This is a genomic window from Aeromonas veronii bv. veronii (genome assembly GCF_000820225.1).
Lineage (GTDB): Bacteria > Pseudomonadota > Gammaproteobacteria > Enterobacterales > Aeromonadaceae > Aeromonas > Aeromonas veronii.
The window spans coordinates 584-50,689 of record NZ_CDDK01000011.1 but is presented as its reverse complement, the minus strand read 5'-3'; the positions used below and the strand labels follow the sequence as shown (position 1 = coordinate 50,689).

Genomic DNA, 50,106 nt, shown 5'->3' with positions numbered 1-50,106 from the left:
GGCGACCATCTATGAATACCCTTGGCCTACCTGTCAGAAAGCCCCGAGTGTAGCGGTCACCAGGGGCTGGCGAAGTCATGACTTGCTGGCTGATTTGGGAAACAATGCCTACATGGAGTAAAAAACGTATATAATGCGGCGATAAATGCTTATTGCCATAAGCAGGTGAAATCGCATATGGTTTTTGTGAATTAAAAACTTAGGTGTTAAATTGGAAAGAGAACTTTCTAGAAGTAATTCCTCGATGTTGGATTTAATTAGAGGCATATCTTCTCAGCTGGTAGTGGTTGGTCATGGGATTTCATTTTGTGGCATTGCAGTAAGATTTCATCAGCCCAACTTTCCGTGGATGCAAAATATTGCCGTTGTTGTGTTTTTCATTCTTTCTGGATTTGTTATTTCATATAGTTTAGGTAGAAAGTCGCATCGAAATGATTATGGCTTTCTCCACTATTTTGTTGATAGATTTGTTAGGATATATACATCATTTATTCCAGTTCTTATTTTTATTGTTGTGATTGACTTATTTAACCAGTCAGTTAACGGTGGTTTGTATAAATACAATGAGGCATTTAATATAAGGACGTTTATATATAATTTATTTATGCTTCAAGATTATCCATTTATAAATGTTGCGACTAGTTTTGGTTCGGCAAGGCCGCTATGGACAGTAGCAATAGAGTGGTGGATTTATCTTTTTGTTGGAGTGTTGTTTTTTGCATTTAAAAATAGAAGCAAAAATGCTTTTTTTTATTTTTTTATTGTCTTGCTGTCAATAGCGCCAATATATAACTTAATTGGTGGAAGAGGTAATGGGCTGACCTTGTATTGGGTCTATGGTGTGATGATTTACTACATTTATAAATATTCGATATTAAAAGGCATCAGCCTCGGAAAAATGTTTGCAATGATGGTGGTCATTACAGTAATGGCATGTTATCGAGTGATGGATAACCTGCAAGAATACGATCATTTATTTGCTCTGTATCTTGCTGGAATAATTATATTACTGGTGGAGATATCCACAAGATTTGATTTCAAAAATATTGTAGTGCGAGCATCTACATTTTTAGCAAGCTATTCGTATTCTTTGTATTTGATTCATTATTCAATATTTGATTTGCTAGTAACTCACTATGGTGGTGGCTACACGGTATTTATTGTTGCATTTACTATGTCCAATGTTATTTCATATTTCTTTGGTGTTCTGTTTGAAATACATATGGCAAAGAAATTAAAGAAATCTATCTATGATATTTTTCATTGGGAGTATAAAAGGCAATAATGTTTCTTGTTTTAAGTGATGCTTGATTTGGTGAATATATGTCATCGTTTAAGTAAGCCATAAAACTGTTATTCTTTTAGCCCCGAGTGACCACTACGCTCGGGGTTTTCTTGCCGGTTCCAGATTAAGGGGCCAGTTTGTTTATCATTACAATATTACTCCATCATTTATACAGGGCACTCACTTATCCAAGCGGCGATACATGTACAGGACCTTAAGAAAAACGGCAATTAAAACACCTTGCAACGTCCTGCTTTGCATCGATTTTATTTATTTTGTCCGGCGAGAGTTTTTGACAAAAACTCAACAGCCCATTCCAATCGCTCCCTTATTTCACTGATGGTTCGGTGCGCTATCGCTTCCAATATCGGTAGCCACTATGTCACGTCACTCTTCGCAGCCTTGAGCGTTGATAAACCCTCTTTCATCAGCGTCTGTGCCACTCGTCGTGTCAGCACCAGTGATAGCAGACTGACCCACACCAGACCTTCGGCGAGCGATTGCTGGCCATGTCTCTCGTGGCAAGTTGGTCATCCAGATGCAGCATCACTTCTCCTCGGCGAACCCGTGCCGGAGCAGCCGATACTCGTATTGCCCTGATTTCACATCCATATTCAGCATTTCTGCCCAGCAGTGCCGCCGTCCTGCATCCTTGAGTGACATGTCTATCAGCTTGGGGTTGTTCGCCCACCATCTGGCAAAGCATGCGCACCTGCGGATAGGCCGTCTCGCCATGCCGGGTACCGGGCTTGGCAAAGGCAGCGGCATTGTCCGGGGTATCGGGTGTGTGCCACATCACGCCATCGACGGCGAGCAGTTGCAGCCCGGCCCAACCGAGATGATTGGCCTGCTGGTGCCAGAGAGAGGCGGTCTCGTGAAACAGGCGTTCGATGCTCTTGTCCCCCAGTTTTTGGCGAGCATGCAGGAAGGCGCTGGGGGCAACAAAGGGGCGGTCGCCGGGCAACAGGATATCAAGCTGATTGACCAGCTGGGTCATAGGGACGTGGCGGAAGATAGCCATGCCGATGATGGCCCAGACCAGACGCTCCATGGGCATGCGGCGACGCCGTAGGGTAGCGACGCCTTTTTCATCGAGCAGTGTCGTGATGAGGTCGGGAGGAATGAGGTCTGAGAGTGACTCAAACTGAGCGGCATTACTGGCGTGCAGGAAATCGAGAGCATGGGCGATACGCATAAAAAATCCGAAACCAATCAACAGGTTTCGGATTTTCACACAACAGAAGGGTCGGTCAATGGATCCTTAACTGATCGGCATTAGCTTCGGCTGCCATTTTTATTGATGTCTTATGTCGTTCTGGTTCAGGAGGTCTTGCGATCCTGATCCGGCTCGAACTGATGGCCCGATTTCTCCAGCTCCAGGTTCTCTTCGGAGCGTTTGCCCACCCAGTAATCGGCGTTCTTGATGCCGAGCTTCTCCGGGTGGAATACGGGGTCAATCCCTTGTGCCTGCTGCGCTTCATAATCTTTCAGACAGGTGAAGGCGGTCTTTTGCAGCAGCAGGATGGCGATGATGTTGAGCCATGCCATCAGGCCAACCCCGATATCACCCATGCCCCACGCCAGATCTGCCGTCTTGACGGTGCCGTAGACAGTGGCAGCCATCAGCGCAATCTTCAGCAAGAAGGTGAGCCAGGGGCGATTTATCTTGCGGTTGATGTAGGCGATGTTGGTTTCGGCGATGTAGTAGTAGGCAACGATAGTGGTGAACGCGAAGAAGAATAGCGCGATGGCCACGAAAATGCTGCCAAAGCCCGGCATCATGCTCTCCATAGCGGTCTGCACATAGCCCGGGCCTGCTGCGATACCGGCAATACCTGTGTAGATAGCAGCGCCGTCCGGCCCTTGTACGTTATAGAGCCCGGTGATCAGCAGCATAAAGCCGGTGGCGGAGCAGACGAACAGGGTGTCGATATAGACGGAGAACGCCTGAACCAAACCCTGCTTGGCCGGGTGACTCACTGCCGCCGCAGAGGAGGCGTGCGGCCCGGTACCCTGACCGGCTTCGTTGGAGTAGACCCCGCGTTTTACCCCCCACATGATGGCCAGACCCAGAATGGCACCGAAACCGGCATCCAGACCGAAGGCGCTCTTCCAGATCAGCAGGATCACGCCCGGCAGCTGGCCGATATTCAGGGCGATGATGACGCAAGCCACGATGATGTAGCCCAGCGCCATAAAGGGCACCACGGTACTGGCGAAGCTGGCGATACGCTTGACGCCGCCGAAGATAATAAAGCCGAGCAGCAGCGCCAGGCCGGCGGCGGTGACGTTCGGATCGATATTAAAGGCGGTCTGCAGGCTGGAACCGATGGAGTTGGCCTGCACGCCCGGCAGCAGCACGCCGCAGGCGAAGACGGTAGCGATGGCAAAGGTCCAGGCGTACCACTTCATGCCAAGCCCTTTCTCGATGTAGAAGGCCGGGCCGCCGCGGTATTCACCGTTGATCTTCTCTTTGTAAACCTGACCCAGGGTGGACTCCACGAAAGCAGAGCTGGCGCCGAGGAAGGCGACCATCCACATCCAGAACAGGGCGCCCGGACCACCGAAGGTGATGGCGGTGGCCACACCGGCGATGTTACCGGTACCCACGCGACCGGCCAGGGTCATGGCCAGCGCCTGGAAGGAGGAGACACCGGCATCGGTGCTCTTGCCATCAAACATCAGGCGCACCATCTCTTTGATATGACGCAGTTGCAAAAAACGGGTGCGCAGGGAGAAGTAAAGACCGACCCCCAGACACAGGTAGATGAGCGCAGGGCTCCAGATTACACCATTGATGGCATTGACGATTTCATTCATGTACAACAACTCCTTTGTTGTGTTTGTGGCGCTGTCTTGGCGAGATCTTGGCCTCGCTCTCTGTCACTGTTTTTGGCCCCATTTGTTAACAATCCAGTTAACAAATGAGCGCGAGGTTGAGGGGTTAAGCAGAGCGCAAACACGCGCCATGCATGGCTTGTAACATATCGAGTTGTATCGGTGCTTCCCAGCGAAAAATGTTGCCTTGTTGCAAATTTGTGAATTGACAAGGGTGGGGGGATAATGGCAGGCAGCGTTTTCTATGAGTAAAGATGAGGTCCTCCTTGTTGATCTGCGCCAGACAATGTGACGGGCGTAACACAATGGAAAGCAAACATGAGGCCAACAATGAAAAATGATCCTGAGACGTTGACGATCCGTCCCCCTGAGGTCGACGACGGGAGCGCCATCGCCCACCTGTTCGCCCAATTGGGGTATCCTGCCGAAGGCGCTGACGTGACGGCGCGCCTGTTGACGCCGGATCCCGCGAGCGTTGTGCTGCTCGCCTCCCTAGGCGACAAGGTGGTCGGCGTGCTGGTGTGGCACAAGCTGGCACCGCTGCATGTTGCACCAGCTTGGGGCCTGATCTCGGCGCTGGTTGTCGATGAAGGGGCAAGAGGGGCGGGAGTGGGCGCAGCCCTGCTCAAGGGAGCCGAAGCGATGGCGCGGGCCGCAGGTTGCGCCCAGCTGGAGCTATCCAGTAGTCTCAAGCGCGAGGCAGCCCACCGTTTTTATCTGGCGCAGGATTATCAGGAGCGGCCGAAACGGTTCGTCAAACTGTTGTGACCTGTTGTTTGCATCAAAAGAAGGAGTAGGCGTGCTGGGATGGTTCAAATGGCTGGGTGGTCGCCCGCAAACGCCCATGAGTGACGATGAGATGGCGCTGTGGCGTCAGGGGCTGGCGGCAGTGCCCATCTTGCAAGGGCTCAGCGACGCCGAGCAGACGACGCTTATCGGCTTGGGGCAACAGCTACTCAAGCGCAAGACCCTGACCCTGATCGGGGTAGAGCTCAGCCACCGTCAACAGGCGGTGCTGGCGCTGCAGGCGGCGTTGCCCATTCTTCATCTCGGTCTTGACTGGTATCGCGGCTTTCACGAAATCATCATTATTCCCGAGCCCGTGACCCGGCGCCAGGAGGTGCAGGATGAGTTCGGTCTGGTGAGTGAGTTTGAAGAGGAAAATGCTGGCGAATCCTGGCCGCAAGGGCCGTTGGTGCTGGCCTGGAGCGAACTGCAGCAGGATGGCGACTGGGACGGCTTTAATCTGGTGATCCACGAGCTGGCTCACAAGCTCGATATGCTGGGCGGTGAGGCGGACGGTGCGCCGCCGTTGCCGGGGCCGATGAGCAGCCAGCTGTGGCAGCAGGCCTTTCAGGCCGCCTTCGATGAGCTGTGCCAGCAGCTCGATCGGGATGAGGTAACCGCCATCGATCCCTATGCGGCCGAACATCCTGCCGAATTTTTTGCCGTCAGCTGCGAGTGTTTCTTTACCGATCCGCTGCGGCTGCAGCAGGTTTATCCCGCGGTATACCGGCAACTGAGCCAGTTCTTTAGCCAGGATCCCGCGCAGCGTTTTCCCGCGACCCGCTTGCTGGCGGGGGAGGTGGACGTCAAGTCACTGAGCTGATAACCGATCTGTTGAACGGTTATTCGAGATAGCAAAAAGGCACCCGAGGGTGCCTTTTTCACAATCTGAGTGGCTTGCCTATCAGGCAGCGGCTTTCAGCTGTACGGCGGCTGCTTTCTTGTGATCGCCGATCGGCATTACGGTGCGGCCGAACTGCTCGTTGATCACGGTGGCCATGGCCAGGTAGATGGCGCTGGCGCCACAGATGATGCCTTCGAAACCGGCGATGGTACCGATCAGGGTGCTGCCGGTGAAGTCACGGGCGGCCAGCAGGAAGAACAGCACGGTCAGGGAGGCGAACACGAACTGCTTGGCGCGCGGGTAGTTGATGGTGCCAACCAGCATGAACAGGGTGAACATGCCCCACATCAGCAGATACCAACCCATGTAGGCGTGCGGAGTGGCTTCGGCCAGACCCATGGTCGGCATGATCAGCAGGAACACCAGGCTCAGCCAGAACAGGCCGTAGGAGGTGAACGCGGTCACACCGAAGGTGTTGCCACGCTTGTACTCCATGATGCCAGCGATGATCTGGGCGATGCCGCCGTAGCACAGGCCCATGGCCAGGATCATGGCGCTGATGGGGAAGAAACCTGCGTTATGGATGTTCAGCAGGATGGTGGTCATACCGAAACCCATCAGACCCAGAGGGGCAGGGTTGGCCAATTTTTCGCTCACGTGGCGTTCTCCAAAAATAGAGGTGGGGGTTAACAAAAGACGCGCGATTTTAGGCAGGCTGTGGCGCGCCCGCAAGGGGGCAAGGGGGATAAATCGTAAAAAAACTACGTGATTATTTGCATCAGTGGCCAAATGCTCACCAAGACAGGCTGTTTGGTGAGCAAAAGGTGTCAAAATAGTTGAGGGGTTGTATTTTTCTTACGCTTTTGCGCAGTGCGGCGGCCTTACTGATCCAGTGTCAGGATCACTTTGGCTTCCTTGTCCTCTTCCTTGACCTGGCTGTCGAGCACGAACAGCCGCTCCGGGGCGATCCCTTGGCTGTCGACCAGAAACTCCTTGGTATTTTGCGCCCGGCGCATGGCGAGATTGCGCAGGGATTTGGCGGTGATGAGCTGCTGATCCCGCAGCAGGATCACCGCCTGGGCCCGCAGTGCTGCGCTCTCTTCATCCAGATGGAGCCGATCGGCCAGATCATCCAGATCTTCACCAAAGCGCTCTTCATAGGCCTGGGCCAGCGCCTCTTGCAGGGCGGGGTCCTGTTCCAGCAGGTCGAGATCTGCCTGATTGCCGGTGAGCTTGGCCAGTACCCGCTCCAGCTTTTGCCGTTGCAGGATGGGGCGCTCCTCGTTGAAATTGACTTTGCCGCGAATGTTCATGCTGAGCTTGGGTCTATCCTTGAGGGCCTGCGCCAGCTTGACCAGTTTCTCCTGCTGGGTGGGGGTGAGATCGGGCTCCCCCGGCAGGAAGGGAAGTTCGTCGAGATCTTCGGTGCCATCGGCCAGCGAGGCGAGCAGGGAGAAGGGGGAGGTGATCGCCTTGCTCAGTGTGTTGCCCAGCACATCCCAGAAGATATTGCCGATGCTGAAGTCCGGTTGATCGAGATCCCCCTTCACCTTGAGGTTCATCTGTATCACCCCGTTGGCATCGCTTAGCAGGGCGATGGCCAGCCCCAGCGGCAGATCCTTGGCCTGATCGCTCTTGATCTTCTCGCCCAGTTGCAGCTTCTTGATGGTGATGTCGTTATCCCCTTCCAGCCGGTTGCCCTCCAGCTTGTAGTGCAGCTTCATGGAGAGCTGCCCCTTGTCGATGGCATAACCGGCATAGGTACCCGAATAGGGGGTAAAGGTGGTGAGCTCCAGATTGTGGAAAGCGACCGCGATGTCGAGGATCGGGTTGGCGACCAGCAGGTTGGTACCGCCGCGAATGGTCACCGGCGCATAGCGATCCACCTTGCCGTTGAAGGCGAGATCGGAGCGTTGCCCCGGAATATTGCTGATATGGCGACTCTGGCCGCCCAGCGAGGCGATATCGGCCACAAAATCCTGACTCAGGCTGCGGTCGGCAAAGCGCAGGTTGCCCTGCTCTGTGCGCAGCTGGTCAATGGTGAAACGAAAGTCGGGAGTCTTGCTGCCAGCCGTCGCGTGAGTGCTGTTGGTTGCCGCCGGTTGCGGCAACAGCAGCTGTTGCAGGTTGGTGGTGCCATCCTCGTTGATCTCGATGCGGGCGAAGGGCTTATTCAGAGCAATGTCCTTGATCCGCATCTGCTGGCTGATGCCGTCGTACGTCAGACCGGTGAGAGCCAGGGTGTTGAACTCCAGCAGCCGCTGATTGTCTGCCCGATCGACCACCTTGAGCCCGTTGATATCGAGCCCCCCCTGCAGGGTCAGCTTGCTCAGATCTCCCTGGGCGGTGGTGGCGAGATCAAGTCTGGTCTTGCTGCTCAGCAGCCCGTTTTGCACCTTGATGCGTACCAGATCGGCCAGATAGGGCTGTGCCAGCGTCAGGGGTAGCCCCTGCTGGTTGATGTCGCCGCTTAAGGTGAAAGGAGTCAGGGTCAGTTGGCCATCAAAGGCGAGGGGGCTGCTCTGGTTGAACTGGGTGGCCAGAGTCAGTTTGCTCGGTTGCTCCCCCTTGCTGCCCAGTGGCCCCAGCGCCAGCTTGAGGCCGGAGAGCTGGCGTGCCTGCGGTTTGCCGCTGCTCGATTCGATGAGAGTGAGATCGCCCTTGTCGATAAGGATCTGCTTGATCTGCCACTGCCAGGGTTTGTCTGGCGCATGTTTCTTGCCGTTACCGGCTGTCTTTGCTTGTTGTGCCGACTTGGGCGCCGCATTGTTGGCCACCTCGTTTGCGGCGTGGGCCCCTTTGACGGGCTTGGCGGGGGCCTGTTCAATCAGCAAGTCAGCCAGATCCAGCTCCTGCTGTGGGTTGAGGGTGGCCTTGAGCAGGGGCTGTTGCAGGGTCACCTTGCCGATCTGGAGCGACTGTTTCTGGCCATCGACCGCCAGATCGCTTAGGGCCAGCTGGCCGAAGCGGGCAAATTCGTCGCCCTTGTGTTTTTTAAGCTGCCAGTTGTCCAGGGTCAGCTTGCCTTTGGACAATTGCCACAGCACTCCTTGCTTGCCCTCTTTAAGCTGGTACTGCACCTCTGCATTGGCGTGGCCCTTGGCCAGATCCAGCTTGAGATAGGGTGCCCAGAGCGGGGCGAAGGGTTTCAGCTCGACCTGTTTGAGGCTCGCTTTGCCCTGACCCATGCCGCTCATCACATCGAGTTTGCCATGAGCGGCGAGGCTGCTTTTGCCATTGATGGCGGCGCTCAGCTGATAGGCGGTCGGGTGATTTGCCTCGGTGCGCAGGTTATCGAGCTTAAGGGTCACTTTTTCCAGATTGAGGGGCGGCAACCAGCCGGGTTCGCTCTCCTTGCGTTGATCCTGATAGCGCACATGGCCGTCAGTGACATTGACACTGGCAATATCGATCAGCAGCGGGGCGCTGGCTGTTTCGGGCTCGGGGGAGGGGGCAGGGGCGAGCAGGGTCGCCAGCGCATCGGTCAGATTGAGTCGAACATCCCCTTTTTTGTCTGTCAGACGTTGCAGCAGCACCACGGGTTTGGTCAGGGTGACGGCGGAAAGCACGACCCCTTTCTGCTGCCAGCTGGCTTGCAGGTTTGGGGTGATAAAGAGCTGCTCAAAACGGATGATAGGCTGCTGTTTGGCATCGAGCAGGGCAGTCGCGCCGAGGGTGAGAGAAGGGTTGCGCAGCCCTACGTCAATCTCCCCCAGCGTCAGTTGCAGGCCGTAGTGCTCGGACAGCCAGCCGGGCAGATAGCGCTGGACCAGACGGGGGGTTTGCCACAGCAGCAGGGTGATCAGGATAAGAAGCAGCAGAAAAGCGTAGGCAAGGTAGCGCAGCAAGCGGAGCTTGGGGGACGCGGGCTCGGTGGTGTTCATTTGGTGCACTCCCATTTGGTTCCCGCCATGGTACAGAAAAGCTGGATAGTAATCATGGGGTTGCGTGCTGTTGTACGCCGTACTTTGTCCAAAGGCGATCCAGTTCACCCTTTTGTTGCAGCGCTGCCAGCCACTGTTCCAGCTGTGCAGGGGTAATGGGGGCCTCAGGGTGAAGGATGGCGCGGTGTTGATACTGTTGATCCCATTTTTGCGAGATCAGCAGCTGGTCGGCTGTGTCGGGATTGGCCTGCAGATATTGGTTAAGGTACGAAACGTTGAGAATGGCTACCTCGCCGCGCCCTTTGAGTAGCGCTTGCAGGGCGCTGACGTTGTCTTTGACCAGGGTGATATTGAGCTTGCGCTGCAGGTAGAGGGGATCGGCTTTGAACTGGCCGACGCCGTAGTGATAGCCGGTCACCCCGATGAGGTGATGGCTGGCAGGATCGTCAAAAAAGTGCTGATCCCGGCCCGTTTTGCGCAGTGCCACATAGACCTCGCCACCACCGAGGAATGGGGCTGTCATCTTGAATTTATCGGTGTCCCAGCCCCACTTGGTGTCTTCAAACAGCATCAGCGAGAAACGGCCCAGATCGAGCGCCTTGTAACGGTTGACGGCCGAGGTGGGAACAAAGACGAAGGTCACCTCTTTCTGCACGGCATTGAGCTGGTCGATAAGCTCCAGAGTCAGCCCTTCATAGCGGGAATCGGGGAGTTTGATCACAAAGGGGGCATAGGGGTATCCACCAACCTTGATGAGGGGATGGCTCCAGCCAGAGAGGCTGAACAAGAGCAAAAACCAGCACCAATATCTCATGGGATCCCCAAGGCAAAAGCTTGCTCCCAGATTCGGTTAATCTGCGCCAGTTTTCAAGCTGTTAAGGGAATTAACACAGCGCTGTTCGGCGGCTTCCAGCTCGGCCATCACCATCTGGATATCCTCCAGTTGCTGGCGCAGGGCGCCGCGTTTTGCCTCGATCAGCTGGATCATGGAGTGGAGCTGGGTTTTGCTCGATTTGTCGGTGTCGTACATATCGAACAGCTCGCGGATCTCGGCCAGGCTAAACCCCAGCCGTTTGCCGCGCAGGGTCAACTTGAGCCGGATCTTGTCCCGATGGCTGTAGATGCGGGTTTGCCCCTCCCGCTGGGGAGTGAGCAGCCCCTCATCCTCGTAGTAGCGGATGGTGCGCGGCGTGACATCGAATTCGTGGGCCAGCTCCGAGATGCTGTAGGTGATCTCCTTGCCGGGCAGGGAACGGGACATGATCATGACTCCTGTTGCTGGGCGTGTGGCTCGCAGAGGCGGGCACGCAGCCGTTCGGCATTGGCGTGCAAGGCCTGACCGACCCGCGAGCCGTTGGCGCGGCCGAGCTGCTCGCTCACCCACTGGCCGGTGGCCGCCAGTTTGTCGAGATCCACCCCCGTCGTCATGCCAAGGCCGTGTAGCAGGTAGACCACCTCTTCTGACGCCACATTGCCGGAGGCGCCCGGCGCATAGGGGCAGCCGCCAAGGCCTGCCACCGAGCAGTCGATGGTGCGAATACCCCGCTCCAGCGCGGGTAGCAGGTTGGCCAACCCCTGGCCGTAGGTGTCGTGAAAATGGACCGCGAGTCGCCCCGCCGGGATCTCGTGCAGCACCGCATCCAGCATGGGCGCCACCGTGCCCGGGGTGCCGACGCCGATGGTGTCCCCCAGCGAAATTTCGTGGCAGCCGAGATCCAGCAACTGCTCGGCCATGGCAGCGACTCGTTTCGGGCGGGTCGGGCCATCGAACGGGCAGGCGATGACGGTGGAGAGGTAGCCGCGCACCTTGATGCCGAGGCGGCGCGCCTCCTGCACCAGCGGGGCGAAGCGCACCAGCGACTCCTCCACGCTGATGCCGATATTGGCGCGGGTAAAACCGTCGGAGCAGGCGGTGAAGAGGCCAATCTCATCGGCGCGGGCGGCAATGGCGGCCTGCAAGCCTTGCAGATTGGGCACCAGAGCGCCGTAACGGGTTGAGCCCTTGCGCGGCAGTGCCTCGAACAGCGCTGCGGAGTCCGCCATCTGCGGCACTTTTTTGGCAGAGACAAAGGCACCCACCTCGATGCGTTGCAGGCCGCTGTCGGTAAGGCGCTGGATCAGCTCCAGCCGCTGCACCAGGGAGAGGGGCGCAGCTTCATTTTGCAGGCCATCGCGCGGCCCCATCTCCACCAGACTGACCCTGTCGTCACGGACGTCCTGTGATCGGTTCATGGGTGTTCCTCCTGTGAAGCAGTCTCTTCGGCAAAGCGCACCAGCACGGTTCCCTGGCTTACCTGCTCGCCCTGTTTGCACTGCAGGGCTTCAATTACCCCGTCCCGCTCTGCACGCAACTGGTGTTCCATCTTCATCGCCTCCAGCACCAGCAGGGGTTGCCCCTTGCTGACCGTTTGGCCAGGTTCGATCATCACGGCTACCACTATGCCGTGCATGGGGGCGATGGCGCCCTGCGCCTTCTCATTTGTCTGATCATGATGATGGCTGTGCTGCCGATCATCGGCCGCGAAGCGGATGCGCAGGCCCGCCAGGGTCATGATGAAGGCAGCCTCCGAGCCTGAGACCGTCTGAATGGGGAGCTGTTGCCAGCAGCCACCCTGCTGCAGCCGGATATTATCGTCACCTTTCTGGTAGCAATGAGTCTCCCCTTGCCACTCAAACTGGCCGCCATGATCGTTAAGGGTCAATACCCGGTGCTCATCACCGATGCGCACCGCCGCTGTCCAGCAGCGATCCGGCCCCAGCCGAAATCCGCAGGCTTGCTGCCAGGGGGAGGTGCCCGCAGGGCGGCTCGCCAGCCAGAGGGCTGCCAGCGGCCAGGCGAGCTCAGGAATGGGCCGTGCTGTGGTGGGTATGGGCCACTGGGTATGGTGGCCCATGGCCAGGACGTCGGGCTCTTCACACAGGCGCAGCAGCAGCGGGCCGTTGTGCACCAGCGGCCCGAGATCCAGTGCCGCCAGCGCATCTGCCAGTTTGGCGAACGCCTCGGCGCGGTTCTGGCCGTGGGCGATCAGCTTGGCGATCATGGGATCGTAATAGGGGCTCACCTCATCGCCAGCGGTGACGCCGGTGTCGATGCGCACGCCAACGGGCCAGTGGAGCCAGTGGATGGGCCCGCTGGCAGGCAGAAAACCGGCTGCCACATCCTCGGCGTAGAGGCGCGCCTCCACCGCATGGCCGCGCAGCACAACTTCCTCCTGAGTGAGTGGCAGCGGCTTGCCTTCGGCCACGGCCAGCTGCCAGGCCACCAGATCCTGCCCGGTTACCGCTTCGGTGACCGGATGCTCCACCTGCAGCCGGGTGTTCATCTCCATAAAGAAGAACTCATCCTTGCAGAGCAGGAACTCGATGGTGCCAGCCCCCTGATAATGGATGGCTTTGGCTGCGGCCACGGCCGCATCCCCCATGGCGCGGCGCAGAGCCGGAGGGATGTCGGGGGCGGGCGCCTCTTCGATCACCTTCTGATGGCGTCGCTGCAAGGAGCAGTCCCTGTCCCCCAGATAGATGGCGTTGCCGAGGCTATCGGCAAAGACCTGTACTTCCACGTGGCGAGCCTGGGTCAGATAGCGCTCCAGCAGCACCAGATCGTCACCAAAGGCGGCCTTGGCTTCCCGTTTGACTGCCGCCAGCGACTCGTCAAAGTCGGCCAGCTGATCGACCCGACGCATCCCCTTGCCACCACCGCCACTGGCTGCCTTGATAAGTAGCGGGAAGCCAATCTGGCTCGCCTGATCGCGCAAAAAGTCCGGCCGCTGATCCGTGCCGTGATAGCCGGGCAGCACAGGTACGCCGGCAGCCTGCATCAGCGCCTTGGCCCCCGATTTGTCGCCCATGGCGAGAATGGCGGCGCCGCTTGGGCCGACAAAGCGCAGGCCGCGCTGTTCGCAGGCGGTGGCAAAATCGCTGTTTTCCGACAGAAAGCCGTAACCGGGATGGATGGCATCGGCGCGCGCCTCTTTGGCAATCTTCAGCACCTTGCCGGTGTCGAGATAGCTCTCTCTGGCCGGTGCGGGCCCCAGATGCCAGGCCTCATCGGCCAGACGGGTGTGCATGGCATGGGCGTCGGCATCGGAGTAGAGGGCGATGGTGTGAATGCCGAGGCGTTTCGCCGTCTTGATGATGCGCACGGCGATTTCGCCACGATTGGCAATCAGCAGGCGTTTAATCTGAGTGTGATGGGTCATGTCTCATCCTTGAAACGGGGACGCCAGGCGGGAGGGCGTTTGTCGAAGAAGGCCTGCATCCCCTCCTGGGCTTCGAGTCCCACCCGAACCCGGGCAATGGTCTCGACAGTTTTCTCTTCGTGCAGGCGGGAAGGATGGGCCTCTATCGCCGCCAGCAGTCGTTTGGTCTCTTTCATCGCTTCCGGCCCGTTGCGGCACAGACGCAGGGCCTGCGCCCGTCCCTCCGCCAGCAGTTGATCCGGTTTGCAGAGTTGGTGTGCCACATTGAGCCGACAGGCGGTAATGGCATCGAACGGCTCGGCACTGAGCATGTAGCGGCGCGCCTGACGCATTCCCATGGCACGTACCACGTAGGGGCTTATCACCGCAGGCACCAGACCCAGGCTTACCTCTGAGAGGCAGAAGCGGGCATCATCGCTGGCCAGCACCAGATCGCAGGCACAGATCAGCCCCAGCGCCCCGCCATAGGCGGCCCCTTGCACCAGCGCTACCGTGGGGAAAGGGAGCTCGTCGAGGGTCTGCATCAGCCGCGCCAATACCCGGGCGTCTTCGCGATTGTGCTCAAAATCGGCGTGAGCCAGATTGCGCATCCAGTTGAGATCGGCACCCGCGCAAAAGTGTTTGCCCTCTGCCCGCAGCAGCAGGGCGTGGGGGCGTTCGGCGAGATCATGACCATGGAGATGGGCCAGATCATCGAGGCAGTCGAGCAGCCCCAGCATCAGGTCGGCATCAAAGGCGTTGTGGCGGGCCGGGCGCGACAGCACCAGTTCGGCCAATGGGCCGTGCCGCTCCAGCCGAAACGGGCCCTGTGTTGAAGAGCCAATTGCTGAGGAAGTAAGTGGATCTGACATGGGTTTGCTCCTTACATCCGGAAGATGCCGTACTGCTCGGGTTCTGCGCGGGCCCCCTGACAGGCGGCGAGCGCCAGCGCCAGTACGGTGCGGCTCTGGGCCGGGTCAATGACGCCATCATCCCAGAGGCGGGCGCTGGCGTAGTAGGGGTGACCCTGGCGCTCATACTGTTCGATCACGGGCGCGCGGATGGCGGCCGCTTCCTGCTCGCTCAAATCTTTGCCCTCAGCAGTCAGCTTGTCGCGACGCACCTGCACCAGCACTCCGGCAGCTTGTTCGCCACCCATGACAGAGATACGGCTGTTGGGCCAGCTAAAGAGAAAATCGGGTTCATAGGCGCGGCCACACATGCCGTAGTTGCCGGCACCAAAGCTGCCGCCGATGATCAGGGTGATCTTTGGCACCCGGCTGCAGGCCACTGCGGTCACCAGCTTGGCGCCGTGCTTGGCGATCCCCTCTTTTTCTGCGCTACTCCCCACCATAAAACCGGTGATGTTCTGCAAAAAGAGCAGCGGGATGGCACGCCGGTTACAGAGTTGGATAAAGTGGGCCCCCTTCTGGGCGCTGTCGCTGTGCAGCACGCCGTTGTTGGCGAGGAGCCCCACTTCCATGCCGCAAATACGGGCAAAGCCGGTCACCAGAGTGGTGCCAAACAGCGCCTTGAATTCGTCAAAGTCAGAGCTATCCACCAGTCGTGCAATCAGTTCGCGGGCGTCGTAAGGGCGTTTGAGACTGGTGCCCACCAGACCGTAGAGCTCCTCTATGGGGTAGCAGGGGGGCTCGTAGCCGGGGCTGCTCTCTATCGGCTCGTTACCCAGATGAGTAACCAGCGTGCGGGCGATGGCTAGCGCGTGGGCATCGTCACGGGCCATATGATCAGCAACTCCAGAGTGGGCGCAGTGTACTTCGGCGCCACCCAGGGCCTCGGCGCTGATCTCCTCACCGGTGGCGGCCTTTACCAGCGGCGGGCCTGCCAGAAAGATGGTGGCCTGCTCCCTGACCATGATCGACTCGTCCGCCATGGCAGGCACGTAGGCGCCGCCTGCGGTGCAGAGCCCCATCACCACCGCCAGCTGCGGGATATTCTGGGCCGACATGCGGGCCTGGTTGTAGAAGATGCGACCAAAATGATCCCGGTCGGGGAACACCTCGTCCTGCATCGGCAAGAAGGCGCCTCCGGAATCCACCAGATAGAGGCAGGGGAGACGCAGCCGCTCGGCGATGGCCTGGGCGCGCAGGTGCTTTTTCACCGTGAGCGGGTAGTAGGTGCCGCCCTTCACGGTGGCGTCGTTCACCACCAGCATACAGAGCCTGCCCGAGACCCGGCCGATGCCGGTGATGATGCCGGCGGCGGGCACCGGCTCGTCATAGACCTGCCAGCCAGCCAGCGCCGACAGTTCGAGAAACGGGGAGCCCGGGTCCAGCAGCTGATTGATGCGCTCGCGGGGCAGCAGCTTGCCACGGGCCTGATGGCGGGCGTTGTTGGCCGCGCCGCCTCCTTGGGCGATCTCGGCAATGCGGGCATGGAGATCGTCGACCAGCCCCTGCATGGCGGCCCGATTGGCTGCATATTCCGGGCTCGCCGTGTCGAGACGGGAGTGGATACGACTCATGCGTTCTCTCCCATCAGCTCGCGACCAATCAGCCAGCGGCGAATCTCCGAGGTGCCAGCACCTATCTCGTAGAGCTTGGCGTCCCGCAGCAGACGGCCGGTGGGGTATTCGTTGATGTAGCCGTTGCCGCCGAGCAGCTGGATGGCATCGAGCGCCATCTGGGTGGCATTTTCGGCGGCAAACAGGATAGCGGCGGCGCAATCTTTACGGCTGGTGTGGCCCTGATCGCAGGCGCTCGCCACCGAATAGACCAGCGCCCGGCTGCTGGCGAGGCGGGTATACATGTCGGCGAGCTTGCCCTGTACCAGCTGGAACTCGCCGATGGCTTGACCAAACTGCTTGCGCTCACGCACATAGGGCAGCACTACATCCATACAGGCCTGCATGATGCCAAGGGGGCCCGCAGCCAGCACCACCCGCTCGTAATCGAGCCCGCTCATCAGCACCTTGACCCCGCCGTGCAGGGTGCCCAGCAGGTTTTCCTGCGGCACCCGGCAGTTGTCGAACACCAGCTCGCAGGTGCTGGAGCCGCGCATCCCCAGCTTGTCGAGCTTCTGGGCGGTAGAAAAACCGGGAGTGCCGGCTTCAACGATAAAGGCAGAAATTCCTTTGGGGCCCGCACTGGTATCTGTCTTGGCATAGATGACGAAGGTGTCGGCATCGGGACCGTTGGTGATCCACATCTTGTTGCCGTTCAGCACGAAGTGATCGCCCTCGCGCTCCGCGGTGAGGCGCATGCTGACCACATCGGAGCCTGCGCCCGGCTCGCTCATGGCCAGTGCCCCCACATGCTCGCCACTCACCAGCGGTGGCAGGTAGCGCGCTTTCTGTTCCGCCGTGCCGTGGCGGTGGATCTGGTTGATGCAGAGATTGGAGTGGGCGCCATAGGAGAGGCCGACCGAGGCGCTGGCGCGGCTTACCTGTTCCATCACCAGCACGTGGGCCAGATAGCCGAGATTCACCCCGTCATACTCCTCTGCTACCGTGATGCCGTGCAGCCCCAGTTCACCCATCCGGGGCCAGAGATCACGGGGAAAGGCGTTGCTCTGATCGATCTCGCTGGCGCGCGGGGCGATCACTTTCTGGCAGAAGGCCGCAACCTGTTCGGTCAGGGCATTCAGGGTCTCATCCATCTGCATCCATGCTCTCCTTGCGGATATGACAATCGGGTAGGAAGGTTGGTTCGACCGGCTGACTCGGCTTCAAGGCTGGCAGTGGTCGGTCCATTTTTGTACTTCACTTCTGCCATAAGTTTACGTTAGCGTAAACGTAAATCAATTGTTAATCTGTTGTGTGTCGATGGAGAGGTGGTAGTGAGAACGTCATCAGCTACCACGACAACAGCGCCATAGTGGCAGAGCCGACTGACGCAGCGTGTGGGCGCCGCGTCATAAAGCACTAACTCAGGAAAGTAAGCGCGGGGCAACAAGGGAGCGAACGACAAGATGGATTTTACCCTGACCGATGATCAACAGGCGTATGTGGAGGCGGCCGCCGCCTTTGCCGATGAGGCGCTCAAACCCCATGCCGCGCGCTGGGACAAGGAGCATGAGTTTCCGATCCCGACCATCAAGCAGGCGGCCGGGCTCGGGTTTTGCGGTCTTTATACCCCGGAGCCGTTTGGCGGATTGGGGCTGCCGCGCCTCGATGCGAGCCTCATCTTCGAGCGTCTCGCCATGGGCTGTACCTCGACTACTGCGTATCTGACCATTCACAACATGGTGAGCTGGATGCTGGGTAACTGGTTGCCCACCGAGGTTGCCAAGGAGTGGGTGCCCAAACTGGCTAGCGGCGAATTGCTGGGCTCCTATTGCCTCACCGAGCCGGGGGCGGGTTCCGATGCTGCTGCACTCAAGACCCGTGCGGTGCGCGAGGGTGACTGCTACCTCATCGAGGGGACCAAGGTCTTTATCTCGGGAGCAGGCAGCAGCGATGTGCTGGTGGTGATGGCCCGTACCGGTGGTGAAGGTGCGAAGGGGATCTCTGCCTTTATGGTGCCGGCTAATGCCCCCGGTGTGAGCTATGGCAAGGCAGAAGAGAAGATGGGCTGGAACAGCCAGCCGACCCGGGAGGTTGTCTTTAATGGGGTTCGCATTCCTGCCAGCTATCGGTTGGGCGAAGAGGGGGAAGGATTCAAGTTCGCCATGCAGGCCCTTGATGGGGGGCGCATCAATATTGCCACCTGTTCGGTGGGCACCGCCCAGCAGGCGCTGGACGATGCGCTGGCTTATGTGCAGCAGCGCCAGCAATTTGGTCACCCGATCAGCGAATTCCAGAGCGTGCAGTTTCGCCTGGCCGACATGGCGACCGAGCTGGCTGCCGCCCGTTTGCTGGTGCGTCAGGCCGCCGACAAGCTGGATCGCGGGGCTCCGGACAAGAGTGCCTGGTGTGCCATGGCCAAACGGTTTGCCACCGATGTGGGTTATCGAATCTGTGATGAGGCTCTGCAACTCTTTGGCGGCTATGGTTATATCCGCGAGTATCCGCTCGAGCGCTATCTGCGCGATACCCGGGTGCACCGCATTCTGGAGGGCACCAACGAGGTGATGCGACTCATCATCGCGCGCCGCATGCTGGCTGATCCCGGTTTGACGCTGGGCTAACCGGTGGTCGCATCAAGGGGGTGTCTACTGCCACCCGATTTGCACCATGCCGGTTTCGGCTTTGTGAGCCAGCCACAGGTTGGTGTCATTCAAGCCTGTCATCATGGCGGCAGCTTCATCGACAAGGACAATGTTATGACAAGGATCAGACTCGAATATCATGGCCACGTGGCCTATATCACTCTCGACCATCCCCCTGCCAACACCTGGACCCTCGCCAGCCTGCAGGCCTTTTTGCAGATGATGGTGGAGCTCGACAGTCGTCCCGATGTGGTGGCGCTGGTGATCCGTGGTGCGGGCGACAAATTTTTCTGCGCCGGTGCCGACCTCAATATGTTTGTCGAGGGGAATGTCGAGCTGGCCCGCGAAGTAGCCGAGGCCTTTGGCAAGGCCTTCGAGGCGCTGGCCCGTTTTCATGGCGTCAGTATCGCCGCCATCAATGGTTATGCCATGGGCGGTGGCCTGGAAGTGGCGTTGGCCTGTGATATCCGCATCGCCGAGCAGCAGGCGTTGCTGGGACTGCCGGAAGCCTCGGTGGGCTTGCTTCCCTGTGCCGGTGGCACTCAGCGCCTGACCGAGCTGGTGGGGCCGGGCTGGGCCAAGCGGATGATCCTCTGCGGTGAGAAGGTGAGTGCCTCGCTGGCCTACGAGATGGGGCTGGTGGAGGAGGTGGTGAAAACCGGTCAGGCGTGGGAGGCGGCGCACCAGATGGCCCATCTGGTGGAGCGCCAGAGCCCGAGCGCCCTGCGCGCCTGCAAAACCCTGATCAATCAGGGCCGCAGTGGTCCGCGGGATGCCGCCTTGCCCCTTGAGCGGTCGCTGTTTCTCGATCTCTTTAGCGATGCCAATCAGCGTGAAGGGGTGGCCGCCTTCTTGGAGAAACGCTTACCGCGCTGGCAATATGGCCCAACAAAATAAATCCATACGGAGCCGTTTATGAGTGAGCCGGTCAAGGTTAGCTGTTATCCCACCGAAGATGGTCATCAGATCGGGGTGTTGACCCTCGACAGCCCGGCGTCTCTCAACGCATTGAGCCTGCCGATGATCCAGATCCTGCAACAGACGCTGACCCGTTGGGAGCAGGATCCCGCCATCGTCTGTGTGCTGTTGCAGGGGGCGGGTGAGAAGGCATTTTGTGCCGGTGGCGATATCCGCTCCTTCTATTACCGCAAACAGGAGGCAAGCGGATCGGAACTGTTCGAATATGCCCGCGACTTTTTCGAGCAGGAGTACCGGCTCGACCACCACATCCACTCTTACCGCAAGCCCCTGATCTGCGTGGCGGACGGTATCTGCATGGGGGGCGGCATTGGCCTGTTTGCCGGAGCCGATTTTCGGGTGGTGACCGAAAGAAGCCTGTTCGCCATGCCGGAGGTGACCATCGGCCTCTACCCCGACGTGGGGGCAAGCTGGTTTTTAAGCCGGATGCCGGGGCGACTCGGGCTCTGGCTCGGTCTGACTGGCGCCCGCTTCAACGGGAGTGATGCCATCGGTCTTGGGCTGGCGGATCACGCCATCGCCAGTGGCGAGCACAGTGCGCTGCTGTCACACCTCGCCGTACTCGACTGGACTGGCAGTGGTGATCCCCGTGAGCAGATCGATCTGCTGCTCAGGGGATTGCACCGTGAGGTGGCGGCCCGCTTGCCAGCGCCAGTATTGCTGCCCCATCAACAGAGGATCGATGCCTTGCTGGCGGGACGCACGCTGCAAGGGGTATTGGCGCGGTTGTTCGAAGCTCAGTTCGATGAACAGGAGACGGTACTCCAGCAGGCGCAGCAGCTCTGCCGCACTGGCAGCCCCATCAGCCGCGCCATTTTGTGGCGCCAATATTGGCAGGCTCGCCGCAACTCACTGGCAGAGGTATTTGCCGAGGAGCTGACCCTCTCGGTCAACTGCGTGCTGAAGGGGGATTTTGTGGAAGGGGTACGGGCACTGCTGATCGACAAGGATAAAGATCCCCGCTGGCAACGGTTGCCACCGGAGGGGGAGTGGCTGGACGAGTTCTATCGCTGGCCGCAGGGGCGCAATCCGTTGGCCTGCAAGGAATAACAGGTTGGCAACCGGCGGACGCCGCCATCAGCAACGCAAGGAGCAAGCGGGATGACAAGGATAGGGTTTATCGGGCTCGGCAACATGGGCGGCCCCATGGCGGCCAATTTGGCCGGGGCCGGGCACACGGTGCAGGTGTTTGATCTGGTTGCCCAAAACATTGAGCGCGCCATCGCCGCTGGCTGTATCGCAGCGGGGGATGCCCGTGAGGCGGTGACCGGCTGCGAGGTGGTGATCAGCATGCTACCTGCGGGGGAGCATGTGCGCGATCTTTGGTTGTCTGAGGGGCAGGATCTGCTGGCAGCCCTGCCGGTTGGTGCACTGGTGATCGACTGCTCCACCATAGATGTCGACTCTGCCCGTCAGGTCGGGGAAGCGGCCCGCGCCCGCGGTTTGCGCTTTATTGATGCCCCTGTCTCGGGCGGTGTCGCCGGTGCGGCCGCCGGGACGCTCACCTTTATCGTTGGCGGCGATGGGGCGGATTTCGAGTCGGCGAAACCTCTGCTCGCCTGCATGGGGCAGAACCTGTTTCACGCCGGGACGCTGGGTGCCGGGCAGATCGCCAAGATGTGCAACAACATGCTGCTTGCGATCCATATGGCGGGCACTGCCGAGGCGCTGGCCCTCGGGGTGAAGGAGGGGCTGGATCCCGCCGTGCTCTCCACCATCATGGGCAAGAGCTCCGGCAACAACTGGAGTCTGGAGCGCTACAACCCCTGGCCCGGGGTGATGGAGAATGTCCCTGCCGCCCGCAACTATCAGGGGGGCTTTATGACCCGGCTGATGGTGAAAGATTTGGGATTGGCCATGGCGCTGGCCGAGCATGGCCACAGCGCTGTGCCCATGGGTGCGCTGGCCCGCAACCTGTTCAACCTGCATGCCGCTCAGGGGCAGGGGGGGCGCGATTTCTCCAGCATCGTCGAACTCTATCTGGATAAACAGGATCCCGCCTGACGGGCCACCTCTCTTCAAGGCATCTCCCTTCGACCAGCTACAAGGAGCATTGATGGATATCAAAGATAAGGTCATCGTTATTACCGGTGCCGGACGTGGCTTGGGACGGGCCATTGCGCTGGCCCTGGGCGCACAGGGGGCGACGCTGGCGCTGCTCGACATCAATCGCGCCGATCTGGAGGCGACCGCCGCCATGATTCACAGCCAGAATGGTCAGTGTGATCAAGATAGCCAGTGCGAGCTGTTTGTCTGCAATGTGGCGAGCGAAGCCGAGGTCGAGGCCGTGTTTGCTGCCATCAAGGAGCGTTTTGGAGTACTGCACGGTCTTATCAACTGCGCCGGCATTTTGCGCGATGGCATGCTGATCAAGGTGAAAGAGGGTGAGCTGGTGGAGAAGATGACGCTGGCCCAGTGGCAGAGTGTGATTGACGTCAACCTCACAGGTACCTTCCTCTGCGGTCGCGAGGGGGCGGCGCTGATGGCGCAAGAGGGGCAGGGGGGCGTCATCATCAACATCTCCTCTATCGCCCGCGCCGGCAATATTGGCCAGAGCAACTATGCCGCCAGCAAGGCGGGGGTTGCCTCGCTGGTGGTGACCTGGGCGCGGGAGTTGGCGCGCCATGGCATTCGGGTGATGGGGATTGCCCCCGGGGTGTTTGCCACCGACATGACGGCGGCGATGAAGCCGGAGGCGATGGCACGGATGCAGCAGGCCATTCCGGTCGGCACCCTTGGCGAGGCGCAACAGCTGGCCGAGACGGTGAGCTTTATTTTTGCCAACGACTATCTGTCGGGAAGGATGATAGAACTGGATGGCGGTTTGCGTTTATAGGGATTTACATAATGGGCCCCGGTGTTTCCACCGGGGCTTTTTTATGCAGATTATTTATACAGAGAGTGCCTGAATGGCGATGCATAGGAACCATGCGAGTCAGGTTGTGTTGGCAGAAAAATGAGAAATATCAATGGGTCTTGGTTAATTTGAGCCAGCTCACAGGCCATATGGGTCAGTGCTGTAAAATTGCGCGCGGTCAAGGCGGTGCATGATTGACGGGACGAGGGATTGCGGTCGGAATAGTCATGCAATATAGTTGCCGCCTTTTTCACGGGGTCAGGATTCCCAGCCCCTCCCATATTGCGCGCAGTATGAATACGGACGCTCTGCCGCCGCCTAAATAAACAGGATTGAAATGGACAAGAAACTAGGGCTGGGCGCCCTCATTTCGCTGGTGATCGGCTCCATGGTCGGCGCCGGGGTCTTCAGTCTGCCACAAAACATTGCTGCGCATGCCAGTGCCGGGGCGGTCGCCCTGGGTTGGGCCATCACCGGTCTTGGCATGATCTGTCTCGCGCTGGTCTATCAGAACCTCTCCATGCGCCGCCCCGATCTCGATGGCGGTATCTTCAGCTATGCCAAAGCCGGTTTCGGCGATTTCATCGGTTTCAACGCCGCTTGGGGTTACTGGCTCTGCCAACTGCTGGCCAACGTCTCTTACGCCATCGTGGTGTTCAGCGCCCTGAGCTACTTCTTCGATACGCCGGACAACGTCATCTTCGGTGACGGCAATACGCCGGTCGCCATCACGCTGGCCTCCATCCTGATCTGGTCGGTGCATGCGCTGGTGCTGCGCGGGGTACAGGTTGCTGCGCTGGTGAATATCGTCACCACCATCGCCAAGATGGTGCCGCTCATCGTCTTCTGTGTTGCGATCCTGCTGGCTTTCAACATGGATACCTTCACTCTGGATATCTGGGGCCAGAACAACATGGAGCTGGGCTCCGTGATGGATCAGGTCAAGTCCACCATGAAGGTGACCCTCTGGGTCTTTATCGGGATTGAAGGGGCCGTGGTGGTCTCTGCCCGTGCCCGTCATCGCAAGGATGTGGGCCGTGCCACCGTGCTGGCGCTGCTCGGCGCCCTGACACTCTATGTGATGGTGACCCTGTTCTCGCTTGGTGTCATGAGCCAGCCGCAACTGGCGGCGCTCAAGAACCCCTCGACCGCCATGATCCTCGAGGCCGTGGTCGGCCCCTGGGGCGCCTGGCTTATCAACATTGGTCTTGTGGTGTCGGTGATGGGGGCTCTGCTCAGCTGGACCGTGCTGGCCGCTGAAGTGCCCTACATCGCAGGCAAGACCGGCGTCTTCCCGGGCTGGTTTGCCAAGGAGAACAAGAACGGCTCGCCACAGGTGTCCCTCTGGTGCTCTACCTGTCTGGTGCAGATCTTCCTGATCATCATCTACTTCCAGAGCAGCACCTATCTGGCGCTGGTCAACATCGCGACCTCGGCGGCGCTGGTGCCGTATGTATTCTCTGGCGCTTATGGTCTGAAACTGGCATTGAAAGGGGAGACCTATCAGGATCAACCCCATCAGCGCAAGCGTGACCTGCTGCTGGCCCTGGTGGCGACGGTTTACGGCTGCTGGCTGGTCTACGCAGCCGGTGTGGAGTACCTGTTGCTGGTGGCGCTGCTCTACAGCCCGGGCATCTTCATCTACTGGAAGGCGCGTCAGCATCACGGTCTGCGCGGCCTTAACCGGTTGGAGCAGGGGATGACGGCGGCCCTGCTCGGCTGTGCCGTGCTGGCCTTCTACAAGGTGATGGACGGTACCATTCCACTGCACTAACCGGCACAATGAAGAGATGGCCCTCGCGCCATCTCTTTTTTTTTCATGCAGATATCCACTGTTGCCCGGCCGTGTTGGCCAGTTTTTGTTTAACACAGGAATTTTTATGCTGTTTATGGGTTACCTCCTGCTGGGCGCCTTTGCCGGTATGCTGGCGGGACTGTTCGGGATCGGCGGCGGTCTTATCATTGTCCCCGTGCTGGTCATGACCTTTCGCGCCCAGGGCATAGACCCTGAAATCATTACCCATCTGGCCCTCGGCACCTCGTTGCCCACCATGATCTTTACCGGATTCAGCTCGCTGCGGGCCCACCGGGAGGCGGGCGCCGTCGATTGGGTGATGATCCGCCGACTCGGCGCCGGCATGCTGATCGGGGGTTGGCTTGGCGGCATGACCGCCAATCTGCTCAGCACCAGCACCCTCAATATCATCATCGGTTGTTTCGCCTGGAGCATGGCGCTACAGATGGGGCTCAACCTTAAACCCACAGCGGAACGCCATATGCCGGGTCCGCTCGGCACAGGCATCGCCGGTACCATCATTGGCTGGATGTCGGCGCTGTTTGGTATTGGCGGTGGCTCGCTGACCGTCCCTTATCTGAGCTGGAACTCGGTGCCAATGCGCAATGCGGTAGCGGCCTCTGCAGCCTGCAGCATGCCCATCGCGCTGGCGGGGAGCCTCAGCTACCTCTATGCGGGTTGGGATCATGCCGATCTGCCCGAGTGGAGTGTGGGCTACATCTATCTGCCCGCCCTGCTGGGCATTGTGCTGACCAGTACCCAGTTCGCCCGCATTGGCGCCAAGCTGGCACACCGCCTGTCACCCACACGCCTCAAGCAGGCCTTTGCCCTGCTGATGCTGCTGGTAGGGGCGAAATTTATGCTGTTTAGCTGATTCATTCGACAGATTGTTGAAAAATAAGGCAAACGATCTGTTGGAGGGTAGAAAGCCGTTGCATTGAACGCCCAGTTTGCCTATTCTCCTCGCCGGTGGTCCTATTGGTCCTCTCGCATTGATAACCCGTCGACCTGGTCAGGACCGGAAGGTAGCAGCCAAGGCGGGGGACTCGAGTGCCGGGATGTGGCTGGTAGGGCCACCACTTGTTTCTGCAATTCAATAAGTTAGCTTCCTAAAGCCCTTGGTCATCCACTTTGTGTGGACGACGAGGAGCTCATCGATGAATCTCTGGCTCAGTCCCCACGGCATCTGGTATTACCGGAAAGTCACCACGCTCCCCTGTGGTCGTCGTAAAGAGATCAAAAAATCCCTGCATACCCGAGACAAGCCGACGGACCGTGCAGCTGTTGCGAAGCGGCTTGCCTGTGTGCGTTCTAAAGCTAAGCCAGTTCTGCAACCCACAAGCGAGCCAGATAACCCTCAACCTCAGCCGAATATCAAGCCTGCTGTTCCGGCGGCCAAACCGCTTGCTCCGCTGTTGTCGGTCTCGTGTGACCGCTAGCAAAAAGAGAAGGCCCTCTCCTGGGCACCGAAAGAGCTCAGCAACCAGAAGAACTACATCGGCTACTTCATCAAGGCGCTGGGTGAAATTGCACTGTGCGATGGCGAATGGATTTGCTAACGGATGGGTCAACTTACTGGTCAAGCGTGACGGGCCTTAGTCGGCTGCCATTGCCGACCACCATGGAGGCGGCGGTCAGTAACAGGGCACTGCCCATAAAGGTGGCCCTGATAGAGAGGGAATCCAGTAACCACCCCCCCACGGCAGCCCCCAACGTGATCGCCAGCTGAATAGCTGCCACCATCAGGCCTCCACCGCTCTCGGGTGAATCTGAGATGCCCTGGGTGATCCAGGCTGACCAGGCGACCGGAATGGCGGAGTTAAGGGCGCCCCAGAGGATCAGCATCAGGGCCACACTCCAGAAGTGATGCTCCACCGCCAGCAGCGCCAGGGTGATAACGCCTAGCACCAGTGGCAACCAGCGCAGCATCCGGTAAAGATGACGGCGCAGCAGCATGCTTACCGCTGTGGTGCCGACAAAACCGGCCAGCCCCAAAGCCAGCAGCAGCGCCGAGAGTTGTGGCAGGTCGACCTGGGTGCGTGTCTCCAGGAAGGGGCGAAAATAGGTAAAGGCACTGAAGGCGCCGGCAAAGGTCAGCGTCACGCCCATGATGGCAATGGCGACGTTGGGTCTGCGCATAAGGCGAAATGCGCTGTGCGGGCGTGCTTGGGAGTGCATGGAAGGCAGGCAAAGTACCATCCACAGCAGGTTGATCACTACCAACGGTACCAGCAGCCAGAACACGCCTCGCCAGCCGATCAGTCCACCCAAGTAACTGCCAATGGGGGCCGCAAAGGCGGTCGCGACCGCATTGCCGGTATACAGGATGCCCAACGCTTTGGGGACGGATTGGCTGGAGACCAACCGCATGATGGTGGCGGTTGCCAGCGCCCAAAAACCGCCGATAACGATCCCGAGCAGAGCGCGTGCCACCATCAGCACGGTAAAGTTGGGGCTTAGGGCGATCACGATTAAAGAGGTCAGCATCACGACGGCTAGCCCCATGAGCACATGACGTCGGTCCAGCCTGTGAGATAGAGGTGCGATCAGCAAACTGGTCGGGACGGCAAACAGGCCGGAGATGGCAATAGCAAGACCGGCCATGCCATTGCTGGCACCTAGATCGGTGGCGATCGGCGTCAGCAGGCTGACCGGCATAAACTCGGCGGCAATGAGCAGTGCCACACACAGGGACATGGCGGCAACCGCAGACCAGTGTTCGTTGACGACAGCGGGTGTATGTGATGATAACGATGTTACGTTCATAGCATGACCTGAAAGTGAAATATGGGCTTATTCGATTGCTTCGATCGTGATGCTGGCGGCCGAGGTTGTGGTCAGGTGGGAGAGACCCGATTCAATGCGCCCTAACTTAATCAGTCCGGTCGAATAGCCAAAGTCCCGATAGAAGATCGCCAGATTGCCCCACGGGGCGTAATAGGTGAGATCCCCCACGTTCGGGTCAATGCCTTTTGGGGCGCCCTGTGTGGTCAATTTGCGGGGCAGATAAGCAATCTTCTCGGTGTCGGCGTAATCCTCGAGGGGCAGCGCCAGGGGGAGCATGGCAAAAAATTCCCGGGTGCTGTGACTCTCTTCCAGGGTGGCCGTGATGATCTGGCCGGCTATCGTCATCTTGATGTTCATACTATCTACCTTGCTCTGAGCCTCAGTACTTGTAGCGGTTGCTGTGCAGGTCACCCCCAGCAACAGAGCCATCGCGCCAACAAACACTCCTCTGATCATTGAGCTTCTCCCTATGTGACGTGAATGGTGGCGTCGAAACCAGTGAGAAAACGCGGCGAAGAGGCCGCCGCGTTTTCGACGCTTACTTCATGTTGGTCTTGAAGAACTGCTCGAACTTGGCGAACGGGATCTTGCCAGCCTGGTTGTCATACAGGTCGACATGATTGGCGCCAGGCACAACGACCAGCTCTTTTTGCTTGCTGCCAACGGCCTTGAAGGCATCTTCGGCAAAGTAACGAGAGTGAGCCTGCTCACCGGTCACGATCAGGGTGGGAATGGATATTTCGCTTGCATAGCTCAGCAGCGGCATATTCATGAATGACAGCGGCATGGTAGTGGTCCAGGCCCCGTTGGAGTTGACAGAACGGGCATGGAAACCACGCGGTACACGGTAGTAATTAAAGAACTCCTTGAGTACCGGGTGCGGGTTTTCCGGCAGAACCTCTGGCAGGGTGCGGGCGGCAGCGGTGACATTTCCCTTGTCATCGACATAGAGGTCATGATTGCTATGGGCATAGGTGCCACTTTCCGCATCTTTCCAGCGTTGTTCATTCAGGTATGCCAGCACGGCGCGGCGATCGGCGGTGGAAAATCGATCCTTGCCATCGCCCACCCCATGCCCCATGGCCCGGCTCATGTCATACATCACGCTGGTTGCCACCGCCTTGATGCGGGTGTCGCCAGCGGCGGCATTGAGGGCCATGCCACCCCAGCCGCAAATCCCCAGTAGACCGATACGGTTGCGGTCGACCTCTTTTTGCAGGCCGAGAAAATCGACGGCGGCGCTGAAATCTTCGGTGTTGATGTCTGGCGAGGCCACATCACGCGGCTGGCCGCCACTCTCACCGGTGTAAGAGGGATCAAACGCCAGCGTGACAAAACCACGCTCAGCCAGGGTCTGGGCATAGAGGCCGCTCGACTGCTCTTTTACGGCACCAAATGGGCCGCTCAGAGCAATGGCCGCCAGCTTGGCGTCTCCCCGGTTTTTCGGCAGATAGAGGTCAGCCACCAGAGTGATGCCGTAACGGTTCTTGAAGGTGACCTTGCGATGATCGACCTTGTCGCTTTGGGTGAAGGTCTTGTCCCATTGGGTGACCATGGAGACAGGTTCAGTGGGATTGGTTGTTTGGGCATGACTCAATGTAGAGACTCCGGTTAATGCGGCGCCCAGCAGCAGGGTAGACGCGATAGCTGTCAGTTTCTTGGGGAGAACATTCATGGCAAAGTTCCTCGAAATCGGATTTCTGATGCGTGGTCCTGGTGGTGGAGGGCTGGTTTTGTGAACCACGACACACAGTCTAGTTAGAACGAATAGTGATGATTAGAGGCGGTTTTTTGATAACATTAATGCTTATTTGTTCTAAATTAAGACGTCTGACGCCACCTGACTCAGGTCGTGGCGGACAGGAACATAGGGGGTGAACAAAATGACAGGCCGCGAGAATTACAACGATCTCCACGTCTTTATGCTGGTCGCTCGGGAAGGGAGTTTTACCAAGGCCGCAGCTAGGTTGGAGCTTGCCCAGTCCGGGGTCAGCCGAACGATTCGGGATCTCGAGGCCAGGCTCGGGGTGCAGCTTCTGATGCGCACCACCCGCAGCCTCTCCTTAACCCAAGCGGGTGAGCAGTTGTACCGCACGGCGCAGGGCTGTTTTCAGTCCCTTGATGCGGGTCTGGCCACGCTCGCCCACTATCGTGATACCCCTTCAGGCACGGTACGGATCAACGCCAGCCAACATGCCATCGACAAGGTGCTGCTTCCCAAGCTGACCATCTTCAGGCAGCGTTATCCCGATATTCGGCTGGAACTCATCAGTGAAAGCCGCTTCGTGAACATCATCGATGAACGCTTTGATGCTGGCGTGCGGCTGGGTGACGAGGTGGATGAGGGGATGGTGGCCGTGCGCATTACGCCCGATCTGGAGATGGTGATGGTAGCCACACCAGATCATTTTCTTCAATACGGATTTCCCCAGGCGCCTGCCGATCTGGCGGGACATCCCTGTATCGCTTACCAATTTGCCGATGGCAGCCTCTATCAATGGGAACTGTGGCAAGAGGGGAAGGCGATTAAGCATCGACCACAGGGGCAGTGGGTCTTCTCTGACAGTTATATGGAGGCGGCTGCTGCCAAAATGGGGCTGGGACTGGCCTATGTGCCAGAGGAATTGGTGAGCGATGAACTTGAGCGCGGCATCTTAATCCAGGTATTGAAACCCTATAGTCACCGTTTGGCTGGTCTGTACCTCTATTATCCCCACCGGAATGTTTCACCCGCATTAAGAGTGGTTATTGATGCATTAAAAACATAAATATAGTCATTCACTCTGGTCTGGACGTTGTAGGGAGGGGATTACTAGATCTGTACAGATCAAAAAATCCCTGCATACCCGAGACAAGCTGACGGCCCGTGCAGCTGTTGCGAAGCGGCTTGCCTGTGTGCATTCCAGACCCAAGCCCATTCAGTTGCCTGCAGAGATCAATGTTGCCCCACATCAGCAATCAGTAGCCCGGAATCCGCGGTTTTATTGCTTGGTGACACGCATGGCTGCGTTGTATTTGAGCCGACCATGGGAAATATGTCTGTTTATCTCGCTTAGCAGCGTCTCTTTATTGATGGGCTTGGTGATATACCCGTTCATGCCATGGGAAAGATAGTATTGTTTGGATTCCGGCATCGCATCCGCCGTCAGGGCGATGATGGGGATATCTGCCCAAGGCATCTGGGAGGTGCGGATCCGGGTGGTGGCCACCAGGCCATCCATCACTGGCATCTGGACATCCATCAACACCAGATCAAATTCGGTGTGACCCAGTTTCTCCAGCGCCTCTTCTCCCTGAACGGCCAGTGTGACCTGATGACCCACGGAGTCGAGCATGGCGCCGATCACCTTGCGGTTGGTGGCATTGTCATCAACCAGCAAGATGCGATAGCTCTCCTGATCCAGCGGCTTGGACGGCAGGCAAACAATCGAGGGGGTCGTGGCTCTGGCGGGCCAGATGTAGGTAAAAGTACTGCCATGTCCCTCGCTGCTCTCTACCGAGATATCGCCGCCCATCAGGCGTGCGAGGTTACGGGATATTTCAAGTCCCAGGCCCGATCCGCCATATTGGCGGGTGATCGAGACATCCGCCTGGGCGAAACGTTGAAACAGGTTCTTTAGCTGACTTTTGCTCATGCCTATCCCGGTGTCCTGGATCGAGATGCGTATCGAGTGGCGATCCTGCTCCAACAGGGTGCTATCAACGCGAATATTGACCTCTCCCTGATGGGTGAACTTGATGGCGTTGCTCACCAGGTTGAAGAGGATCTGGCGCACCCTCAGCGGGTCGATCATCAACCACTCCGGCGTATCGGGGGCGACAGTGAGTGTCAGCTTGATCCCTTTTGCATCGCAGTTGCTCTGCATCAGGGCCCGGATATCCTCCAGCAGCTGGGGCAAGTGATGGGGGGCCAGTTGCAGCTCGATCTTGCCCTCTTCCAGCTTGGATACATCCAGAATGTCGTTGAGCAGACCGAGCAGATGGTTTGCCGATTCGCGCGCCGTCTCCAGATAGTCTCGCTCCCTCGGATCCATATCCCGGTCGGCCAGCAGTGAGAGCATGCCGAGAATGCCATTCATGGGGGTGCGAATTTCATGGCTCATGTTGGCCAAAAAGCTGCTTTTGGCTCTTGTGCCGGCCTCTGCCGCCTGATTTGCCCGCAGCAGTTTGTCATTGAGCTGCTGCATCAGTTTGTGCTGCAGAAACGAGATATTCATTTGCCGCCAGATCAGCAGGGCGAGCACAAAGAGCAGCGCAAATTGCAGGGTTGCGATGAGTGTCGTCGTGATGATCTGCTCCCTCACGCTGTCGCGACGCGCCACATCAAACAGGGTCGCCTGCTGGTTCACCTCCAGAGTCAGCTGATGGAGCTGGGGGAGCAGGGAGGCAAGCTGTTGGCGCAGCTCCTGATGGGCAAGATTGTCGAGCGGCTTGGTGGCTTCCGGGCCGAGCCAGATATCCGCCAGAGAGATGTAGGATCGAATGGCTTTGCTTGCCTGCTGGTAGATCTCTGTTTGCTGAAGCAGGCTGCGATCCTTGCTCTCCAACACCAGATCCATGCGGCTGACCAGTATATCGTATCTGAGCTGGAAGGTCGGTTGCGACTCATGGAGCAGCGAGCTTTGAAAACGCAGCGCTTCGTTATAGAGCTGGAAATAGTTCCACATCACGTTGTCTTCGCCCTGGCTCGTACTGCGCTGCAGATCCTGAAATTGCCGGTACTGGATGGTACCAATACCGGCAAAGGCAAGGAGCAGCACACAAAGCACCACAAACAAGAAACGTTGACTGGCCGCCATGGAACGCATGATGGGATCTACTCCACTTTTATCGCACTGATCTGCCAGATAGCCCGACCGTAATAGAGCTTGTTTTGCAGTTCGGGATATTGATCAAACGGATAGACAAGGAACAGCGGCCCTTTGTCGCGCACCGACAGTGGCTTGCCATTGATCGTGCGGGCGAGGATGACCCGATACTGCTCGGCATCGCTTGTCGGCACCTGTACCGAGTAGTCATTGAGCGCGGTAATGGTGAGCTGTTTGCCGGTTGCCCCGACCTTGGCCAATACATCTTGCAGCAGCGGGCCGCGAAAAGTCTTGGCTTCGTCATACCATGGGGTATGGGTTTTGATTTCGTGTACCGGCAGTTGATCCAGCATGGCGCTGTCCCACAGAGCCAGAGCCTGATGAGTGGGGCTGCTGATGGCGCCTTCAACCTTCAACACGGCGCTGTCAGGGGAGGGGGCTGCGTATGCGGTGCCGCAAAGGGCTGCCAACAGTGGTGCGATGTAAAGGCCTGCTTTCATGATCTCTCCTTCCTGGAAAATGGCGGTATGGGGGCCGGGCCAAAGGTGGCTTGTGAAGTGTGTCCAAAGGCAAGCAATAATCGGGCCCGGTCTAATGGGCTTGAATTATCAGCCATTTAGCCTGTTATCGGGCGATCTCGGCCAAGGTGAATTGCAGTTTGCAACGAGCGGGGGAAGTTACTTGCAATTTGGCAATCAAAACGAGGAGTGGGTGTCGGTGAATAAGGCGCAAAGAGTATCATTTGGAGAACAAGTGCCGTGGCACTGCCCGGCATAACATTTGCAGCGTGCTGAATGCCGTGACAGCAAATAGTCTGAGAATCGACAAGGAGCTAGCGATGGAAAGCATGACTTACACCCTTAATGATATCCAGGTAGTGGTACTGGAAAACGAGTTTGACGCGATGGCCGTCAGTGAGCTCCGCCCGTTGTTTGAAACCCTCTCGACCCACCCGGGAGATATCCTGGCCGATATCAGCGATGTTCATTTTATCGACTCGTCGGGGATCGGAGCCTTGGTATTTCTCTATAAAAGATTGATTATGAACGGGCATCAGATGGCCCTTGTCTGTGGACCCGGTCAACCTCATGACCTGCTGGAGATGTTGCATATCGACCGGGTGATCCCCTGCCATGAGAGCATCAAGGCCTATATGCGTTCACGTGGCATGATGGCCACTGCATCATGAAACGCTTTGGTATCCTGCTCTCGTCCATTCTGCTGTCGGGTTGCGCGCAGTGGCCGCCGGAGGGATATGGCGGCATGGCCGAGGCAAGACCCACCCGTATTCCGGTCAATGAGGATGAACGGCGGGTCTGGTCTCGTTATGATGAGCGTCAGAAGGAACTCGACTTGCAGCTGACGGAATTAAAGCAAGCGAGTCTGCAGGGGTGTATGCCTGCCGAGTTGAAACGACTACAATCTCAACGTATTGATATCGAACGGGATATGCACGGACGGCTCTGGTCGGATGTAGCCTGGCGTCAGACCGTGCTGGCACAATCACTACAACAAGTACGTTTGCGGCTGCAACAGACAACAGCGGATGGCTGTCGTGCTGATTGGTCAGGGCTCCCCTTACGCCAATGGGGGCAGACGTAACAGACGAAAAGGATGTCTATGAAACGGGGCGCTCTCGAAGGATTGATCTGTGTTCTCTTGCTGTTGTTCACCTGCCCGTTACTGGCCTCCACCTTGTTGGCTCCCGGTGATCGGTTGGCCATAGTGCAACCCGGTGAGCCTGCTTTTGATCAGCCTTTCCAGATCAACAAGCAGGGGGAGATTGCACTGCCTGAAGTCGGCAACCTAGTGGTGGGGGGGAAGACCCTGCAACAGGCGGATGAGCTGATCCGCACCGCCCTCAAACCTGTTTACAACAACCTCTCTCAATTGACCGTCACCTTGCTGGAGAAGCGGCTGCTGATCAGCGTGATGGGCTATGTCAAAAAACCCGGCAGTTATGATCTGGCGCCCGATGGCAACGTGCAGATGGCTCTCGATGCCGCTGGCGGTCTGGTGCCTGGTGCCCAGCTCAACAATATGCAGGTGCGGCGTGGCAGCACGGTCTCTAGCTTCGACTACAAGCGTTATCTCGATACCGGCGATGCCAGCGTGTTGCCGCCATTGCAATCCCTCGATGTGGTGTTCGTACCCGCCTCTCCGCTGATCGGCAACGTGCAAATAGATTTTGATGCGGCAACCCTGGCGGCAGGCGGGGATGGCGATACCGGCAAGGCGATCAAGGTGTTTGGCGAGGTCAACAGCCCCGGCGCCTTCAGTTTCAAGAGTGGCAACTCCATCGTGGATCTGCTGATGCGGGCAGGTGGGGTAACCCGTTTTGCCGGGGTGGAGCGGATCCGGGTGATCAATGGTGATGCCCCCGAACTGTTCGATCTCAAAGCCTATCTCGACTCCGGCAACAACAAGCTGCTGCCCAATCTGGCGCCGGGCGCCACCATCTTCGTGCCCAAGGATGAAGAGCAGATAAAACGGGGGGCACGCACTATCTACATCATGGGCGAGGTGTTCAAACCCGGCGCCTATGAGGGGCGGGAAGGGGACTCCTTCCTCGATATTCTGGCCAATGCCGGTGGCCCGACCCGCTATGCCGAGAGTCGCCAGATCCGTTTGCTGCGCACCGATGGCACGATCGAACCCATCGACTTGCAGGCCTATACCGAAGGGATGCAAAAGGCGCTGCCCCAAGTCAAACCCGGTGATGCCATCTTTGTGCCGGAAAAAACCGATATCAACGAGAAGTCCTGGTTGAAGGTGGCACCCGGGCGGGCGGTGATGGTGATGGGGGCGGTGCGGATCCCGGGCCGCTATGAATGGTCTGACGAAATGTCGCTGCTGGATCTGATCGCCCACGCCGGAGGGCCCAACGAGCGGGCCGATATCGCCAAGGTGCAGATCCTGACCGCCGAAGGGGGGCAGGCCACGCCAACCCTGTTTGATCTCGACAAGTTCCTTCATCAGGGCGGGGCGCTGGCCAGCCTGCCGAAGATCCGGGCCGGATTCACCATCATGATCCCCGAGCTGCCCACCGATCCCAGTGACAACAAGTCCCAGTGGGTGCGCCAGTCACCGGACAGTTCCATCTATATCTTCGGTCAGGTCGGAGCCCCCGGTCGCTATGCCTTCAATGAGCAGATGGGCTTTATCGACATCCTGTCGGCCGCCGATGGTCCGACTGCTGCGGCGGATCTGCGCAATGTGCGCATCGCCCATCGCAGTGGCAGCACGGCGCGGGTCAGCAAGCTCGACCTTGCCCTCTACTTTGAAACCGGCGATGAAACCTTGCTGCCCAAGGTGCTGCCCGGCGACTCCATCTACCTGCCGGAGAAGAATCGTCCCTGGCTCGATGAGCCCAAGGAGAACACCATTCGGGTGTTGGGGGCGATTGCCCGTCCCGGTCGCTACCGCTTTGACTCCTCCATGACCCTGCTGGATCTGCTGGCAGAGGCGGGAGGCCCGACCAGCAGCGCCTATATCAAGAAGATTGTGGTGATCAACATGGCTACCAGTGGTCAGGGGGATCAGGCCCGCAGCTTCGATCTCGACGGCTTTGCCAAAGAGCCCGACTTTAGCCAGTTGCCGGTGCTGCGCGCAGGGGACACCGTCTTTATCCCTGATAGCAAAAGTAGCAACTGGGCCATCTTTATGGATGGCATGCGCGACATCCTGACCACGATCTCGGTGGTGGCCCTGGTCGGGACGCTTTGATATGAGCATCCCCATTCAATATCTGGAGCTCGAATCCCTCTACGCGGCGACGGTCGCCCGGGGGATCCGCTCGCTGGCGGTCACCTCGTCGGAAGGGGGAGAGGGGGTGAGCTCCATCTGCGATGCGCTGGCAAGGCGCTCGGAAGCGGATGGGCTGCGCACCCTGCTGGTGGATCTCAACCTCTATCATCCCGGCCGCGCCACGGCGGTTGCCTGGGGGCCCAATGATGTGCCCGAGCCGGTAGCCACTGGCCGGTCGTTGTCGCTGCTCCAGGCGCCGGGCAAGGATCTGATGGCCTTTCGCAATAAGGATACCTTGCGTCAGCTGCTGGTTCGCTGGCTGGAGCATTACGATGTGGTGATCTTCGATACCTCGCCGCTCACCGCCCTCAATCGGGGCAATATTCCGGCCGATCAGGTGTGTGGGGCCTGTGAAGGGGCGCTGCTGGTGGTGCTGGCGGGGGTGACCCCGACGACCGTGGTACAAAGTGCGGTGGATAAACTGACTCGTGCCGAGGCCAATCTGATTGGCGCAGTCTATAACGACAAGCTCAACCCGGGGCTGGCCAGCGAGATCTTGCGCGAGCTCAACCGGCTGCCCAGTAACCGGGTGACCGAATGGCTCAAGCGCTGGTGCCGGCGCAGCGCCTTGCTCAATTTCCGGATCTGATCGCCCGCTGATGGAGGCCCGATATGGATGACTGGTTGCGATCTGCTCCGGCAACCCTGCAGGCGGTGCGCGAACTGCGCAACCGGCTGGCGCAGGGACTCTCCCTGTTTCAGGTCTCCCCAAAGGATCAAGCCAACTGGCTGCTCTGTTTCAGTGAGCTGGCCACCAATAGCGTCAAACACACAGCGCCTCCCGCGACCCGGCTCTGGCTCACTCTGAAAGAGGATGAAACGGGCTTGAGTCTGATACTGGAGGATGATGGCGGCCCGCAACCCGGTCTTGCCAGTGCGCCGTTACCCGATGAGCTGCAGGAGGGGGGATACGGGCTGGCGCTGGTGCACCAGCTGTTTGCCGAGGTGCACTTCTCTCGCGACGGTGAGCGCAATCGCGTGACCCTTCGCCAGCAGGGCCCAGTCAACCAACTGCCGGTGATCGCGGTGATCGATGATGACAAGGTGATGCGTGCCCTGCTCACCGCCTATCTCCATGAGCACTACCGGGTTGAAAGTTATGCCGACTCACATGCCGCCCTGCTGGCGCTTGGAAAGCAGCCCCCCGCACTGGTGCTCTCCGATATCGAGATGGAGGGGATCGATGGCTTTGGGCTGCGCCAGCAGTTGATGAAGGATCCCAAGATGAAGGGGGTGCCCTTTATCTTCCTGACCGGTCATCAGGATCAGTGGACCCAGAGTCGGGCGGGGGCGCTGGGGATCGATGACTTTCTGGTCAAACCCATCACCAAGCAGGACCTGTTGCTGGCGGTTTCGCGGGTGCTGCAACGCTCGCAGCAGCTCAAGTCGCAATGGGGCGAGCAGCTGGATCAGCGCATGACCTCGGCGCTGCGCCCGTTATTGCCTGCCACCTCCATAGGGGGATACCAGCTGGCGTTGCAAACCCGCGCGGCCACCGTGGGGGGCGGGGACTTTCTGCTGGTCAAGGATCGGGTGCTGTGGCTCGGGGATGTGATGGGCCACGATGCGGAAGCCAAGTTCTTTGCCCATGCCTATGCCGGTTATCTGCGCGGTTTGCTGACGGCGCACGATCTGGAGCGCGCCCCCGCCCGTTTGCTGACCATCTTGTCCAATGCGGTTCACAGTGATCCGCTCCTTGGGGCTACCCTGCTCACCACCCTCTGCATTGAACTCGGCAACGAGGGGCGGGTGCAGTGGGCCAGCGCGGGCCACCCTGCGCCCTGGCTGGTCGGGCCCGGCACCATCCGTCAGGTCGGCGTGACCGGCCCCTTGCCCGGTTTACGCCCGGATCCCCACTTCGTGACCAATGAGCGTCAGCTCAAGCCCGGCGAGATCCTGCTGTTCTGGACCGACGGTCTGCTCGATAGTCGTGATGCCGCAGAGCGCCAGCGCTGGGAGTCGCAGCTAAAAGAGATCTGCCTGACTTCGGGGCCCGGTCTTGAGCAACTGGCTCATCGCATTGCCCGCTGGTTTGATGAGCGCATCAATGATGCCGCCCTCGATGACATGACCCTCTTGCTGGTCGCCTGTCCCGGCGCCTGATCCTGCCCCTCTTTGCCTGACTGGCCCGCTCTATGCAGCGCCTCATTTCAGGTGGCATGGAGCCACGGGAGGAGGGCCTTATGTTACCCATGCAACAGATCTGGCTGGCCATCGATGCGCGTCAGGTCGGTGGAATTGAAGTTCACATTATCCATCTCGCCAACGATCTGCTGGCCAGGGGATTTCGCCCCACCATAGTGCTGGTGAGCAACCATGGCATGACCCCCTTTACGACCCTGCTCAAACAACAGGGCTTGCCCTACGAGGTGTGCCAAAACAGCCGCGATTTTATGCGCCGTCTGGCCCGCCAGCCGGCTTCTGTGCTGATCCATACCCACGGCTACAAGGCCGGGGTGCTGGGGCGACTGACGGCCTGGTTCACCGGCAAATCGGTGGTTTCGACCTTTCACAGTGGGGATGACGGGGAGGGTTTGCTGAAGTTTTACAGCTGGCTGGATCGCACCACAGCGCGTTTTGCGAAGTGTATTGCAGTGAGCGAGCCCATCGCTCGCAAATTGCCTGTGCCAAGCACGGTGATCAGCAACTTTGTCCCCATGCCTGCGACGCCGGCTACGGTAACTGGCAACCGGATTGCCTTTGTCGGCCGCCTCTCGCCGGAAAAGGGGCCGGAGGCATTCTGCCAGCTGGCCGCCTTCTGCCCGGATGGGGCGTTTCATCTCTACGGGGATGGCCCCATGAAAAGTGCCTTGTTGCAGCAGTATGGTGATCGCGTCCAGCTTCATGGTTTCCAGAACATGGCCAATGAGTGGCACAACATCGACCTGCTCTGCATCACCTCCCGCTTTGAAGGGTTGCCGCTGGTGGCCCTGGAGGCGATGGCTCACGGCATACCGGTTTGTACCTTTGCGGTGGGGGGCCTGGTCAATCTGATCGACCATAAATCCAATGGCTGGCTGGTGGAGCCCGGCCATGTGAGGGATATGGCGGAGCTGGTCAACTACTGGCTGCGCAGCGATGGGGTGGTGCGCAGCAAAATGAGTCAGGCGGCCCGCAACACCATAGCCCGCGGGTACAGCGTCAACAACAGAGTGACCGATATTCTGGCCGTCTACGGCGCCTGAATCACGGAGAAACCTGTCAAAACGAGTGGCCGCTGGCTACTCGTTTTTTTATGTGCCGGTGTTATGGGGAGCAGGGGGCGGATTGCTTCGGTGATCACGCAACGCTTGGGTTTCTGCGGTTGGTCAAACAGGCATCAGGCCTTTGGATGGATGGGGCCAGATGATGGCGATCAGGTCGCTGACTTCTTTGTGATCACCGCGGACGTGCCACAAAGATGCGCCATAAAAAAGGCCATTGCAGTGGCAATGGCCTGATGGGCGTTGAGATATGGTTGAGGTCGGCGCGGCGGAATTAGCGCCCCTTCTTGCCGACCATGATGGCAATCGTCTTGCCGATGATATGCATATCCTGCACCAGCCAGCGCCAGGGGTGGAGCAGGGCAACCGAGTAGGCCAGATCGAACGCCAGCTTGCTGCGCACATCATCGAGCGACTCGTCGTAACCCTGATTGACCTGTGCCAGACCGGTAATACCGGGGGCCACTTCATAGGTGCGTTCGATAAAGTACGGCACCGCATCTTCCAGCCGGTTGGCGATCCCGGGTCGCTCCGGGCGGGGGCCGATCAGCGACATCTCCCCCTTGAGCACATTGATAAACTGCGGCAGCTCATCGAGCCGGGTTTTGCGCAGAAAGTCGCCGCTGCGGGTGATCCGGCTGTCCCCTTTGCCACACCAGACCGGCCCGGTGGCCGCCTCGGCGTCGGCGCGCATGGTGCGAAACTTGATCATGAAAAAGAGCTCGGTATAGGTGGCATGGCTGCGCCCGATCCGCAGCTGACGAAAGAACACCGGCCCCGGGCTATCGAGCCGGATGGCCAGCATGATCAGCGGCCACAGTGGCAGCGTCAGCAGCAGGCCAAGAGTGGCACCGAGCAGATCCATGCTGCGTTTGACCACCAGGGTCAATCTTGGAATGGGGTGTGTCATACGGCTTTCTCCTGTGACATGAAACGTATGGGGGCGCGCAGGCAGTAGCGCAGGGTGCCCATGCCGTTGTACCAGTGTCCGAGCACCAGATAGTGGATTTTGCGAAACAGATTGGGCCAGGGGTGGACAGGGGTCAGCTGGATCAAGATGACCAGCAGATACCCCAGCAGTTGCAGCCCCAGCAACAGCTGAAACAGCAGGGATTGGGTGGCCAGCGGGATGGCGCAGAGCCACAGCAGGGTCAGGCAGAGCGGCATCAACACCCGCAGCCCCTTGCCACTGGCAAAGTTGAAGGCAATCCAGCCGAACTTGGGGTGTAGCAGGGGCAGTAACCGCAGCAGCTGCTGGGTGTTGCCGGCCCCGATCCGCTTGCGCCGTGTCGCCTCCAGCGCGGCATCCGAAATTTCCAGCTCCAGTGCGGCGCAGCGATTGTCATAGACAGCGCGATACCCCTTGGCGATGGCCTGCATCGGCAGGATGAAATCGTCGTTGATGGTATCGGCGGCCAGCGGGGTGAGGCACTCCCGGCGCATCATGTAAAAGGCCCCGTGGGCACCCAGCATGCCGCCAAGGGCCGATTCGCAGAGCTTGATCTGGCTTTGATAGTGCCAGTAACTCTCCTCGCCCTGGGAGCCCGGTTGCCAGAAGCGGTATGCTTCCCCGACCACCCCTACCTTGGGATCGGCAAAATGGGCGACCGCCAGCAGCAGGCTGTCGATGGGCAGCAGGGCCGAGACATCGGTGAGGGCTACCAGATCGCTGTGCACCCGGGTCATGGCCTCGTTGAGCACGGCGACCTTGCCGCGATTGCGGGGGTGATCAAACAGCCTGATCTGCAACTGCTGCAGGGCGGGATCTCCGAGCTGGCTTAGCGCAATGGGGTAACTGTTGTCGCTGCAGCCGTCGAAATGCACATGTACCCACAGCTTGTCGGCGGGGTAATCGAGGCTGGCGAGGTTTTGCAGCTTGGCCGCGATGGTCGCCGCCTCGTTGTAGACCGGCATCAGCAGGGTGATGGTCGGCAGCGCCTCATCGGTGGCGTCTGTTTTGAACCCTCGATCCAGAGGGCGGGGCGGATTGGCCACCTTGCGCGCCTGCCGACCACCGAATTTGAGCAGCAGGGGATAGCCGACATGGTGGTAGACCACCAGTACAGCGCACAGCCAGAACACGATCATGATCCATTCCATGGGATGCTCCTCTGGTCATCGGGTCACTTGATCAGCGGCTGTAAAGCTGCTGATAGGCCTGAGCCATCCGGCTCAAGCTGCTTTGCTGGCACACAAACTCTCGGGTGACGGCACGCAGGCTATGGCAGTGCAGCAACCCTTGTGCCAGAAGCTGGGCAAGGCGGTCGGGATCCCGCCCCGACAGGATATGGCCGCTGGCCTGACAGACGATCTCTCTGGCCGCCCCCACGTCGCTCATCACCACCGGCACCCCGCAGGCCTGCGCTTCCAGCACGCAAAGCGGCATCCCCTCCGCCAGCGAGGGGAGGCAGAAGAGATCCAGCCCCTGATAGAAGCGCGGCATGTTTTCGACCAGCCCCAGAAAATGGACCCGATGGGCGATCCCCAGTTGCTGACACTGTTGTTGCAACGCATTTTGCAAACTGCCGACCCCTGCCAACGCAAGATGCACCTCCTGCGGCAGGGCGCGGATCGCCTCCAGCAGCAAGGTATGTCCCTTGACCGACTCAAGGCGGGCGGCGCAGCCAATCAGTTTGACCCCTTGCGGCAATCCCATCTCCTGACGGGCGAGGGCGGCGGCGCCCGGGGCAAAGCGCAGCTCATCGATGCCGTTGGGGATCACGGTTGGCGACAGCTGGCCCAGCTTGGCCAGCAGCTGGTTAGCCACCGGCGTGGCATCGGCCACCAGAATGGGTTTGAAGGCGCGCAGCCCCCACTGGGCCAGCGTGCGCTGATGGGGATCATCGAGATACCAGGCATCGTGCTCGGTGTGTACCAGGGTGGGCACCTGGGCCAGCCGACTGGCGAGGCCGCCATAGAGCATGGGCCCCAGATGGTGGGTATGTACCGCGACGGGCTTGAGTTGGCGCAGCAGTCGGGTGAGCCGCCAGAGGGTCGCCAGCGACCAGCCCGCGGGCTTTTCCAGACAATGAATATTGCCCGCGAAGGGATGCAGAGCGGGCCATGCTCTTAGCACATCCCCTTTGCGCCCTTCGAGGGAGATGATATGCACCGGCTGCTCGGCGGGGCTCGCCTGAGTGAGGTTGAGCACCATGGTCTCCAGCCCGCCGGGCTGCAGGTGCTGCACGATTTGAACGATGGAGCTTCTGCGGGGATAGGGTCTGTGCGACGGGGTTGATGACAACATGGTTCGCGCTCCGGCAAGGGAAGGGGTGACACCCCGGATAGTGGGAGAATGCGAATCTTGTACCACTCTTGCGATCTGCCCACAGAGGCGATCAGCTCCTCTGGTGGCATTGCCTTTGCATCGTGCGGGGGGAGGGCTTTTCTCAGGGAGTGATGCCATGCCTGTCCAGTTCTATTACAACCTCTACATCATTCTCTTTGCCGCCTGGCGCCGTCGTTATCTGCTGGTGATCCCGGTACTGGTGATGCCGCTGGTGGGCGTGACGGTCGGCCTGCTCACCCCCAAGGAGTATGAGAGCCGCACCACCTTTATGGTGCCGCAAGATGCCAACCAGACCCCGACCCTCAAGGATCTGATCACTCAGGAGAGTCTCAAGGATCGCTTTGCGGTGCTCGAAGCCCTGTTGCGCAGTCGTTATGTGCTCGATGGAGTGGCGCGGGATCGCGGTCTGGTCAATGACGAGACCCCGCCTGCCCAGCGCGATGCCATCATGGACTGGCTCTCGAGTGCCGTCTCGCTACGGCTGATTGGCGATGAGGTGATCGAGATAAAGGTCAAAGCGGATTCGGCGGCCAACAGCGCCGGTTTGCTCGAAGCCATTTCGCGGCGCTTTTTCTTCAACCTGCTCAGCAAGGGGCGCCAGTCGGCGGAATCGTCCGAACGTTTCCTGCAAAGCCAGCTCGACAGCCGCCGCAGCGAACTGCAAGCGGCCGAGCAGCTGCTCGCCGATTTTAAACGGGAGCATGCCAGCGCCTTGCCCCAGCAGCAGAGTACCAACGTCGCCCGTCTCTATGGTTTGCAGGAGCGCTATGCCGAGAGCCTGATCACCCTGCAGCAGGCCAAGGCCCGGGTCGATCAGCTATCGCTGGGGCAGGAGAGTCAGCTGGCCCGCCAGCTGGATGAGAAGCTGCAGCTGATGCGCACCGAGCTGGTGTTGCTGCGGGCCCGCTACAGCGACGAGCACAGCAAGGTGCAGAGTTTGCGCTATCAGATTGACCAGTTGCAGCAGGAGTTTGAGCAGCTCAAATCCCAACCGGATATGGCCCGCGGGCCCGAGTGGCAGCTGGCCCAGACGCAGCTGACGGAGGCGGAGCAAAACGCCGCTGGCTTGAAGAGTCAGCTGGATGGGCTGGACAAGGTGGTCGACTCCCAGGGCGATACCGAACGCCAGCTCGCCGAGCTGGAGCGGGATCTGGCGGTTAAACGCACCCTCTATCAGGATTTGCTGCTGCGCTATGAGAAGGCCAAGGTGACCGGCGATCTGGGCAACTTCGAGCAGGGGGAGCGGATCAAGGTGATCGACAAACCCTTCGCCCCCAGCAAGCCGAGCAACTACCCGCTCTGGCTGTTTCTGCTGGCGGGCATTGTTGGCGGACTGGGGCTCGGCTGCGGTCTGGCGCTGGTGGCCGAACTGGCGGATGCCAGCCTGCGCCGCTCCGATCAACTGGCCGCCCTGGTCAAGGCGCCGGTGCTAAGCCGGATTCCCTACTGCGAGCCGGTGCCGGACTATCCATCCCATAGTGATCATGCGCTGGATGGGCAGGTATTGCCCTTATCACCGGAGCCGGGTTGATTGGCGCAACCCGCGGGCTGCCAGTCTGAATCTGGATATTTCTGAAAAGGCCTTGTGATAAGGCCTTTTTTATATCGTGCAGATGGCTGAAATGACTTTCAGTTATTCACATTATTTTTGATTGAGAAAGTAGAGGAGGCCAGTGCTTCTATTTACTGTGGTTTTATACAGTGATAAGATTGGAGTCAGACAAGAGGTGTGATGATTTCTCAAAAAACGAATTTATATTGTTAGTTGATTGACTTTAAATATATTTCATTTTGTATGACTGGGGGGCTTATATGGAAGGTGGTTATAAATGATCCCCCTGACTTTAATTTAATAACTATTAAATGCCACTGTAATACATATAAGGTCATGAGAGATATGATGAAAAAAATGTGGTATGCCTGTGCCTGCGTAACGTTTCTGGTGCTAACATTATATTTTGTACAATTTGTGATATATGAGATCCCAATGTTTTCTAACAAACAAGGTGATTGGGGCAGTTTTGGTTCATATGCAAGTGGAACTCTGGGACCTTTATTTGCATTTCTGGCTTATATTGGTATTCGTGAGCAAGTATCGCAACAACGAGACGTAATTACTGAGCAACAAAAGCAAAAAGCTTTGGATGACCATCTCAATCGTACAAAGGAAACATTTGAAAAAATATATATTCATTCATGTTCAAGTATCGCTCCTTTGGAGCGTTATTGTAAGATTTCCTTGGCAAACTTCACTAAATTTGAATTATCTAGAAAGTTAAGTGATATTGATACGTTGGTCATTATAGATGACATAATTGATGCTGGTCGTTTATTACATGGCGCGGAGTTTGTTTATAAGAACTATCTCCATCTTATTGAGCAATCAGTTGAGCATCTTGATATAGAATGTCCATTACATGAGCATAAATGGGTAGCTACAACGACTTGGCGTGGTTTTCAAAAGAATGCAATGTTTATAAATGTTTTAGCGCAAAAAGCTATCCGAGATGTTATTAATCCAAATCAAGACATGTTTAGTCATGAACAAAGTGAACTTCTCACTTATATAAGTGCATGTGAACGGTGGGAAAAAAATTGGAAACAGTTAGGATTAGGTTTTTAGGGATTAAACAAATTAATTAAGAGGGATTCGCAATTCGTGGTATTTGTGACTTGGTTCTGCTTCCGTGATTACGGCACAATGTATTAGGATTAGTGGCGGTTCGTAGCTCGTAGGTTCGATTAGCCGGTAGGTGTAATCGGACGATCTCGGTTGCATTCCCCGCCAATGTGGTAAGTACGCCACAACCGGTGACTTTGGCTGCCAGTTCGAGAGTGAGTTTCGGGGAGGAGGCGGAGAAGTGGCAAGATGGGAGAATTTTGGCGAGTTAAAGAGGCATATTACAGAAAGGCCGCGAACGTCCGATAGCGCTTTGCTAATCGAATCTACGGTCCTGTAATAACTGTTAAGCATCAACAGAAAGGAGTCTGTCTTGTTCAAGCTTTACTATTATCCAAACAATGCGAGCCTAGCTCCGCACTTTTTACTTCATCATGTTCAAGCAGACTATGAACTGTTGTTGGTTGATAAAAAATATAATGATCAAAAATCGTCTGATTACTTGAAGTTAAATCCAGCAGGTCGTATTCCAACATTGGTCGTTGATGGTCAGCCTATTTTTGAAAGTTCTGCAATCTGCACTCATATTTGTGAGTTGCATCCAGAGTATGAATTAATACCTTCTTTCGGCGACCCAAAACGCCCATTGTTTTTCCAATGGTTAGCATTTCTAAATAACACACTCCAAGCTGAGTTGATGGTTCGTTACTATCCCCATCGACATACAACTGATGAAGCATCGATACCTAGTATGGTAGCGGCGCAGGATAAGCGTATAACAGAGGCTCTATCTATCATCAACGAACAGCTAAGAGACAACGAATATTTGTTAGGCGATAAATTGTCGGCATGTGATTATTTTTTATTCATGCTTGCAGGGTGGTCTTTACCAATTAAGCGGTCACCTATGACCTTTCATCACTTAGCTTTGTACTTAAAATGTCTCAGTAACAACCCGACGGTAAGAGCAGTTTGTAAAACTGAGGGAATAGACCTGACTCCCTTTGAGTCACACTTATGACAAGCGGTTCAAGGGGGCGTTAACTAGTTTCTTATTCAGTCTCATAGAAATGTGGTAGTAACGTTATATGTGAGTTTGGACGTAATACGTAGACACCTATCAAAAGTAAAATGGTGTCTTGAATATTTCAGGCTATAACCGCAGCAAAAAATCAGGGAGCCATAGCTCCCTAATCGCGACACACGGGGTGATAAATCAGCCGATGGCGGGTGCCAGTTGCCTGTTGGCGGGCTGCAGGCGTCCTTGGTGACGGCGCTGATAGCGCCAGGCCAGCAGTAGCGGCATACCGAGCAGCAGCTGGGCGGCCAGCGGGATCTCCTCGATGGGGGCGGCCAGTGCACCTTCCGGAATAATGCCCCCCTCAATTTCGGCTGCCAGTTTGAGCTCCAGCGCATTGCCAAAGTCGGCGAAGGTGGTGGCATTGATCACAAACGCATCCTGACCTCCCGCCACGTTCTCCACATACCACTCTTGCAGCACCCCATCGGCATAGTCCTGACCTATGGTGATGCCGTTGATGGTATCGATGCCGGAGGTGAGCAGTTGATCCCGCACGGTAGAGGTATCCAGCCCGTTGTTCTGGATACCGTCACCTGACACATCCATCACCTGGCGGGCGGCGGTGTAGTTGTTGGTATCAAACTGCTGGGCACCAAAGGCCATGGCCGAACCGGGGGCCGTCATCCCCGCATAGGGGCGTACCAGGGCATCCAGGGTGGCAGCGAAGTTGTTGATGGAGGTCATATCGTAGAGGTGGAACCAGTCAGTCATCACGCTCTGCTGGGTCGAGCCGCTCCACATCACCATCTGTACCGCAATGGACCCCAGCTTGTCGCCACTGGTGTCGAGGATGGCGCTCTGTACATCCTGACTGTAAAAGGCGTCCACATAGCCCTGTAATTGCAGATTGAATTCCGATGAACTGACGCTGCCCGACACATCCATCAGCAGTTGCAGTTCGGTATCGACTTCGGTCAAGGCGTATGCGGGGGAGGTTACCAACAACATCCCCAGCAGCCCTGCCAACGGTTTGAGTTTCATTGCCCACTCCTTCTCCTTGGCGCTAGTGCCAGCAGGGGGAATGAATAAAGCGTGCCAGCTTTGTTGCATCCACTGACTTGGCTTGGTCCGGGTGAGGCCGGGCAGGCATGGAACTTGCGAGAACTTGCGACAGAGGTCAAAAGCGCTGATAACCGGCAGGAGTTGCGATGGAGATCCGTCCCTGGCAGTGGGCTCCCAACTGGCTGCTACTTGGTTTGGCCAATCAGTGGGGCATGGTGTGGCTCAATATGGGCCACTTCAACCTGCTGGTGGTGTTGCTGATTGCTATCTGGTGGCAAATTGCATCGCGGGTTGCACCGAGCTGGCGTCCGCATCCACTGGCGCTCGCCCTCTTTATCCTGCTGATCCTGATCCCCAGCGCCAGCTGCAAGGCGCTGGCCTGTCTGCTGTTGGTGGCCTCGCTATGGCGCCGTCATCAGAGTGGCGATGAGCGGGCGGTGTTGCAGATTGTGCTCGCCTTTACTGTGGCGGTGTTGTGGGGGCAGCAGGTGTTTGCCCTGCTCTCCGGCCCTGTGCTGGCGCTTGATGCCTGGGGGGTGGGCCAGTGGTTGCAACTGCTGGGCTGGGAGACTCGCCTTGATGGCAATCGCATCGAGCGGTTGGGGGGCCATGCCCTGATTGTGCTCAAGGGGTGCTCCTCGTTTTCTCAACTCTATCTGGTGGTGCTCTCCTGGCTGGTCTCCTGCTGCTGGCTGGCGCCTGAGCGCCCCCTCTACCGGCAGTGGCCCATGTTGCTGCTGGTCTGCCTGCTCTATATCGGGGCCAATCAGCTGCGGTTGGTGCTGATGAGCCTGGATCTGCGCTGGTATGGCTGGCTGCATACCGGCTCGCTGGCCCAGCTCTACCAGTGGGCCATCATGTTGCTGGTGATGACCATCCTCTTTATCCGGGGGCGTCGTGATGCATCTATCTAGGGGGTATCTGCTGCTGTTGTTGGTGGCGCTGCTCAGTGCAGCCGCCATGGGCTGGCGTTATCAGAACCGGGCAGTTAACGAGGGGGCCAAGCCCATGCTGCTGGAGCTGGTCCAGTTGGGCTGGCGCTTGCGGGTGGCTACGCCAGTATTGGGCGGCACCTATGTCAGCTATCAGCTGGCCCATCCCCGCTGTGACGGTCTGCTGCAGGCCATGCTGGTGGCGCCTGATCGGGAGGCGATGTCAGTGACGCTGGCGGGTGAAGGGATGAGTCAGGGGGTGATGTTTTTAGGCGAGCTACACCAGAGTCCGCCGCTGCTCTCGTACCGTCTTACCCAGGGTTGGCGCAAGTTGTGGGGGCTGGCCCCTTATCCCCTCTATCGGGTGGCCTTGCCGACTTCTTGCATTGACCTTATTGCGCCGCCGCTGGGGTGACTGACCCCGGTTCACCGTTTGGCAGAATGCGGATCAGCAAGGTATTGGGGGCCAGCATGGGGTCATAGCGGGGCTCCAGCTCAATGGCGCGGGAGCCCAGCAAGCGGGTGAGGGCCGTCAGCCGCACGCTCGCCATCCGCGCACTCTCCAGCATGTCGGTTTGCAGCCCGGGGCCGCTTACCAGCGCAATCCGGGCCGGATCTTTGCGTCCCAAAAATTGATGCAACTGCTGCTCCTGATCCGCTGGCAGTTGCGTCTCCGCGTTCTGGTACTGCAGTTGCAGCTGGGGCTGTTCGGCCAGCTGCTGTTCCCGCAACTGGTTGAGGATCGGCAGGGTCTCATTGACCGGCTCCTGACGTGCGCAACCGGTGAGGATCAGCAGCGGCAGCATCAGAGGCAACAGGCGGTGCAGGGCGCTGTCTTTGGCTGTGGAGCGGGGAGTCTGGTTGGCCATACGCAGTCACTTCAGGAGGATGAGTTGGCACCAGTTTGCAATGTTTTCAATCCCTTGGCCAGTTGTTCAATCTCGCGGCGCCACTGGATCCAGGCGGCAGAGGGCAGTTGCTCTGCCACCTGCCAGCGGGTCGGCAGCTGATCGCGCAGGCGCTCCAGCAGCAGGGCGGCATCCACCTGATAGCGGGCCTCCTGCTCCAGCCATGCGAGCCAGCGCAGATCTTCGATGGCTTGCTGCAACAGCAACAGATCGTGGGAGAGGCGGTGCGCCTCGCAGGCTTGCGGGCCGAGCAGCATAAAGTCGCTCTCCCGCCCGTCGGTGGGGTCATAGGGCAGGGCGGTGGGCATGCGGCCATGCCACTGCAAATAGCCCTCGGCGCCGCTTTGCCACAGATAGAACCCGGCGGCTCTCGGGGTGCCCAGATTGTAAAACCAGGGGGTGACCTTGTGCTGGCGCACCCGCGCCACATCGGCCTTGTCGGCGCCAAAGCCTGCGTTGATCAGGGCAATCTCCACCTCTGCCAGCAGACCAACCTGACCCGGATGATTGAAGTGGCCTGCGCGGATCACCGCCGGATCCCGCCGTTTCATCTCCCGCGCCAGGCTGGTAATGGCGGGCAGGGTGGCAAGATCCGGCTCATCAAACAGGCTCCATGCCAGCGGCGGCAAGCCGCTGGCGGTCAGCCCCTGTTGCCGCGCCTGCCACTGATCAAGCTGGCTGGCAGGGTCTCCCCCCCAGCGTTTGAGCGGGGTATAGGCCAGCAGGGGCGGCACAAAGCCGAGCCCGGCCGCCTCTCCCATGATCTCCTGCATCCCCGCTTCATCCTGTGGCAGGGCGGGCGAGAGGCCGCTGATCCCGAGTTTGGCGAGCCGCTCCAGATCGCAGCGACTGGCCTCGGCGATCAGCTCTTTTAACGCTTCGGGATTGGGGCTCAGCCAATTCAGATAGGGGGGCGCTTCGACATAGATGCCGACGGGCTTGCTGGCCGCGGGCAGCGTCAGCGGCAGCACCTCGATAGTCAGTGGCAGCTGCACCAGTTGCTGTTGGCTGAGCAGCTGAATATTGCCCAGATAGCGTCCCGCCGGGGCGTCTCTGGGGACGGTCATTTGCAGCACCAGACGCCGTGGCACCCCTGCCAGCAGGGTGAGCCCGGC

Annotated in this window: 43 protein-coding genes, 1 other RNA gene and 3 pseudogenes; 24 read left to right on the top strand and 23 right to left on the bottom strand. The window is 58.4% G+C overall.

The features are described 5' to 3' along the window. Positions 1 to 211 precede the first annotated feature (211 nt). Entirely contained in the window at positions 212 to 1,285 is a 1,074-nt protein-coding gene (locus BN1139_RS04620; RefSeq protein ID WP_005351370.1) for an acyltransferase family protein, read from the top strand. Between the two features lie 180 nt (positions 1,286 to 1,465). On the opposite strand, the pseudogene BN1139_RS20805 reads toward BN1139_RS04620, so the two are convergent. The 3 genes and pseudogenes from BN1139_RS20805 to BN1139_RS04610 form a co-directional block, all read right to left on the bottom strand. Then, positions 1,466 to 1,963 (bottom strand): annotated as a pseudogene (locus BN1139_RS20805) (IS4 family transposase); the annotation flags it as partial. 13 nt (positions 1,964 to 1,976) lie between these two features. Continuing rightward, positions 1,977 to 2,480: pseudogene (locus BN1139_RS04615) on the bottom strand (transposase domain-containing protein); the annotation flags it as partial. A gap of 125 nt (positions 2,481 to 2,605) precedes the next feature. Further along, positions 2,606 to 4,105 (bottom strand): alanine/glycine:cation symporter family protein, encoded by a 1,500-nt coding sequence (locus BN1139_RS04610; protein WP_005336959.1) that lies wholly within the window; start codon positions 4,103 to 4,105, stop codon positions 2,606 to 2,608. A 348-nt stretch (positions 4,106 to 4,453) separates the two neighbouring features. On the opposite strand from BN1139_RS04610, the gene BN1139_RS04605 reads away from it, so the two are divergent. Next, on the top strand, positions 4,454 to 4,891 hold the full coding sequence (locus BN1139_RS04605) for a GNAT family N-acetyltransferase (RefSeq protein WP_005351374.1): 438 nt from the start codon (positions 4,454 to 4,456) through the stop codon (positions 4,889 to 4,891). Between the two features lie 76 nt (positions 4,892 to 4,967). Next, on the top strand, positions 4,968 to 5,732 hold the full coding sequence (locus BN1139_RS04600; RefSeq protein WP_041980229.1) for a M90 family metallopeptidase: 765 nt from the start codon (positions 4,968 to 4,970) through the stop codon (positions 5,730 to 5,732). A gap of 81 nt (positions 5,733 to 5,813) precedes the next feature. Here the strand turns inward: BN1139_RS04600 and BN1139_RS04595 are convergent, their stop codons facing one another. The 9 genes from BN1139_RS04595 to BN1139_RS04555 form a co-directional block, all read right to left on the bottom strand. Then, complete coding sequence (locus tag BN1139_RS04595) at positions 5,814 to 6,410, bottom strand: acetate uptake transporter (protein WP_005336948.1); 597 nt, start codon at positions 6,408 to 6,410, stop codon at positions 5,814 to 5,816. 224 nt (positions 6,411 to 6,634) lie between these two features. Then, the gene (locus BN1139_RS04590; RefSeq protein ID WP_005351378.1) at positions 6,635 to 9,637 is read right to left on the bottom strand and encodes a DUF748 domain-containing protein; all 3,003 of its coding nucleotides are present in this window, start codon (positions 9,635 to 9,637) and stop codon (positions 6,635 to 6,637) included. Positions 9,638 to 9,689: 52 nt separating this feature from the next. Continuing rightward, positions 9,690 to 10,451, bottom strand: coding sequence for a substrate-binding periplasmic protein (locus BN1139_RS04585; RefSeq protein ID WP_005351383.1), 762 nt, complete (start codon positions 10,449 to 10,451; stop codon positions 9,690 to 9,692). A 36-nt stretch (positions 10,452 to 10,487) separates the two neighbouring features. Beyond that, positions 10,488 to 10,898: a MerR family transcriptional regulator gene (locus tag BN1139_RS04580; protein WP_005351385.1), complete on the bottom strand. Its 411-nt coding sequence runs from the start codon at positions 10,896 to 10,898 to the stop codon at positions 10,488 to 10,490. A 2-nt stretch (positions 10,899 to 10,900) separates the two neighbouring features. Next, entirely contained in the window at positions 10,901 to 11,869 is a 969-nt protein-coding gene (locus tag BN1139_RS04575) for a hydroxymethylglutaryl-CoA lyase (RefSeq protein ID WP_013723808.1), read from the bottom strand. Continuing rightward, complete coding sequence (locus BN1139_RS04570; protein WP_013723807.1) at positions 11,866 to 13,836, bottom strand: acetyl/propionyl/methylcrotonyl-CoA carboxylase subunit alpha; 1,971 nt, start codon at positions 13,834 to 13,836, stop codon at positions 11,866 to 11,868. The genes BN1139_RS04575 and BN1139_RS04570 overlap by 4 nt, the downstream gene beginning before the upstream one ends. After that, positions 13,833 to 14,687, bottom strand: coding sequence for an enoyl-CoA hydratase-related protein (locus BN1139_RS04565; RefSeq protein WP_041915409.1), 855 nt, complete (start codon positions 14,685 to 14,687; stop codon positions 13,833 to 13,835). The genes BN1139_RS04570 and BN1139_RS04565 overlap by 4 nt, the downstream gene beginning before the upstream one ends. Before the next feature lie 11 nt (positions 14,688 to 14,698). After that, complete coding sequence (locus tag BN1139_RS04560) at positions 14,699 to 16,300, bottom strand: carboxyl transferase domain-containing protein (RefSeq protein ID WP_013723805.1); 1,602 nt, start codon at positions 16,298 to 16,300, stop codon at positions 14,699 to 14,701. Then, a complete protein-coding gene (locus BN1139_RS04555) occupies positions 16,297 to 17,439 on the bottom strand; it encodes an isovaleryl-CoA dehydrogenase (protein WP_005351394.1) in 1,143 nt (380 codons plus the stop codon). The genes BN1139_RS04560 and BN1139_RS04555 overlap by 4 nt, the downstream gene beginning before the upstream one ends. A gap of 306 nt (positions 17,440 to 17,745) precedes the next feature. Here BN1139_RS04555 and BN1139_RS04550 point away from each other — a divergent pair, with 306 nt between their 5' ends. From BN1139_RS04550 to BN1139_RS20795, 9 genes are all read left to right on the top strand, one after another. Continuing rightward, entirely contained in the window at positions 17,746 to 18,903 is a 1,158-nt protein-coding gene (locus BN1139_RS04550; protein WP_005351396.1) for an acyl-CoA dehydrogenase family protein, read from the top strand. 135 nt (positions 18,904 to 19,038) lie between these two features. Then, complete coding sequence (locus BN1139_RS04545) at positions 19,039 to 19,821, top strand: enoyl-CoA hydratase (RefSeq protein WP_005351398.1); 783 nt, start codon at positions 19,039 to 19,041, stop codon at positions 19,819 to 19,821. A gap of 18 nt (positions 19,822 to 19,839) precedes the next feature. Further along, positions 19,840 to 20,952 (top strand): enoyl-CoA hydratase/isomerase family protein, encoded by a 1,113-nt coding sequence (locus tag BN1139_RS04540; protein ID WP_005351399.1) that lies wholly within the window; start codon positions 19,840 to 19,842, stop codon positions 20,950 to 20,952. A 51-nt stretch (positions 20,953 to 21,003) separates the two neighbouring features. Next, a complete protein-coding gene (mmsB, locus tag BN1139_RS04535; RefSeq protein WP_005351400.1) occupies positions 21,004 to 21,906 on the top strand; it encodes a 3-hydroxyisobutyrate dehydrogenase in 903 nt (300 codons plus the stop codon). A 52-nt stretch (positions 21,907 to 21,958) separates the two neighbouring features. Beyond that, complete coding sequence (locus tag BN1139_RS04530; RefSeq protein ID WP_005351401.1) at positions 21,959 to 22,738, top strand: SDR family oxidoreductase; 780 nt, start codon at positions 21,959 to 21,961, stop codon at positions 22,736 to 22,738. Between the two features lie 358 nt (positions 22,739 to 23,096). Next, positions 23,097 to 24,533 carry an arginine-ornithine antiporter gene (arcD, locus tag BN1139_RS04525; RefSeq protein ID WP_005351402.1) on the top strand — a complete coding sequence of 479 codons (1,437 nt, stop codon included), beginning with the start codon at positions 23,097 to 23,099 and terminating at the stop codon, positions 24,531 to 24,533. A gap of 106 nt (positions 24,534 to 24,639) precedes the next feature. Next, positions 24,640 to 25,428: a sulfite exporter TauE/SafE family protein gene (locus BN1139_RS04520; RefSeq protein ID WP_005351403.1), complete on the top strand. Its 789-nt coding sequence runs from the start codon at positions 24,640 to 24,642 to the stop codon at positions 25,426 to 25,428. 102 nt (positions 25,429 to 25,530) lie between these two features. After that, positions 25,531 to 25,627: signal recognition particle sRNA small type (gene ffs, locus BN1139_RS20800), an RNA gene on the top strand. Positions 25,628 to 25,711: 84 nt separating this feature from the next. After that, a complete protein-coding gene (locus BN1139_RS20795; protein WP_005351404.1) occupies positions 25,712 to 25,993 on the top strand; it encodes a hypothetical protein in 282 nt (93 codons plus the stop codon). 133 nt (positions 25,994 to 26,126) lie between these two features. Here the strand turns inward: BN1139_RS20795 and BN1139_RS04515 are convergent, their stop codons facing one another. The 3 genes from BN1139_RS04515 to BN1139_RS04505 all read right to left on the bottom strand — a co-directional run bounded on the left by BN1139_RS04515 (position 26,127) and on the right by BN1139_RS04505 (position 29,016). Next, positions 26,127 to 27,251 (bottom strand): MFS transporter, encoded by a 1,125-nt coding sequence (locus BN1139_RS04515; protein ID WP_021230267.1) that lies wholly within the window; start codon positions 27,249 to 27,251, stop codon positions 26,127 to 26,129. A 96-nt stretch (positions 27,252 to 27,347) separates the two neighbouring features. Further along, the gene (locus BN1139_RS04510; protein ID WP_013723803.1) at positions 27,348 to 27,698 is read right to left on the bottom strand and encodes a cyclophilin-like fold protein; all 351 of its coding nucleotides are present in this window, start codon (positions 27,696 to 27,698) and stop codon (positions 27,348 to 27,350) included. A 181-nt stretch (positions 27,699 to 27,879) separates the two neighbouring features. Then, entirely contained in the window at positions 27,880 to 29,016 is a 1,137-nt protein-coding gene (locus BN1139_RS04505) for an alpha/beta hydrolase (RefSeq protein WP_005351407.1), read from the bottom strand. A 208-nt stretch (positions 29,017 to 29,224) separates the two neighbouring features. Between BN1139_RS04505 and BN1139_RS04500 the strand changes: the two genes are divergently transcribed. After that, a complete protein-coding gene (locus BN1139_RS04500) occupies positions 29,225 to 30,109 on the top strand; it encodes a LysR family transcriptional regulator (protein ID WP_005351408.1) in 885 nt (294 codons plus the stop codon). 213 nt (positions 30,110 to 30,322) lie between these two features. Here BN1139_RS04500 and BN1139_RS04495 read toward each other — a convergent pair whose 3' ends face one another. Together BN1139_RS04495 and BN1139_RS04490 are read right to left on the bottom strand one after the other, a co-directional pair. Then, entirely contained in the window at positions 30,323 to 32,149 is a 1,827-nt protein-coding gene (locus BN1139_RS04495; RefSeq protein WP_005351409.1) for an ATP-binding protein, read from the bottom strand. 8 nt (positions 32,150 to 32,157) lie between these two features. Continuing rightward, a complete protein-coding gene (locus tag BN1139_RS04490) occupies positions 32,158 to 32,649 on the bottom strand; it encodes a putative pterin-binding protein (RefSeq protein WP_005351410.1) in 492 nt (163 codons plus the stop codon). 338 nt (positions 32,650 to 32,987) lie between these two features. Here BN1139_RS04490 and BN1139_RS04485 point away from each other — a divergent pair, with 338 nt between their 5' ends. The 6 genes from BN1139_RS04485 to BN1139_RS04460 all read left to right on the top strand — a co-directional run bounded on the left by BN1139_RS04485 (position 32,988) and on the right by BN1139_RS04460 (position 39,141). Then, on the top strand, positions 32,988 to 33,338 hold the full coding sequence (locus BN1139_RS04485) for an STAS domain-containing protein (protein ID WP_005351413.1): 351 nt from the start codon (positions 32,988 to 32,990) through the stop codon (positions 33,336 to 33,338). Beyond that, positions 33,335 to 33,751 carry a hypothetical protein gene (locus BN1139_RS04480; protein WP_005351415.1) on the top strand — a complete coding sequence of 139 codons (417 nt, stop codon included), beginning with the start codon at positions 33,335 to 33,337 and terminating at the stop codon, positions 33,749 to 33,751. The genes BN1139_RS04485 and BN1139_RS04480 overlap by 4 nt, the downstream gene beginning before the upstream one ends. Before the next feature lie 18 nt (positions 33,752 to 33,769). Further along, positions 33,770 to 35,875 (top strand): SLBB domain-containing protein, encoded by a 2,106-nt coding sequence (locus tag BN1139_RS04475; RefSeq protein WP_005351417.1) that lies wholly within the window; start codon positions 33,770 to 33,772, stop codon positions 35,873 to 35,875. 1 nt (position 35,876) lies between these two features. Next, positions 35,877 to 36,545 (top strand): P-loop NTPase family protein, encoded by a 669-nt coding sequence (locus BN1139_RS04470; RefSeq protein WP_005351419.1) that lies wholly within the window; start codon positions 35,877 to 35,879, stop codon positions 36,543 to 36,545. Positions 36,546 to 36,568: 23 nt separating this feature from the next. Further along, positions 36,569 to 38,059, top strand: a complete 1,491-nt coding sequence (locus BN1139_RS04465; protein WP_005351421.1) for a SpoIIE family protein phosphatase — start codon at positions 36,569 to 36,571, stop codon at positions 38,057 to 38,059. An 80-nt stretch (positions 38,060 to 38,139) separates the two neighbouring features. Then, positions 38,140 to 39,141 (top strand): glycosyltransferase family 4 protein, encoded by a 1,002-nt coding sequence (locus tag BN1139_RS04460; RefSeq protein WP_005351423.1) that lies wholly within the window; start codon positions 38,140 to 38,142, stop codon positions 39,139 to 39,141. Between the two features lie 292 nt (positions 39,142 to 39,433). On the opposite strand, the gene BN1139_RS04450 is transcribed toward BN1139_RS04460, so the two are convergent. From BN1139_RS04450 to BN1139_RS04440, 3 genes are read right to left on the bottom strand one after another with little or no spacing between them, the layout of a single operon-like run. Next, positions 39,434 to 40,069 (bottom strand): sugar transferase, encoded by a 636-nt coding sequence (locus BN1139_RS04450; RefSeq protein ID WP_005351424.1) that lies wholly within the window; start codon positions 40,067 to 40,069, stop codon positions 39,434 to 39,436. Then, positions 40,066 to 41,259: a glycosyltransferase family 2 protein gene (locus tag BN1139_RS04445; RefSeq protein ID WP_005351425.1), complete on the bottom strand. Its 1,194-nt coding sequence runs from the start codon at positions 41,257 to 41,259 to the stop codon at positions 40,066 to 40,068. The genes BN1139_RS04450 and BN1139_RS04445 overlap by 4 nt, the downstream gene beginning before the upstream one ends. Before the next feature lie 31 nt (positions 41,260 to 41,290). Further along, complete coding sequence (locus BN1139_RS04440; RefSeq protein ID WP_005351426.1) at positions 41,291 to 42,406, bottom strand: glycosyltransferase; 1,116 nt, start codon at positions 42,404 to 42,406, stop codon at positions 41,291 to 41,293. A gap of 157 nt (positions 42,407 to 42,563) precedes the next feature. On the opposite strand from BN1139_RS04440, the gene BN1139_RS04435 reads away from it, so the two are divergent. The 3 genes from BN1139_RS04435 to BN1139_RS20785 all read left to right on the top strand — a co-directional run bounded on the left by BN1139_RS04435 (position 42,564) and on the right by BN1139_RS20785 (position 46,089). Beyond that, the gene (locus BN1139_RS04435; protein WP_005351427.1) at positions 42,564 to 43,979 is read left to right on the top strand and encodes a GumC family protein; all 1,416 of its coding nucleotides are present in this window, start codon (positions 42,564 to 42,566) and stop codon (positions 43,977 to 43,979) included. A 366-nt stretch (positions 43,980 to 44,345) separates the two neighbouring features. Beyond that, positions 44,346 to 45,071 carry a hypothetical protein gene (locus tag BN1139_RS20790; RefSeq protein ID WP_013723800.1) on the top strand — a complete coding sequence of 242 codons (726 nt, stop codon included), beginning with the start codon at positions 44,346 to 44,348 and terminating at the stop codon, positions 45,069 to 45,071. A gap of 370 nt (positions 45,072 to 45,441) precedes the next feature. Beyond that, a complete protein-coding gene (locus BN1139_RS20785) occupies positions 45,442 to 46,089 on the top strand; it encodes a glutathione S-transferase family protein (protein WP_005351429.1) in 648 nt (215 codons plus the stop codon). Between the two features lie 195 nt (positions 46,090 to 46,284). On the opposite strand, the gene BN1139_RS04430 is transcribed toward BN1139_RS20785, so the two are convergent. Next, a complete protein-coding gene (locus BN1139_RS04430; RefSeq protein ID WP_005351431.1) occupies positions 46,285 to 47,130 on the bottom strand; it encodes a DUF1194 domain-containing protein in 846 nt (281 codons plus the stop codon). Between the two features lie 167 nt (positions 47,131 to 47,297). Between BN1139_RS04430 and BN1139_RS04425 the strand changes: the two genes are divergently transcribed. Then, positions 47,298 to 48,065 carry a hypothetical protein gene (locus BN1139_RS04425; protein WP_005351432.1) on the top strand — a complete coding sequence of 256 codons (768 nt, stop codon included), beginning with the start codon at positions 47,298 to 47,300 and terminating at the stop codon, positions 48,063 to 48,065. Then, on the top strand, positions 48,052 to 48,498 hold the full coding sequence (locus BN1139_RS04420; RefSeq protein WP_005351434.1) for a hypothetical protein: 447 nt from the start codon (positions 48,052 to 48,054) through the stop codon (positions 48,496 to 48,498). The genes BN1139_RS04425 and BN1139_RS04420 overlap by 14 nt, the downstream gene beginning before the upstream one ends. On the opposite strand, the gene BN1139_RS04415 is transcribed toward BN1139_RS04420, so the two are convergent. Continuing rightward, positions 48,476 to 48,952 carry a hypothetical protein gene (locus BN1139_RS04415; RefSeq protein WP_005351436.1) on the bottom strand — a complete coding sequence of 159 codons (477 nt, stop codon included), beginning with the start codon at positions 48,950 to 48,952 and terminating at the stop codon, positions 48,476 to 48,478. The two genes, BN1139_RS04420 and BN1139_RS04415, sit on opposite strands and share 23 nt — an antisense overlap. 11 nt (positions 48,953 to 48,963) lie before the next feature. Further along, positions 48,964 to 50,106 (bottom strand): annotated as a pseudogene (locus BN1139_RS04410) (hypothetical protein); the annotation flags it as partial.

Excerpts from the sequence above, each read along its gene's own strand:
- BN1139_RS04590 (WP_005351378.1), bottom strand. The coding sequence starts at position 9,637 with ATGAACACCACCGAGCCCGCGTCCCCCAAGCTCCGCTTGCTGCGCTAC.
- BN1139_RS04500 (WP_005351408.1), top strand. The coding sequence starts at position 29,225 with ATGACAGGCCGCGAGAATTACAACGATCTCCACGTCTTTATGCTGGTC.
- BN1139_RS04485 (WP_005351413.1), top strand. The coding sequence starts at position 32,988 with ATGGAAAGCATGACTTACACCCTTAATGATATCCAGGTAGTGGTACTG.
- BN1139_RS04605 (WP_005351374.1), top strand. The coding sequence starts at position 4,454 with ATGAAAAATGATCCTGAGACGTTGACGATCCGTCCCCCTGAGGTCGAC.
- BN1139_RS04515 (WP_021230267.1), bottom strand. The coding sequence starts at position 27,251 with ATGTCCCTGTGTGTGGCACTGCTCATTGCCGCCGAGTTTATGCCGGTC.
- BN1139_RS04530 (WP_005351401.1), top strand. The coding sequence starts at position 21,959 with ATGGATATCAAAGATAAGGTCATCGTTATTACCGGTGCCGGACGTGGC.
- BN1139_RS04550 (WP_005351396.1), top strand. The coding sequence starts at position 17,746 with ATGGATTTTACCCTGACCGATGATCAACAGGCGTATGTGGAGGCGGCC.
- BN1139_RS04495 (WP_005351409.1), bottom strand. The coding sequence starts at position 32,149 with ATGCGTTCCATGGCGGCCAGTCAACGTTTCTTGTTTGTGGTGCTTTGT.
- BN1139_RS04450 (WP_005351424.1), bottom strand. The coding sequence starts at position 40,069 with ATGACACACCCCATTCCAAGATTGACCCTGGTGGTCAAACGCAGCATG.
- BN1139_RS20790 (WP_013723800.1), top strand. The coding sequence starts at position 44,346 with ATGATGAAAAAAATGTGGTATGCCTGTGCCTGCGTAACGTTTCTGGTG.
- BN1139_RS04600 (WP_041980229.1), top strand. The coding sequence starts at position 4,968 with ATGAGTGACGATGAGATGGCGCTGTGGCGTCAGGGGCTGGCGGCAGTG.
- BN1139_RS04610 (WP_005336959.1), bottom strand. The coding sequence starts at position 4,105 with ATGAATGAAATCGTCAATGCCATCAATGGTGTAATCTGGAGCCCTGCG.
- arcD (WP_005351402.1), top strand. The coding sequence starts at position 23,097 with ATGGACAAGAAACTAGGGCTGGGCGCCCTCATTTCGCTGGTGATCGGC.
- BN1139_RS04415 (WP_005351436.1), bottom strand. The coding sequence starts at position 48,952 with ATGGCCAACCAGACTCCCCGCTCCACAGCCAAAGACAGCGCCCTGCAC.
- BN1139_RS04460 (WP_005351423.1), top strand. The coding sequence starts at position 38,140 with ATGTTACCCATGCAACAGATCTGGCTGGCCATCGATGCGCGTCAGGTC.
- BN1139_RS04420 (WP_005351434.1), top strand. The coding sequence starts at position 48,052 with ATGCATCTATCTAGGGGGTATCTGCTGCTGTTGTTGGTGGCGCTGCTC.
- BN1139_RS04445 (WP_005351425.1), bottom strand. The coding sequence starts at position 41,259 with ATGGAATGGATCATGATCGTGTTCTGGCTGTGCGCTGTACTGGTGGTC.
- BN1139_RS04570 (WP_013723807.1), bottom strand. The coding sequence starts at position 13,836 with ATGACCCATCACACTCAGATTAAACGCCTGCTGATTGCCAATCGTGGC.
- BN1139_RS04470 (WP_005351419.1), top strand. The coding sequence starts at position 35,877 with ATGAGCATCCCCATTCAATATCTGGAGCTCGAATCCCTCTACGCGGCG.
- BN1139_RS04540 (WP_005351399.1), top strand. The coding sequence starts at position 19,840 with ATGAGTGAGCCGGTCAAGGTTAGCTGTTATCCCACCGAAGATGGTCAT.
- BN1139_RS04555 (WP_005351394.1), bottom strand. The coding sequence starts at position 17,439 with ATGCAGATGGATGAGACCCTGAATGCCCTGACCGAACAGGTTGCGGCC.
- mmsB (WP_005351400.1), top strand. The coding sequence starts at position 21,004 with ATGACAAGGATAGGGTTTATCGGGCTCGGCAACATGGGCGGCCCCATG.
- BN1139_RS04560 (WP_013723805.1), bottom strand. The coding sequence starts at position 16,300 with ATGAGTCGTATCCACTCCCGTCTCGACACGGCGAGCCCGGAATATGCA.
- BN1139_RS04435 (WP_005351427.1), top strand. The coding sequence starts at position 42,564 with ATGCCTGTCCAGTTCTATTACAACCTCTACATCATTCTCTTTGCCGCC.
- BN1139_RS04545 (WP_005351398.1), top strand. The coding sequence starts at position 19,039 with ATGACAAGGATCAGACTCGAATATCATGGCCACGTGGCCTATATCACT.
- BN1139_RS04505 (WP_005351407.1), bottom strand. The coding sequence starts at position 29,016 with ATGAATGTTCTCCCCAAGAAACTGACAGCTATCGCGTCTACCCTGCTG.
- BN1139_RS04490 (WP_005351410.1), bottom strand. The coding sequence starts at position 32,649 with ATGAAAGCAGGCCTTTACATCGCACCACTGTTGGCAGCCCTTTGCGGC.
- BN1139_RS04575 (WP_013723808.1), bottom strand. The coding sequence starts at position 11,869 with ATGAACCGATCACAGGACGTCCGTGACGACAGGGTCAGTCTGGTGGAG.
- BN1139_RS04430 (WP_005351431.1), bottom strand. The coding sequence starts at position 47,130 with ATGAAACTCAAACCGTTGGCAGGGCTGCTGGGGATGTTGTTGGTAACC.
- BN1139_RS04465 (WP_005351421.1), top strand. The coding sequence starts at position 36,569 with ATGGATGACTGGTTGCGATCTGCTCCGGCAACCCTGCAGGCGGTGCGC.
- BN1139_RS20795 (WP_005351404.1), top strand. The coding sequence starts at position 25,712 with ATGAATCTCTGGCTCAGTCCCCACGGCATCTGGTATTACCGGAAAGTC.
- BN1139_RS04425 (WP_005351432.1), top strand. The coding sequence starts at position 47,298 with ATGGAGATCCGTCCCTGGCAGTGGGCTCCCAACTGGCTGCTACTTGGT.
- BN1139_RS04520 (WP_005351403.1), top strand. The coding sequence starts at position 24,640 with ATGCTGTTTATGGGTTACCTCCTGCTGGGCGCCTTTGCCGGTATGCTG.
- BN1139_RS04475 (WP_005351417.1), top strand. The coding sequence starts at position 33,770 with ATGAAACGGGGCGCTCTCGAAGGATTGATCTGTGTTCTCTTGCTGTTG.
- BN1139_RS04440 (WP_005351426.1), bottom strand. The coding sequence starts at position 42,406 with ATGTTGTCATCAACCCCGTCGCACAGACCCTATCCCCGCAGAAGCTCC.
- BN1139_RS04565 (WP_041915409.1), bottom strand. The coding sequence starts at position 14,687 with ATGTCAGATCCACTTACTTCCTCAGCAATTGGCTCTTCAACACAGGGC.
- BN1139_RS04510 (WP_013723803.1), bottom strand. The coding sequence starts at position 27,698 with ATGAACATCAAGATGACGATAGCCGGCCAGATCATCACGGCCACCCTG.
- BN1139_RS04580 (WP_005351385.1), bottom strand. The coding sequence starts at position 10,898 with ATGTCCCGTTCCCTGCCCGGCAAGGAGATCACCTACAGCATCTCGGAG.
- BN1139_RS04585 (WP_005351383.1), bottom strand. The coding sequence starts at position 10,451 with ATGAGATATTGGTGCTGGTTTTTGCTCTTGTTCAGCCTCTCTGGCTGG.
- BN1139_RS04480 (WP_005351415.1), top strand. The coding sequence starts at position 33,335 with ATGAAACGCTTTGGTATCCTGCTCTCGTCCATTCTGCTGTCGGGTTGC.